The sequence below is a fragment of the Prauserella aidingensis genome, from assembly GCF_024171865.1.
Classification (GTDB): domain Bacteria; phylum Actinomycetota; class Actinomycetes; order Mycobacteriales; family Pseudonocardiaceae; genus Prauserella; species Prauserella aidingensis.
Genome location: NZ_JAMTCN010000029.1, coordinates 1 through 56,703, shown reverse-complemented (window position 1 = coordinate 56,703; position 56,703 = coordinate 1). Strand labels below are relative to the sequence as shown.

Genomic DNA, 56,703 nt, shown 5'->3' with positions numbered 1-56,703 from the left:
GTCGGAAGGCCTGCTGGCCGGCGCGTTCGTGTCGGAGGGTTTCGCCTCCGCCGAGCGGGCCGGCTTCAACAACATCGACCGTGAGTTCTTCGACTACGTTCTCGCCGCCTACGACGACGTGATCGGCGGGCCGCGGTACACCTTCGAGCGGATGATCGAATCCGGTTCGACGTTGTACGAACTGGACGTACACGACATGTCCGCGTTCCGGGAGAGCCGCCTCGCCGAGATGATCGGCATGCGCAGTGCGGACAAGCGGGTTCCGGAGTTCGTGTGGTCGAGCGGGTCGACGGTCAAGCGTGCCTTCCTCGTCGGCCTGTTCACCGGCGACGGTTCGGTGTCGGCGCTGCCGCGCCGGTCCGTGCAGCTGTCGTACTCGACCTACAGCAAGCGCCTCGCTCACGACGTCCAGCAGCTGCTGCTCGAGTTCGGCGTCGTCGGCAAGCTCGTGGCCTACGACAAGGGCGAGTACAAGGTCGTCCTGACGAACCGTCGCGATGTCCGGTTGTTCGCCGAGCGGGTCGGCTTCGACCTGACGAAGACCCGCAAGCTCGAGACGATCCTCGACGGGCTGCCCGAGGACTCGCGTTCCATGTCGTCCGACCATGCGCCGTTCGTCGCCGAGTACATCCGCGCCAACGGGGCGGAGCGCTGGACGGAGCGGGACTGGCTGCGCAGGCACAACGTCGATCGCATCGCCCGGTGGGAGTCCCGTCGTGACGAGATCTCGGCCCGGATCACGAACACCGAGGTCCTCGACGTCGTCGAGCCGCTGGTCGACGGTCGGTACTACTACGCCGAGGTCGAATCCGTCACCGACGCCGGCGTGCAGCCGGTGTACAGCCTCCGGGTCGACTCCGACGACCACGCGTTCGTCACCGACGGTTTCGTCAGTCACAACACAGAATCCCGGCTCGACCCGCTCGCGATGGAGATGCTGCGGGAGATCGACGAGGAGACCGTCGATTTCTCCGACAACTACGACGGGCGGACGCAGGAGCCGGACGTCCTGCCGAGCCGGATCCCGAACCTGCTCGTCAACGGTGGTTCGGGCATCGCGGTGGGCATGGCGACGAACATCCCGCCGCACAACCTCCGCGAGGTCGCCGACGGCGTCATCTGGGCGCTCGACAACCCCGAGGCGGGCGAGGAGGAGACGCTCGCCGCGATGATGCAGCGCATCAAGGGGCCGGACTTCCCGACGCGCGGTCTGATCCTCGGCACGCAGGGCATCTCGGAGGCCTATCGCACGGGCCGCGGCTCGGTGCGGATGCGCGCGGTTGTCGAGGTCGAGGAGGACAACAAGGGCCGCACGACGCTGGTCTGCACGGAGCTGCCGTACCAGGTCAACCCGGACAACCTCGTCGAGAACATCGCGACGCTGGTGCGCGACGGCAAGCTCACGGGCATCGCCGACATCGCCGACGAGACGAACTCCCGCAGCGGTATGCGCATCGTCGTCACGCTCAAGCGCGACGCGGTCGCCAAGGTGGTGCTGAACAACCTCTACAAGCACACCCAGCTGCAGTACAACTTCGGCGTCAACATGCTGGCGCTGGTCGACGGTGTGCCGCGCACGCTGCGGCTCGACCAGATGATCCGGCACTACACGAACCACCAGCTCGACGTCATCGTCCGGCGCACCCGGTACCGGCTGCGCAAGGCCGAGGAACGCGCCCACATCCTGCGTGGTCTGGTCAAGGCGCTGGATCAGCTGGACGCGGTGATCGCGCTGATCCGGCGTTCGCCCACGGTCGACGAGGCACGCACGGGCCTGATCGAGCTGCTCGACATCGACGAGATCCAGGCCACGGCGATCCTCGACATGCAGCTGCGCCGGCTGGCCGCACTGGAACGTCAGAAGATCATCGACGAGCTGACCGAGATCGAGGCGAAGATCGCCGACCTCGAGGACATCCTCGCCAAGCCCGAGCGGCAGCGGCAGATCGTCAGGGACGAGCTCCGCGAGATCGTCGACAAGTGGGGCGACGAACGCCGCACGAAGATCATTCCCTACGACGGCGACGTGTCCGTCGAGGACCTGATCGCCGAAGAGGACGTCGTCGTCACCATCACCCGCACCGGGTACGCCAAGCGCACCAAGACGGATTCGTACCGTTCGCAGAAGCGCGGCGGCAAGGGTGTGCAGGGCGCGACGCTCAAGCAGGACGACATCGTCCAGCACTTCTTCGTCTGCTCGACGCACCACTGGCTGCTGTTCTTCACCAACAAGGGCCGCGTGTACCGCACGAAGGCCTACGACCTGCCGGAAGCCGGCCGGAACGCGCGTGGTCAGCACGTGGCGAACCTGCTCGCGTTCCAGCCGGACGAGGAGATCGCGGGCGTCATCCACATCCCGGACTACGAGGCCGCCGACTACCTGGTCCTGGCCACGCGGAACGGTCTGGTCAAGAAGTCCAAGCTGACCGACTTCGACTCGGCGCGTTCGGGCGGGCTGATCGCCGTCAACCTGCGTGAGGGCGACGAGCTCGTCGGCGCGGTGCTGGCCTCGGCCGACGACGACCTGCTGCTCGTGTCGGCGGAGGGCCAGTCCATCCGCTTCCACGCCACGGACGAGACGTTGCGCCCCATGGGCCGCGCCACGTCCGGTGTGCTGGGCATGCGGTTCAACGAGGGCGACGAGCTGTTGAAGATCAGCGTGGTCAAGCCCGACACGTTCCTGCTGGTCGCGACCGACGGCGGGTACGCCAAGCGGACCGACATCGAGGACTACCCGGTGCAGGGCCGCGGCGGCAAGGGTGTGCTGACCATCCAGCAGGACCGCAAGCGTGGCAGGCTGGTCGGTGCGCTCGTGGTCGAGTCCGACGACGAGCTGTACGCCATCACCTCCACCGGCGGGGTCATTCGGACGCGCGCCGACGACGTGCGCAAGGCCGGACGGCAGACCAAGGGTGTTCGGCTGATGAACCTCGACGAGGGAACGACGTTGCTGGCCGTCGCCCGCAATGCCGACAAGCCGTCGGACGTCCCCGAGGGTGAGGCCGCGGAGGACACCGCGGACACATCGGACGACGCGGGCGGCGCGGCTGATGGTGCTGTTACATCGGATGCGGCAGTCTCGGCGGAGGGGGAGACCGACCCCGCCGTGGCCGCCGACGACGAGACGTCCTCGGAGGGCGACGCTCCCCGGAACGAGCAAGAGTAAGCGGTAGGCACGAGACGCGAGTGCGGACGAGGGACTGACCGGTAGTGACACCACCCGACAACACCGACAAGCGCGGCGCCGACGCAGCTGCCGAGGACGAGGTCGCACCGCCGTGGCAGCGTGTGGCGAAGGATGTCGACGCCGTGTCGGACTCGGAGTCCGAGGGCTTCGGGGACCGCTGGTCGTCGGGCGAGCTGCCCGCCGACGAGGCGTCGTACCAGCCGACGCAGCAGTACGCCGCTGCCGGCTCGGCCGGCGGTGACTACGGGGGCAGCAACGCCGACACCCAGGTGGTCAGCGGAACCGCGGCGAACCGGCTGTTCGGCGGCCGCGGTCCCGAGGGGGACGACGAGCTCGCCCCGCCCGAGGGTGTCGGCACGGCGAGCGGTGCGGGATCGGGCGCGGCGTCCGGTGACGGTGGCAAGCGGTCGACCCCGGTCAGCGCGCTGCGCAGGCCGGGACGTGGTCCGCGGCGCGCGAGCCTGCAGGTCAAGCGGTTCGACCCGTGGTCGGTGCTCAAACTGTCGCTCGTGCTGGGCGTGGCGCTGTTCTTCATCTGGCTGGTCGCGGTCGGCGTGCTGTACACCGTCCTCGAAGGCATGGGCGTGTGGGACCAGATCAACGGCACGTACACCTCGCTGGTGCAGGGTGAGGCGACCGAAGGCGTCGGGGACCCGTTCATCACCGCGCCCCGCGTGTTCGGCATCGCCGCCATCGTCGGTGCGATCAACATCGTGCTGATCTCGGCCCTGACCACGGTCAGCGCGTTCATCTACAACGTGTCCGCCGACCTGGCGGGCGGCTTGGAGATGACCCTCTCCGAGCGGGAGTGACCCCGTGTCAACCCCGGCAGCGGCGGTGGGGTAGAGTTTTCATCGCCGCACGGGCCCATAGCTCAGACGGTTAGAGCGCATCGCTGATAACGATGAGGTCGGAGGTTCAAGTCCTCCTGGGCCCACCGCACGTAGAAAAGGCGCCTCCTGCATACGCGGGAGGCGCCTTTTTCGTCCCCGCCCCCGTGTTGCGGCTTTAGGGGACCGTGTTGCAGTTTCGGGGGACCGTGTTGCAGGTTGCGGGGCTCGTGTTGCGGGTTCGCGGGACGGGTCACGGTCGGTTGCGCAACGCGGCGTCGAGCGCGCGGAGCAGCTCGCCGGGACGGGCACCGCCTGCCGGAGCCTCGGGGTAACGCCGGAGCACGTCGACCACGACCGGCGTCGCCAGCAGGCACGCGTGGTCGAGTCGCTCGGCCGCAACGTTCGCGCCCTCACCGGCGCCCTCATCCGAGCCGTCGCCACGGGAGTCGTCACCGGCGCCGTGGTCACCCGCGTCGAGTTCGAACGCCCGCGCCGCGTGGGCCGCAGCGCCGAGGATGTGCCTGACCTGTGTCGACTTCGCCAGCGGGTGCAGGTACGCGGAGCTCGCGGCCGTGTGTGCCGCGCGGGCGGCCTCGCTCGCGGCGCCACGTCCGGCGTCGCGAGTCTCCTGATACGCCCGCCACGCCGCCCACGCGCCGTCGCGGATCGCCTTCGACCGCCGTCCGCCCTCCGCGAACGCACGGGTGGCGTCGAGCGCTTCCCTCGCACGCGAATCGCCGGGGCAGGTGTCCTCGAAGATCACCAGTGCGGGCTGTGCACACGCGACCGCGAAGGCGGCGACTTCCCGGATCTCGTCCAGCTCCAGCTCGATCATCGCCGTGGTGCCGTGGGGGCCGGTGTTCTCGTTCCCGGAATCGCGCGTCACGACGTCGATTGTGCGCGTGACCCGAGCCGTGCGGGGACGTCGCCGCCCACCCGAATGGCCGGGCGCAGGCCGGCTTGTCACATCGTTATCAGCGATGCAGTCGTGCATCACCGCTGTGCAAACTGTCCACAGGCGACTTCCACATGGGGACACGGAGGAGCGCCGGAATCGTCAGCCGCCCGCGAGGTACTGCACCAGGTGTGGATGCCGCGTGGCGAGTCGTTCGAGCCGGTCCGTGCCGTTTTCCGCGTCGCGGCGCAGGAATTCGGCGGTCTCGGCGTCGGCGGGGAAGAACGATTCCATGGACAGCCCGGCGACTGTGGTGTCGAGCGGGGTACCGAACGTCGTGACGGTCGTGATCAGCCGCAGCTCCGTGCCGCCCGTCATGCGCAGTCGGACGGGAAGGAACACCCTGTCGTCGGCGACCTGCGCGGCGTCGGCGGATGCGTCGCTGTACGACGAGAGCTCGTCGTACAGTTCGGACAGTCGCGGGTCGCCGCTGAGCGTGGCCTGTTGCTCGACCTTCCGCAGCAGTGAGGTCCGCAGTTCCGGCAGGTTGTTCACGCGCGGTGCGAGGCCGTCCGGGTGCAGTGTCAGGCGCAGGACGTTCGGTGGCGCGGTGAGCAGTTCCGGCGCCACGTCCTCGAGGAGCAGCGCGGTGCCGTGGTTGGCGGCGACGACGTTCCAGCACTCGTCGACCGCGAGTGCGGGGTGCGGTTCGTGGGCCGTCAGAACGGTGTCGATCGCGCGGCGCACGGGTTCCATGGCGCCGTCGGCGAGGCGGTGTTCGCCGAACGCGGGTGCGTAACCGGCGGCCAGCAGCAGTTCGTTGCGGGCGCGCAGCGGGACGTCGAGGTGTTCGGCGAGCTGCAGCAGCAGTGCGCGGCTCGCGCCGGACCGGCCGGTCTCGACGAAACTGATGTGCCGTGCAGACACGCCGAGCTGCGCCGACAGCTCCAGTTGGCTGAGTCTCCTGCGTGAGCGCCATTCGCGGATCAGCGGGCCGACGGTCATACGCCGACCGTAGACGGGCCCCGTTCACGCGGCCATTACCGAACGGGTAATCGACGCGCGGACCCGGGCGGTGCCAGGTTCGGTGCACCGAACGGAAAGGAGCCGTCGATGACCGACGAATTCGCCGCCCATCGCCGTGAGGCCGGCGGCATCAGTTATGTCGACGTGGGGCAGGGGCCCGTGACGCTGTTCGTGCACGGCGTGTTCACGAACGGCCGCCTGTGGCGGAACGTGGTGCAGCGCCTGCGTGGCCACGGCCGGTGCATCGTGGTGGACCTGCCCGGACACGGGCACACGCCGCCGATCGGCGAGGCGTCGCTGTGGGGGATGGCCGACGCCGTGGGCACCGTGCTCACCGAACTCGACCTGTGGGACGTGCACCTCGTCGGCAACGACACGGGCGGCGCCGTGTGCCAGATCGTGATGGCACGCCACGAGGACCGGTTCGCCTCGTGGGTGTTGACCAACTGCGACACCGAGGGCAACACGCCTCCGCGTGCGTTCGCACCCGTGGCGTGGGCGTCGCGACTGGGGCTGTTCCGCGTGGCCGGGCCGGTGGTGCGATGGCCCGCGCTGGTCAAGCAGATCTTCCGGGTCGGCTACCGGAATCCCGCGCAACTGCCGGACGACGTCGTCGTGGACTACCTGGCGCCGATCCTCGGCAGCCGAGATGCGGTGCGATTCATGGAGCGGCTGCTGCGGTCCGTCAACCCGCAGCTGCTCGGCCGTGTCCGGCCGCAACTCGAAGCGTGCGAGGTGCCGACCGTGCTCGTGTGGGGCACCGCCGACGTCTTCTTCGACATCGAGTGGGCTCATTGGTTGCAGCGCCTGATCCCCGGCGCGACCGACGTCGTCGAAATACCCGGGGGACGACTGTTCTTCCCGGACGAGTTCGCCGACCCGTTCGTCGACACACTGGAGGCCCACTGGAAGCCGGTGTGAGTGTCTGCGGGCACGTTGACGGAATCGCGTCTCCTGGTGAATACTTGTACTGCGGACCCGTCCCACTCACGTGGGGGATCGGGTCCAGCTTCTTTTCCAGGCGCTTTCGAGGTCACAGTTCGTAGGGCAGACTTCCTGTGACGTTGCTGGGGCCGAGGAGTGCCGGATACCAATCCCACATGACCTTCTTCGCGGGCTCACGGAGAACCGCCATGTACCCGGCGTAAGCGATGGGGTCGGCGATCTGTACCCACTGGCTGAGGTGCGAACCTTGGAACAGGGGATCTTCGATGATGGAGCGCGTGGCGAGTTTGAGGTCCCGGTGGGTTGCGCGATACATCGGATCGGAGCCGTCACCGTCCATGATGACCATGCCGAGGTCGTCGTCGGTGTTGAGCCGTTGATCGATCATCGTGACCAGTTTCCCGTACGTTTCCGCCTTCGCTCGGTGAAACTTCGTGCCGGGAGCCACCCGGTGAACTACAGCACCCGTACGGATCCCGGGTAATGCGGCGATCGTGCCGAGCGCGTCGACCATCACCATGCTCCGGTATGCCTTGCGGTTGTCCCAAGAGGTCTCGGTCGGACGGCCTCGACCGTTCGCGAACTTCGTACCGTGGAGCTCGTAGCTTGCGGCAACCCCTGTCGTCGAATGGAGCTGCTTCCGCCAATCGAGCCACTCGCGTAACGCTGGCCGCCAGTTCGTGACGTCGACTTCCGCCCATCCGAAGACCACGAGACGTGATGACTCGGCGCCCGAGTCGTCGATGTAGAACAGGCGGAGGCTCACAGACGGTGACTGTATGAGGAGCTGCTCTATCGAGGACCACAGGGCTTCGGGGGCCGAAGGAAACCGGAGGCCGTTGGATGACGGAGCACCACCGGAAGACGGTGTGAACCGCGGGTGGGCTGGCGCGAGGGAGCGGTGAATTCCCCGCGAACGGAGGCGTGGTGGCGGCCGGCTGGACGTTACGCTGCCGGGGGCGTTGTCGGGCGAGTGGTGGGAATCGTGGAGGCGGCAGTGGCGGTCGAGTCGGGCGGTAGGGCCGATCCGGTCGACGGAATCCCCGCGGACGGTTCTCCCGACGAGGTCGCCCGCTGGTGGCGGGACATGTCCGCCGACGAACGCGACGCCGCGATCACCGGTCACCCGGCGGAGGTCGGCGGGCTCGACGGGATTCCCGTCGCCGATCGTGATCGTGCCAACCGGTTGTGGTTCGACGCCGAGTACGCCGCCGTCACCGCCGAACAGCCGGATTCCGACGACGATGCCGATGATCGCGACGCCGTCGTCCGGGCCATGGATGCGATCAAGCGGTACATCGACGGCGAGGCGACCCGCACGCGTCCCCGGGCGTATCTCCTCGGTTTCTCCCGCGAGGGGAGGGGCCGGGCGATCATCGCGACCGGGAACCCGGACACGGCGGACCACGTCGTGACGAACGTGCAGGGCACCGGCACCAACCTGACGACCGTGCGGGGCGAGCTCGACCAGACCGACGCGATCGTCGACCGGGTCAACCAGCTGTCCCGTCGCAGCACCACCTCGACGATCACGTGGCTCGGTTACGACGCGCCGCAGGACCTGCTCGAATCGGCGAGCGACGACCGAGCCGTCGTCGGCGGCGAGCTACTTCTGTCCTTTCAGGACGGTCTGCGGGTGACCCATGAAGGGGAGCGTTCCTACAATTCCGTCATCGGCTACAGCTACGGCTCCACCGTGGTGGGCCATGCCGCGTCCGAGGCGCTGCTCGACGTCGACGCGGTCGTGTTCGTCGGCAGCCCGGGCGTCGGGGTGGACCACGTCTCCGAGCTGCAGCTCCCGGACGGCTGCCGCGTCTTCGCCACCACGGCCGAGAACGACGTCATCCGCCTGACGCCCGATTTCGTCCACGGGCCGCAGCCGATCGACGACGAGTTCGGCGCGACCGTGTTCGAATCCGACCCCGGCGCCGACGGCGAGTGGTTCACCGCGGGCCTGTCCGCCGAGGCGCATTCGCAGTACTGGAACAAGGATTCCGATTCGCTGCGTAACTTCGCGGCGATCATCCTGGGCAGGGGACCGTTGTGACGCGCGGCGCCGGCCCACGGCCGGAGAAGGGGCACAGGCCTTGCGGACGTTGACCCACGACGAGGCTCGCACGCGGGCGCAGGAACACATCGACCGTGCCGTCGCCGCGCTGCCCGTGCAGCCCGCGCTGACGTTGCAGCGCGACGACGCGCTCGAATGCGGCGACCCGAAGGATCGCGGGCCGCGCGGTCGTTACGAGGTCGGCAAGACGTACTGGCTCGACGAGCTTCCCGGCGGCCGGAACGCCGAGATCGTCGACGCGCTCGTCGAGCACTGGACGTCCCACGACTTCCGCGTGCTCGCCGACCATCGCGACGCCGCCGACCGGTTCGTGTCCGTGCAGCACAGCGGCGACGCGTTCCGCATGTCCGTCACCCAGAGCATCGAGGGCGATCTGTCGCTCGGCGCGTCGTCCCCGTGCATCTGGCTGGACGGCGGATCCGACGACTGAGGTTCGCCGGGAAGCCGCCGTCACGCGAAGCCCCCGGGGGCACCACGGTCGAGGACCTAGCGGGCGAAGGTGCCCGCGACGGTTCGGTTGGTGACGTTGATGCGGTTCCAGGCGTTGATCGCGGCGACGGCCATGATCAGCGCGCCGAGCTGGGCGTCGTCGTAGTGCTTGCGGGCGGCGTTCCACACGTCGTCGGGAACGCCGTGCGGGTTGTCGGCGATCCGGGTGGCCGCTTCGGCGAGTTCCAGTGCGCCGCGTTCGGCATCGGTGAAGTAAGGCATCTCTCGGAACGCGGCGACGCCGTTGATGCGTTCGGCGCTCTCGCCGTCGGCGGCGGCGTCGCGGGCGTGCATGTCGACGCAGAAGCCGCAGCCGTTGATCTGGCTGACGCGCAGCTTCAGCAGGTGCAGCAGGCCCTGGGGCACGTCGCTGTCGGCGAGGAACTGCTCCATCGCGTACATGGCCTTGAACCCGCCTTCGGCGGCGGACTGCAGACCTTCGAGTCGTCCCTGCATCGGTAGCTCCTTTTCTGGATGTTCAATATCCGGAATATGTGACCGAGTCGGCGGGTGTCCGCGTTGTCGTGGACTCGGGCCGTCGATTCGTGGTGTCAGCGGGTGTCGTCGAACCAGCGGCGCACCTTGTCGGGCACGCCGGGGTTCGAGCGTTCGACGGTCGCCATGACGTCGGCGACCGACTGTCCGGCGAGTTCGCGTCGCCAGGCGAGTTCGGCCTTGCGCATCGCGGAGTCGATGGCGCACGGCTTGCTGTAGGTGGCGGGGTCGCTCGCGCTGCCCCGTTGGCGAATCTCGGTGCAGCGGAACGCCGGTTCGTCGCCGTCGATCGCGGCGACGACGTCCATCAACGTGATCTTCTCGGGTGGCCGTGCGAGGCGGAAGCCGCCGCGTGGCCCGGATACGGACGCGAGGATGCCGGCACGGGCCAGTGCCTGCAGCTGTTTGTTGAGGTACGCCGCGGGCAGTTCGTAGAACGCCGCGAGTCTGGCCGCGGGCACGGTGCGCTCACCCAGCCACGCCAGGTTGAGGCAGCTGTGTACCGCCCATTCGACTCCCTCGTTCATGCGCACAACCTGGACACTAGATGTCCGAGATTCGCGACGCAAGTGGGTCTCTCCGGTCCCCGGACGCGTCGGAGTCCGAGCTTCGAGTGCTGTCCCGTTGCGCTGGCCTGGTGTTATGCGCACAAGATCGCGGATGGTTCCACGTGGAACCATCCGCGATCTCGGGTAGACGTCACTCCTGCTGGGAGCGTTCCCGAACCTGCGACTCGCTGGCCTTGCGCTCGGCCTCCTTGGCCTGCGCCTCCTTCTCGGCGACCTCCTGCTGGGCCTCGGCCTTCTCCTGCTGGGCGTTGCCTTCCTGCTGCATCGAGTCGTGACCGAGCAGGGAGCCGGCGGCCTGCTTCACGCGGCCCTTCATGTCCTCGACGGCACCCTTGAGGCCTTCCTGCTGCTCGTCCCTCTGGTTCATGTGAACCTCCTGTGCCTCTCTCGTGCCTGTGTCCACGGCCGGGGCGGCGCCCGTGGCCGCTCCACCCCTCGGCTGCCCGTATCGCCGGACCGCGTAAACCGGCCGTAGCGGGGTGCAGTAACATCGGGTCGGCAGGGTCAGTTCGTGCCAGAGGGAGGCTTCGGCCGTGAAGAAGCTGTTGGCGTTCGCCGTGGTCGCGGGTGGCGTGTTCTTCGTCATCAAGCGCAACAAGGACGCGAAGGCCGAGGCGGACCTGTGGCGCGAGGCCACCGCTCCGGTCGACACGCACGTCAACGGTGCTTCCCTCAACGGCAGCACCCCGGCGAGCACCGGAGCAGGCCAGAACTGACACCGGCGCCCGCGAACGGTACTGTTCGCGAGCCCAGGGGCTGTAGCTCAATTGGTAGAGCGCTGCTTTTGCAAGGCAGAGGTCAGGGGTTCGATTCCCCTCAGCTCCACAGTCTGCTCGATTCGCTGTGTTCCGGATCGACAGCTGGACGGCTCGTACTCGAAGAGTGCGAGCCTTTTCCGTTTCGCCGGTTGACTTCGGGGCGAACCCCACGTTCGTCGGCTTCCCCTTGCTGTCGCTACGGACACCGGCCCGTCAGCGGTTCGCGAGGGACCAGCCTGCCTCGTGGAGTCGTTCGAAGCCGTCGAGCAACAGGTCGAGGGCGAATTCGAACTCGAACTGCTCGTCGCAGCCCTCGCCCAGGCGTGACAGGTCGCCGTCGATCGTCGCGAGGGTGATCGCGGTGATGCTCGGGTAGGTGGCCGACATGTGCTCCACCATCGCCTCGAGCTCGGCCGGGTCGGCGGGCGGCGTGGCGTCGTCGGCCACCTCGGGCTCGTCGAACGCCTCCGGGCTGAACCCCCAGATGCGGTGCCCGAGCGCATGCATCACGTGGTGCGTCAATTGCGCCGAGAATCCGCCCGCGAGGAACGCGCCCGCCAGCGCGTCCATGTAGCCGAGTACGTCGGGCGTGCGCCGTGTCCGCGTCTCGATGACGTGCCGCGCCCACGGATGCCGCACGATGGTCCGCCTGGCGCTCAGGATCGTGTCCCGCACGGCGGTTTTCCACCCCTGAGCGGGGTCGGGCCGGTCGATGTCGGCGACCAGCGTGTCGACCATCCCGTCGAGCAGGTCGTCCTTGTTGGACACGTGCTTGTACAGCGCCATGGGGACGACACCGAGGCGGCTCGCGAGGCCCCGCATGCTGACCGCGTCGATGCCCTCGGCGTCGGCCAGCTCGACCGCGGCGCGCAGTGCCCGCTTCCTGTTGAGCGGTGTGCTGTTCCCGTTTCGCGGCACGGAAACAGCCTACGTGCGGACCTCGACCCGGCGATGCACCCACAGCGAGCACCCGAGCCCGACCAGTGCGACGGCCACCGGCAGGGCCGCGAACCTCCCCACGCCGTGCGGCAGGAACGAGGTCAACAGCGGCACCACGGCCCCGAGCGCCAGCAGCGCGGCCGCCCAGCGGGCCAGGACACGCGCCCGGAACAGAGCCACACCGAGCAGCAGACCTCCGCCCATGAACAGCACGCCGGACAGCGGCCCGATCGCTTCGAGGGTGCCGAGCGTTCCGCCGGTGCCTTCGCCGTTGACGATGCCGAGGAAATCGGCCGTGAACGCGGGTGCCGAGTCGGCCACCAGTGGCAGGAACAGCGTTTCCGCGAACGTGAACGCGCAGGTCAGCACGTAGAACAACGCGAGAAGTGCGAACCCGCTGAGCCCGAGGACCCCCGTCTGCGGCACCTGCCGCAAGTACAGGCCCGTCACGCCGATCAGCCCGAGACAGGCCATGGCGAACGTGAGCCAACCGGTGACCGCCCACATCGGCGTGGTCACGCTCGCGACCTCGTCGACCGGGTGGACGAACTGGATGCCGGCGAACAGCAGTCCCGCGAGCAGCGCCGCGACGGCCGCGACCCCTCGCAGCGACGTCGATGTGATGTGCATGAGCGACCTCCCCAACCAGGTGTACGCCGTACACTACCTCAGAAGGTGTACGTCGTACACCTCAGCCGGAGAACGAGGGTGGAGGAGGTGCCGGTGGGAAGGAAGCGGCAGCGCTCGCCTGCTGGTCAGGTTCGCGGCAGGACGGTTCGCCCGTGGCATTCGGCGTCGTGGAGTTCGGCGTAGCGGCGCCAGCTGAGCATGGTCACGGTCATGGACCACGCGAGTCCGGCGGTCGTCGGCAGCGGACGCTTCGTCCACGCGCCCACCGCGGCGACGGCCAGGCCTGCGGAGCCGACGACGTTGAGAACGCTCGACCGCGTGTCCTGCGCCGGATCGGCCAGCCATTGTTCCTCGCCGAGGATCGCGCGCGTCGCGAACGACCGTTCGGAGCGCACCGGCGGCGTCACCACGGGGTTGACCGCCATCCAGGCCGAGACCGCAGCGGCGTGCTGCCATCGGCGGGTCCACAGCGGCAGTACCAGCAACGGTGTCGTGGCCCACCGCGACCACGCGCTGATCGGATGCGCGTGCCGCGCGAACACCCACCGGCGGAAGCGGTCGCCCGCGGACCCACCGGCTTCGGACGTGCGCGGGCCGAACGTCGACATCTCATCCTCCTGCCCCCACGGTGGGTCGGCCCGAAGTGTAGGCCTTGCCGGCGACGGGGCGGCCCGAACGACGTTGACCGCGGGACTGTCGGCAGGCACGCTCGCTGTGGCTCGGCCGCGATACGAAGGGGGCGCACCGCCGATGCAGGACGAGCACCGGCGCGATGTGCGCCAGCCGTACGCTGGCCTCGACGAACCGGAAGTCGATGCCGACGATCGCGATTCGTCGAGTAGCGGCCGAAGCGTGAGCATCGACGCTGTGTGCAGGGCGGAGCACGCGCTTTACCGTAGAACCGCTGTTGCCTTCACAGCCGCCATGTCGGGGCGTCTGCACGGCACGTTCCGGACCTGGACGACGTCGGCAGGTCTCATGGTTGCCCTGGCTACCCATCCGGCGCTTCATTTCTTGTCGACGATCTCGGGGGTCACCGCGGATACGGCGCCCCATGTCGCGCACCTGCTCGAGACGTTCGGCCAGTACGCGGCCGTTCCGACTGTGGTTGCAGCGCCATCGTTCGGTGACTCCGGATCGTCGTCGTTGCGGGCCGTGGGCCTGGTGCCGGCTGACGATCGGGTGCTGGCCGTCAGGGATCTCGCGGCCGGTACGAACATCGCGGTGGCTGAACCGAGCGGCAGCGTGACGTGCGAAGCGGCCGAGGCGGGAGAGTTCCTCGGCGTGTTGCTGCCCGGCTATGAGGTCGAGGGAGTCGTGGGCGCCTTCATCGCCGCGGAACACCGGGACCCGGCCGTTCGTCGTTCGTCGCCTACGAAGGCTCCGTGCCGGTCGGCGCGGCAGCGATGACCGCCCACGATGACGTAGCGGTGCTGGGAGGAGCAGCCACGTTGCCGGCCTATCGGGGAAGAGGCGCTCAGCATCGGCTGCTGCGGCATCGACTGCGGGTGGCCGCCGAGTCCGGTTGCAACCTGGCAGTCGCAACGGCACAGCCGTCGTCGACAAGTATGCGGAACCTCCGTATATCCGGGTTCCGCATCCACCACAGACCAGCGTGGAAGCTGCGCCGTAGACCTGAGGGTCGGTGCCGACGAACCGGCGTCGAGTAGGCGCGCCGCTCATCTCGTCGTGGCCGGGTGTTCACGCAAAGCGGTCACACGGCGCTGTCCGGTTCGGTACGTTTCGCCTCGATCCACCCACCGGCGAAAGGTCCGAGGTGAGCGGTTACGACGTCGACCCCGACACACTCGTCACCACCGGCGACACGTTCGTGTCGCTCGCGGACGGTGCCGGCGAGGCGGTCGCGGAGTTCAGCGGTGCGGCTGCGGTCCACGCCGAGGACAACGACGGGTTCGCCGCCGCAGGCAAGGTGCGCAGCCTCGCCGCGTTGTGGGAGTACCACGTCGACGACCTGAACAAGCGCACCGCGGTCGCGGGCGGACTGCTGCGCGACGCCGCCGACGGCTACGGCCGGATGGAGGACGCGGTGCTCGACACCCTCCCCGAACTGCATTCGGAGGCGTGACGTGGTCTCGTACGAACAACTGCGGGCGGCGGAACCGGACGCCTTCGACAACCTCGCGAACAAGTGGTCGCGCCTGGCGGGCGAACTGTCGTCCGCCGATTCCGACCTCGGGTCGGCGGCGCGTTCGCTCGAGGGGTGGAGCGGCGAGGCCGCCGAGGCCGCACGGTCACACGTCACCGACGTGCGGAGCGGCTACTCCACGGCCGCCGAGTACATCGAGAAGATCCCGCCCGCACTGCGCACGTTGTCCGACGCGGTGTCCGAGGCGCAGAAGACGGTCGACGGCGTCGTCGAGACCGTCGACACGTCCGGGCATTTGCGTGTGCACAGCGACGGCACCGTCCGCGCGATTCCCGGCGGACCCGGCGACATGCGCAGCGACGACGAGAAACAGGCGGCGTCGGATCTCGCGGACGAGCTGACCGGGAAGATCTCCCGCGCACTCAGCGCCGTCAACGAGGCGGACCGGACCGCGGTGTCGGCGTTGAACAAGGCGACACCGGAGGCGGCGGGACTCGAACTCGAAGCCACCGGTGCGGACCACATCATCACCCCGAGCGACATTCCGAGCGACGGCTCGCCCGCCGAGGTCAAGGAGTGGTGGGACGGGCTCAGCCCCACCGAGCAGGAATCGGCCGTCTACACGCACGGCGACGTGATCGGCGGTATGGACGGGATTCCGGTGGAGGATCGTGACCGCGCCAACCGCATCCGGTTCGCCGAGGAGTACACGCAACTGACCGGACGTCGCGACGAACTGGCGGAACTCGGCCCAGCGAAGTATTCGGAAGAGGCGACCGAGCTCGAGGAGATCGACCGCACGTTGAACGGTCTCGAACCCATCCAGGAGCGGCTCGAACGGGAACCGACCGCTACCCGGCCGCAGGCGTACCTGCTCGACTTCGCCACCGACGGCAACGGTCGCGGCGTCGTCGCCACCGGGAATCCCGACACCGCCGACAACGTCGTCACGTCGGTTCCCGGAACGGGATCCAACCTGTCGAACATCGGCGGCGAGTTGGACAGGGCCGACGCGATCCTCGACCAGGCGGCGCAGACCGACCGTGGCAGCAGCAACGCGGCGATCACCTGGGTCGGCTACGACGCACCTCAGGACCTGAACGAGGCGATACGGGCCGGCTACGCGGAGGACGCCGCGGGCGATCTCCGGTCCTTTCAGGACGGTCTGCGGGCGACCCACGAGGGGCAGCCGTCGAACAACACACTCATCGGTCACAGCTACGGCTCCACCGTGGTGGGCCACTCGGCGCAGGGTGGGCACCTCGACGTCGACAACGCCGTGTTCATCGGCAGCCCCGGGGTGGGCGCCGACCACGTGTCCGAACTCGACCTGCCCGACGACGCGAACGTCTACGCGGGGACGGCCGAGAACGACATCATCCGCAACACGCCGCCGTTCATCCACGACAACCAGCCCATCAACGACGACTTCGGCGCCGAGGTGTTCGACGCGGGCGAGGGCACGGATTCGTGGTACGGAACCTCGCCGGACGCCCATTCGGAGTACTGGGACGAGAACTCCACACCGTTGCGCAACCTGGGGCGCATCGTGGTCGGCGAGTCACCGTCATCATGAGTCCATGACGACCGAACCCGGGCGTCGGCGGTCACGGCGGACGCTGCTCGCCGTGACGGCGGCGGCGCTGTTACTGGCGGGCTGCGGCGCGGGCGGGTCGGACGGTGACACGGACGGCAGCGGCGCGAACGACAGCGGCACGGACGGTGGCGGAACGGAAGGCAGGCAGCCGGTGGGCACCTTGACGATCGAACAGGCGCGGCAGCGGGCGCAGCAGCACATCGACAGTGCCGTCGAGGCTCTCCCCGTCACACCCGAGCTGACGCTGCAGCGCGACGACGAGCTCGAGTGCACCGACCCCGACGACAACGGTCCGCGCGGGCGCTACCAGGTCGGCAGGACGTACTGGCTCGACAAGATCCCGGCCGAACGCAATGCCGAGATCGTCGACACGCTCCACGGCCACTGGACGTCCGGCGACTTCCGGGTGTTGGCGGACGAGCGGTCGGCCGACGACAGGTTCGTCTCCGTCGAGCACGAGGGGGACGCGTTCCGCATGTCGGTGCAGCAGAGCAAGGACGGCAGCCTGTCGCTCGGCGCGTCGTCACCGTGCGTGTGGCCCGACGGCCGCCCGCCGGGCGGCGACGGCTGACCGTCGTTCCCGGCCGCTCCCGTCGCCGCGTGGAGTCCGCCCGGTGTTCAGCGGTCGGTGGTCCGCACGGCGTTGTCGAGCCTGCGGTCGTCGACGCCGAGCAACGCCGTCAGCAACACCAGTGCCACGGCGGTCATGACCGCGAACACGGAGCGCAGGCCGAAGAGTTCGCCGACGACCCCGCCGAGCGCGGCGCCCAGTGGTTTCGTTCCCCACGCCACGAGCCGGTGCGCGCTGGTGACGCGGCCGAGCAGCCGGTCGGGCGTGATGCGCTGGCGCAACGACACCGTCACGACGTTCGCGACGAGCATTCCCGCACCGCCGAGGAAGAACGCCGCGCCGATCGCGTAGGCGTTCGTGGTGAGTGCGGGAGCGGCCACGATGAGTACCGTCGCGCTGTACGACACCCAGAGCGTGCGGGTCCGCCCGAGTAGTCGTTCCACCCGTTCGGCCAGTACCGACCCCAGGAGGCTGCCTGCGGCGATGGCAGCCAGCAGCGCGCCGTAGGCCGTCCCGGACAGGCTCATCGGGCCCAGCGCCTGCAACACGAAGATCGCGAAGGTGGCGCTCGTGGCGAGGTTGAACAGGCCGTTCATCGCCGTGAACCGCAGCAGCAGCGGTTGTCGCCACAGGAAGCGCACACCTTCCGCGATGTCCCGTCGGAGGGGGCTCGACCGCCGTGCCGTCGCCTGCGGCGACGCGGGTGAGCCGACCCGGAATCGGCCTCGCACCAGCGGCAACGCCGCCACACCCACCGCCCACAGGGCGCCGGGGGCGCCGACGGCGGCCGTCGCTCCCGCGGCGACGAGGGCTCCGGCGAGCGGCGGCCCGACGAACTCGTCGGTGGTGAGCTGGATGCCGAACAACCTGCCGTTGGCGCGCGCCAGGACGTCGCCGTGGACCAGGCGGGGGACGATCGACTGTGCGGCGATCTCGTAGTACACCCCGGCTGCACCGACGCCGAACGCGATCGCGTACAGCAGCCAGATCGCCGTGGTGTCGGTCGACAGCAGCCCGGCGAGTACCGCCGCGCATCCCGCTCGGGTGAGGTTGGCGGCGAGCATGATGCGGCGACGGTCCAGCCGGTCGACGAACGCGCCCACCGGCAGTGCCAGGAGCAGCCACGGCAGGGTGACCGCGAACGTCAGTCCGGCGATCAGGGTGGGCGAGCGGGTCATGGTCGCGGCCACGAGCGGCAGGCCGACGCGGAACAGCCCGTCCGCGAGGCCGGAGAAGGCCGTCGAGGTCCACAGCCATCGATAGGGCGCACCCAGCCGTTGCGTGCCGTTCCCAGTCACACCCATGCTATGGAGATTTCCACACCGATGTGGAAAAGTCCATCGATGTGAACTCGGCACATCGGTCGACTAGTGTTCGCACCATGACCGATCAGGGTCGCGTGCCGTCCGAGCTGCCCAGCAGGGAAACGACGGTTCGGGAGGCGAAGGCGCTCGGCCATCCGCTGCGGTTGCGCATCCTGCGGCTGTGCTGGCAACGGGAGCTGACGAACAAGCAGCTCGCCGAGCGTGTCGGACGTGATCCGGGCACGGTGCTCCACCACGTCCGGCACCTGGTGCAGGCCGGGCTGCTGGAACAGGCCGCGGTGCGTACCGGAGACAAGGGTGCACTGGAGAAGCCGTACCGGGCCGTGCCGAGGGGCGTGTGGCTCGACGATCCCGGCCGGGCCGATCCCGCGGGCGCCGCCGCCCCGTTGGCCGCGCTGCAGGACGAACTCCGCGCGGCGGGACCCGGCTCGGTCAGCACGTTCTTCCGCTTCGCGCTGCACCTGTCGGACGCCGATGCCGCCGAGTTGCACCACCGGATTCAGGCCGTCATCGACGAGTACACCGCCACCGACGATCAGCGTCGTGACCGGCCCGCCTACGGGGGTGCGATCGTGGTTCACCGGCTGGCGGAGTGACGCGCGGGCGAGGTCCCCTGTCGTGTGATCCTGTCTACACCGCTGCGATACCTGCTGTTCATGCTGGGTATGCTGACGGGTCGTTCTCGGCCGTCTCACCCGGAGCTGGCCCGGATAGCGCCTGTGAGGGCTTGTGACGATCGCGATCGACAGACCTGCCGGACCGACGCCCGCCCCCGACCCCGCCGCCCGAGCCGTGTTCCGCACCGGGCCCGCGCCGACGATCCGGACCCTGCTCGACGTCCTCGACGACACCATCGCGCGGCACAAGGACGCACCCGCCGTCGACGACGGCTCCACGGTTCTGACCTACCGGGCGCTCGCCGCGGAGATCGGCACCGTGCGGGCGAAGCTGGCCGCCGAGGGCGTCGGCGTCGGCGACCGCGTGGGCATCCGCATCTCGTCGGGCACCGCCGAGCTGTACGTCGCCATCCTGGGCACGCTCGCGGCAGGCGCCGCCTACGTCCCGGTCGACATCGACGACCCGGAGGAACGCGCCGAGCTCGTGTTCGGCGAGGCCGAGGTGAGCGTGGTGCTGCGCGACGGCGGCGCGGTCGAGCGGGTCGGCGAGCCGCGGGGCATGCACGGCACGCCGTCGCCGGACGACGACGCGTGGATCATCTTCACGTCCGGGTCCACCGGTAAACCCAAGGGTGTCGCCGTCAGTCACGGCAGTGCGGCGGCGTTCGTCGACGCCGAGGCGCAGCTGTTCCTCACCGACGAACCGCTCGGCCCTGGCGACCGCGTACTGGCGGGTCTGTCGGTGGCGTTCGACGCCTCGTGCGAGGAAATGTGGCTCGCCTGGCGGCACGGCGCGTGCCTCGTGCCCGCCCCGCGTGACCTCGTGCGGACCGGTGTGGACCTCGGGCCGTGGCTGCTCGACCGCCGCATCACCGCCGTGTCCACCGTGCCGACGCTCGCCGCGCTGTGGCCGGCCGAGGCACTGGAGGACATCCGGCTGCTCATCTTCGGCGGCGAGGCGTGCCCGCCCGAACTCGCCGCGCGCGTCGCCGTCGAAGGACGCGAGGCGTGGAACACCTACGGCCCGACCGAGGCCACCGTCGTCGCCTGCGGGTCGCAGCTGTCCGGCGAGGGCCAGGTGCGCATCGGGCTGCCGCTGCACGGCTGGCAACTCGCCGTGGTCGACGACGACGGCGACCCCGTGCCGATGGGTTCCACGGGCGAACTCGTCATCGGCGGCGTCGGCCTCGCCCGCTACCTCGACGAGGACAAGGACGCCGAGAAGTTCGCACCGCTGCCGTCGCTCGGCTGGGAGCGCGCCTACCGCAGCGGCGACCTGGTGCGCGCCGACCCGGAGGGACTCGTGTTCCTCGGCAGGGCCGACGAGCAGGTCAAACTCGGCGGCAGGCGCATCGAACTCGGCGAGGTGGACGGCGCGTTGCAGTCGCTGCCCGGTGTCGCGGGCGCCGCGGCCGCCGTGCGCAGGACCGACGCGGGCAACCAGGTCCTCGTCGGCTACGTGCTGCCCGCCGACGGCGAGGCGGGTGGATTCGACACCGACGCCGCCGTCGCACGCCTGCGGGAGCAGCTGCCCGCCGCGCTGGTGCCGCTGCTCGCCGTGGTCGACGACCTGCCGGTGCGCACCTCCGGCAAGGTCGACCGCGCCGCGCTGCCGTGGCCGCTTCCCGCCGGTTCGGTGACCGGCGCCGACGACGGCCTGTCCGACACCGAACAGTGGCTGGCCGAGGAGTGGGCCTCGATCCTCGGCGTGACCGTGGGCGACGCGAAGGCCGACTTCTTCACCTGCGGGGGCGGCAGCCTCACCGCGGCGCAACTCGTGTCGCGCGTCCGCACCCGGTATCCCGAGGTGTCGGTCAGCGACGTGTACACCCTTCCCCGGCTCGGCGACCTGGCGGAGAAGCTCGACGGCCTCGACGGCACGCCCACCCGTCGCCGCCGCGTCTCGCCGGTGCCCACGTCGGCCGGCCTGGTGCAGAGCCTGTCGCTGCTGCCGCTGCTGACGGTCGCCGGCCTCCGGTGGACGACCATCGCGGCCGCGCTGTCGACGGCACTCGGCACGTTCGCCGGTGTCGCGTGGGCGCCGACGCTGCCGTGGTGGGCGCTCGCCGCGGCGTGGCTCGTGCTGTTCAGCCCGCCGGGCCGCATCGCCCTCTCGGCGGCCGGTGCCCGGCTGTTGCTGCGCGGCCTGCGCCCCGGCCGGTACCCGCGTGGCGGGCGGGTGCACCTGAGGCTGTGGGCGGCCGAACGGCTCGCCGACGTCACGGGCGCCACCGAAGTCGCGGGCGCATCGTGGATGACCCACTACGCACGCCTGCTCGGCGCGAAGGTCGGCGCGGACGTCGACCTGCACGCCCCGCCGCCCGTCACCGGGATGCTGAAACTCGGCCGCGGCGCCGCCGTCGAACCCGAGACCGACCTGTCCGGCCACTGGGTCGAGGGCGACCTGGTCCACATCGGCAAGATCCGCATCGGTGCGGGTGCGCGGGTGGCCGCGCGGAGCACGCTGTTCCCCGGGGCGCGCATCGGCAAGGGCGCCGAAGTGGCCGCCGGTGCGACGGTGCGCGGCGCCGTGCCTGCGGGCAGGCGCTGGGCCGGTTCGCCCGCGACCGGCGACCCGAAGGGCGCGCTGCGCTGGCCCTCGAAGCCGGCACCCCGGCAGCGGCGCTGGTCGTTGGCCTACGACGTCGCCTCGTTCGTGCTCGGCATGCTGCCCGCCGCCGCGGCGCTGCCGGCCGTCGCGATCCTGGGTTCCGCGGCCACGTCGGCGTCCGGACTCGCCGCGGCGCTCGGTCCGATGCTCGCGCTGACACCCGTCGCGGCCCTCGCGTACCTGGGCACGTACGCCGCGCTCGTGCTGGTGGGCGTGCGCGCCCTCGGTATCGGCCTGCGCGAGGGCTTCCACCCCGTGCACAGCAGACTCGCCTGGCAGGTCTGGGCCACGGAGCGGCTCATGGACGCCGCCCGCTCCGCACTGTTCCCGCTGTACGCCAGCCTGCTGACACCCGGGTGGCTGCGATTGCTCGGTGCGAAGGTCGGCAGGGGCGTCGAGGCGTCGACCGTCCTGGCCGTGCCGAAGATGACCAAGATCGCCGGCGGTGCGTTCCTCGCCGACGACACGATGGTCGCCGCGTACGAACTCGGGAACGGCTGGCTGCACGTCGCCCCCGCGCGCATCGGCAAGCAGGCGTTCCTCGGCAACTCGGGCATCACCGCGCCCGGCCGGTCCGTGCCCAAACGCGGGCTCGTCGGCGTGCTCTCGTCGACCCCGAAGAAGGCGAAGAAGGGCTCGTCCTGGCTCGGCATGCCGCCGATGCCGCTACGCCGCGCCGTCGAGAGCGCGGACACCAGCCGCACGTTCGATCCACCGCGCAGGCTCAAGGCGGCGCGCGCGGCCGTCGAGCTGTGCCGCGTCGTTCCGGTGATGTGCTCGGTGGCGCTGTCGGTGCTCGTCGTCGCCGCGTTGCTGGCCGTGTGGTCGGCGTACGGCCTGTGGGTTGCCGCGCTGTCGTCGGGTGTCGTGCTGCTCGTCGCGGGTGTCGCCGCCGCGGCCGCTGCGACAGTGGCGAAGTGGACGTTGGTCGGCAGGTTCCGGGCGACGGAACGTCCACTGTGGAGCTCGTTCGTGTGGCGCGCCGAGCTGGCGGACGCGTTCGTCGAGACGCTCGCCGTGCCGTGGTTCGTCGGCGGCGTCGGAGGAACACCGCTGCTGCCCGCGTGGCTGCGCACGATGGGCGCGCGCATCGGCAGAGGAACGTGGGTCGAGACGTACTGGCTGCCCGAGTCGGACCTCATCCGCATCGGTGACGGCGCCACGGTGAACCGCGGGTGCGTCGTCCAGACCCATCTGTTCCATGATCGGATCATGAGCATGGACACCGTCGAATTCGGCGAGGGCGCGACGCTCGGCCCGCACGGCATCGTGCTGCCCGGCGGCGGCATCGGCGACCGCACGACCGTCGGGCCGGGGTCGCTCGTCACGCGCGGCGACGCCGTGCCCGCCGATTCCCGCTGGCAGGGCAACCCGATCGCCGCATGGGGCGACGAGAGCGGGTCGGGCCACCGGTGACGCCGCAGCCCGAACCCGGCGCCGACCGCTCCGGCGACTCCTACCTGCCCGCACACGGCAACGGCGGCTATCGGGTGCGTCACTACGACCTCGACCTCGAGTACCGCCCCGTCGCCAACCGGCTGTCCGGCACCGCCCGCATCACCGCGGTCGCCACGCAGCCGCTGTCGGCGTTCACGCTCGACTTCACCGACTACAAGCTCAGCCGGGTGCAGGTGTCGGGCACGAACGCCCGGTACACGCACCGCGGTCACAAGCTGCGCGTCAAGCCTGCGCGGTCGATCGCCGAGGGTGCGGAGTTCACGGTCGAGGTGCGCTACGCCGGGAATCCGGAGCCGCTGTCGTCACCGGAATGGGGCGACGTCGGCTGGGACGAGCTCACCGAGGGCGCGCTCGTGGCGAGCCAGCCGATCGGCGCGCCGACGTGGTTCCCGTGCAACGACCACCCCGCGGACAAGGCGACCTACCGCCTCGCGTTGAAGGTCCCCGCGCCGTACACCGTCGTCGCGACGGGCGGTCTCGTCGACCGGCGCCGATCGGCGAGCACGGTCAGGTGGGTGTTCGAATGCACCGCACCGACCGCGCCGTACCTCGTCAGCGTCCAAATCGGATACTACGAGGAGGAGGACCTCGGCGGCGCCCGGCTGTTCGTGCCCACGCGGCTGCGGGAGGACGCGCGCGTCGACTTCGGCAGGCAGCCGGACATGCGCACCGCCCTCGAAGGGTGGTTCGGCCCGTACCCGTTCGACGACTACGCGGTCGTCGTCACCGACGACGAACTCGACGACCCCATCGAGGCCCAGGCAATGGCCGTGTTCGGCGCCGGGCACGTCGACGGCGAGCGCACCCACGAACGACTCGTGGTGCACGAGTTCGCGCACCAGTGGTTCGGCAACAGCCTCACGGTCGCCGACTGGCGGCACATCTGGCTCAACGAGGGTTTCGCGACGTACGCCGAGTGGTTGTGGTCCGAGAGCTCCGGCGGCGAATCCGCCGACACGCTGGCCCGCCGGTGGCGCGGCGCCCCGGCGCAACAGGGGAGCGGACCACGCATCGCCGACCCCGGCGTCGCGGACATGTTCTCCGAGCGGGTCTACAAGGGCGGCGCGCTCACGCTGCACGCGCTGCGCGGTGAACTCGGCGACGAGACGTTCTTCGCCCTGCTGCGCGACTGGACGAGCACCCACCGGCACTCGACCGTGACGACCGCCGAATTCACCGCACTCGCAGCCCGGCACGCGGGCCGCTCACTGGACCGGTTCTTCACCACCTGGCTCGACTCGGACGTCCTACCGCGATAGTGCCGTGGGAGGTCGTTCAGGCCATGGCCGTTCGTCGGATGTGGGCGAATTCGTCACGGTTCGGGGGATGGTTCGCTATGCTGACTTGCTGCGGGAGAGTTGAAGACGCCTGACGATCCGGGGGAGGAATCGAAGGTGCAGGTCAGCGACGGCAGCGGACCGGCGCCGCTCGCGCCGCAGGACGCTGCGGCGACCGGTGCGGCGCTTGCCGGCGGCAACATGTTCGCCGCGGTGAACTTCGTCGTCGACGGCAAGGAGACCAACCCCGGCTCCGGCGGCGGCTACGAGTTCGACGGCGAGACCGCCAAGGGCATCTACGAGGAAGCCCTGACGCTCGCCGAGCGGTACCGGGACCACATGCAAGCCGCGAACGATCTGGTCATGTATGCACAACCTCCTGCCGAGGACACGGCGAGCGTGCGGTTCACCGAGGTGGCCCAACGGTCGTGGCAGGTGGGCGCGGAGCATGTCGCCGACCTGTGGAAGTTCCACCGTGACCTGGCTGAGAAGCTTGGCAGGGCCCTCGGCGTGTACGAGGAGGCCGAGGACCGCGCGGGCAAGGACGTCAAGAACGCCGGCGGTCGGGACGGCAACGATGAGGGAGGCTTCGTCGCATGAGGCGGACGGTTGCGCTGCTGGCGTCCGGGGCGGCTGTGGTGCTGGCGACGAGCTGTTCGGGAGAGTCCGAGGGACAGCCGGAGCCCGCCCCGTCGTCGGCCGGTGCCTCGGCGACGACGTCGAGTGCTGACGCGTCGGAGGGTGCTTCGGACCTGCCGCACAGCGGTGCGCCGAAGGTGACGAACCCGCTTCCCGAGTCGGTTCTGTCCGGTGACCCGTGCGATGCGCTTACCCGGGATCAGCTAGACGAGATCTTCGGAGAGGGAACACCGACAGGCGAGCGGAACGACCTTGAGGAGACCGGACCGCGTTGTGACTGGAATTACGGCGGTGGTGGTGTCACCGTCGGCTTCCTCACTGTGACGGGTGAGGGGCTCAGCCGGACTTACGCGAACATGGAAGGACTCGGAGAAACGCTGGATGAGCCTGGACCTGTGCAAGGCTTCCCTTCCGTTACCCACCAGACCGAATCGGCGTCTTGCGGCGCGTCTGTAGGAATTGCTGATGAGTACGCCATTTCGACAGGTATCTCCTTGAGCGCGAACAAGGAAGACGCAGGCACCGATCCGTGTGAGGCCGCGCTGCGGGTCGCCGACATGGTCGTGGGGAATCTGAAGGAGAAGGCGTGACCGCCGCGGCGACGAGGGTGCACGCGTAGGAAAGAGAAGGGCGACCGAGGGGGCGACGATGGGCCGGTTCGACGATCCGCTGGCCGAGGAAAAGGGCAAGATTCTCTTCGACCAGGCCGGTCGGGTGTTCGGTTCGATGCCGATCGAGGACATCGTGCGCGCGATGCGGCAGGGCGACTCGGGCAAGTGGCAGGGCGCCGCCGACGGGGCGGACACGATCACCAAGGCCGTCACTGAGGGTGAGGACGCCAGCGTCAACCGCAGCACGAAAATGATCCAGGCTCTGGAGAGCTCCTGGACCGGCCAGGGAGCCGAGGCCGCCGCAGGCACCATCCGCAAGGGCATGAAGGCCGCCCAGGCGACCGCCGAGGTCTACCAGAAGAACGCCCGGTTCCACACCGAGAACGCCCACTCGTTCGACGGCACCAAGAACCAGTTCCCCGACATCCCGAAGGACGCGCCGGAGAAGAGCTTTCTCGACCACGCCACGCCCTGGGACACCGACACCGAAGACAAGATCAACGAGCGTAACGCCAAGATCGAGCAGGCCAAGCAGATCTACCAGGGCTACGAGACCAACGTGAACCGCGCGGCCTACGACGTCGACGCCGGTTTCAGCGAGGTCGGCAAGATCGGCGAGGACTTCTCCGGCATCGAACGGGACGAGTCCTCGGCGGTGAAGGACGCGGGCAGCGGGGTCATCTCCATCGACGAGCCCGGAGCCGGCGGCACCGACCGTCCGGGCGGCCCGTCCGTGTCGTCCGACAACGGCCCGATGCGCCCCGGCGGGACGCCGGTCACGCCGAACGGCTCACCGGTTCAGCCCGGGCCGACCGGCCCCACGCCCGGGTACGCCCCGCCGAACACACCCACGACCGACGACACGACGTCGAGTTCCGGATACGCCCCGCCGGAGTTCCAGCGCCCCGCTGCCTCCGCGCCCGGTTACAACACGCCGGGATTCAACACGCCCGGCTACAACGCCGGTTCCGGCTTCGGCCCCGGCGGTTCCGCCGGCACGCCCGGCTTCGGGCCGGTCGGCTCGGCGGGCGGATTCGGCCCGACCGGCGGGGGCTCCTCGTCCGCAGGGGGCGGCCGCGTCCCCGGGGTGGGCGGATATTCCGGCGGCGCGGCCGGTGGGGCAGGTGCAGCGGGCGGAGCAGGGGCCGCCGGAGGCGCCGCAGGCGCGGGAAGGGCGACGGGTGCAGCTCCGTTCGGCCCGGCCGGTTCCGGTGGCGCAGCGGCCGGTGGCACCACCGCCGCGAGCGGTTCCGCCGCCGGTGGGCGCGGCGGCATGCCGATGGGCGGGATGGGCGGTGCGGGCCGCGGCGGCCAGGGCGGTGACGACGACGAACACCAGCGCCAGTACGTCCTGGACAACGACGACGCCTTCTCGCTGACCGAAGACGGCGAAGTCCTGCGCGACCCGGCGACCGGCAACGTCGTGACGCCCCCGACCATCGGCGAGTGACCACCGTGGCCGTCGTCAACCGTCCGGTGGCGCTGCCGCGCACCGTGCTCGCGCGGCTGTGGGAACTCGAAGGTCTGGGCAACCCGCACCCCGTCGTCGGTGTGTCCGACCTGTACGTGCCGCAGGACGACCGCCCACAGGCCGATGCGCGGACGTTCCGAGCCCTCGAAGAACTCGGCATCGCCGAAGGCGGGCTGCTCACCCGGAACTTCCGCGTAGCGCTGCGCCTCCTCGCCTCGCCCGACCGCGAACTCCACTGCTGGAGCAGTCACGCCGACGACACCTCGGCCAACCGCGCGCTGGGTGTGTTCGCGGCCGGGGGCGAGGCCGTGGCCGTGCAGGTTCGCGACGACCTCGTCACGTTCGCGCCCGCCGAGGAACCGCGCCTCGTCGACGAGTTCCTCGGCGAGCTGCCTCGCGTTCCCGCAGCACAGGTGCGTGAACTGCACACGAGCCGTGCTGCCTACGCACAGCGGGACGAGCGCCGAGACGTGTTCGCGGCACGGCCGGAACCGGAGCAGGAGATCGACAACCTCATGAAGGCGCCGCGGGACGCCGCGCACCAGGTGTACGCCGGGGCCACAGTGGACGGCCGGTATCGGCGGAGCAAACCGTTCTCGGTGATCGACATCCGCGACCGGGGCCGAGTCGTCGCGTTCGCAGACCGGCAGCAGAACATCCATCTGCTGCCGGGGAGTCCCGCCCGGCTGGCCGAGACGTTCGCAGCGACGTGGCAGGCCATGTAGCCCGTCACGGGTGAGTCCGTGCCGACGACCTGCGGACGTCTCGAGTCCGCGCGACCTGGAGACCTCCACGGCGGACGCCGGGTGGGCAGGACGGCCGCGGCCCCTGCCTACTCGAGAAGTTCGACGTAACCGTGGGTGCCGTCGACGCGGATGCACGCGCCGTCGACGAGCAGCCGTGTCGCGTGCTCGACCCCCACGACCGCGGGCAGACCGTACTCGCGGGCGATCACGGCACCGTGCGTCATCTGGCCGCCGACCTCCGTCACCAGGCCTGCCGCCGAGACGAACAGCGGTGACCAGCTCGGATCGGTGTAGGCGGTGACGAGGATGTCGCCCTCCTGCAGGCCTGCGTCGGCCAGGTCCAGTACGACCCGGGCGCGTCCCTCGACCGTGCCCCGCGATACCGGCAACCCCGCCACCGCACGTTCGGGCAGGTCCTCGCGCCCGTACGAGCCCTCCACGGCCTCGCCGTCCGAGGTGAGCACCCGCGGCGGCGTCAGCGTCCGATACTCCTCGAACTCCGTCTTACGCCGTGCGATGACGTCGTGGTCGGTCCGCCGCGTGCGGGCGAGCTCGCGGAACTCGTCGAACGTCAGGAAGTAGACGTCCTCCCGGTCGGCCAGCGCACCTTCCGTCACGAGCCGGCCGGCTTCGGCCAGCAACGCCTGCTTGTACACGAAGTAGCGGCAGATCATGCCGTACTTCGGGTACTCGCGATAGCCGATGAACGTGCGGAGGACGTCGATCATCCGCTCGGTCTCGGCGGCCTTCCGGTCGCCGTCCGGCAGGGCGCGGAGCCGGTCGAGCACGTCGCGTTTCGTCCGCTGCGCCTCCTGCTTGCCGCGTTCGAACCGCCGCCGTGCCTCTCCCGGTTCGAATCCCGCGATGTTGCCGAGAATCACCGCCGCGAGCGCCGACGGCCGTTCGCTCCACCGCGGCGTGGTGATGTCGATCTCGCCGACGCACCGCATGCCGTAGTTGTCCAGATAGGACTTAATGGCCCGGCGCGCTTCCTCGCCGCCGGGTACGGTCGCGAGCCGTTCGAGGAACTCGTCGCCGCCGGTGTCGTTCAGTACGGCGATCGCCTCCGGGTGCGGGCGGATCGCGTCGGCGACCTCCAACAACGCCAGGCCCATCTCCGAGGTCACGTTGTTCGGTGCCGACTGCGTCAGCGTGTCCGTGAGGCCGGATTCGCCCAGCCATTCGGGCAGGCGTTCGTCCAGCCAGGACACCGCCTCCGTCGCAGCCATGATCGCCCGGTGGCTGTCGGGGTCGAACATGATCTGCTTGAGCTGTTGCAGGTCCTCGAGGATCGCGTCGAACAGTTCCGGCCCGGACGCCACCGGTATCCGGCGCTTCGTGGCGGCGAGCGACTCCTCGTGGCGTGCGATCAGCTTCTCCGGGATCGACGGGTCCGGTTCGATCGCCTCCGCGGCGCTCGCTGTCGACGGTGGTGGGGCGGTCTGTCGGCTCGCCTCGGAGGGAGGGGTGAGGAATCCGTCGCGGTCGGCGACCGTGCGGAGCGCGTCGCCGATCAACGGGTCGGAACCGCCCAGTGCGTCGAGCAGGCCGTCGCGAGTGGTGGGGGAGGCCAGACGTTCGGTGACGTCGACGAACAGCCTGCCGCCCGCGTGGACCATCGGTGCGGGCGTGGTCAGCAGCCACACCGACAGCCCGAGCGGTTTCATCGCGTCGGTCATCATCTGTTGGTGGCCGACGGAGACGTACACGCGATTCCGGCCGTCTGCCGCCTCGGGAACCGGGAACACGGTTGTGATCGGTCTGCTTTGGACGATCAGGAACTCGTCGCCGGTGCGGCACCACTCGATGTCCTGCGGCCTGCCGAAGTGCGCCTCGATCCGTCTGCCCAGCTCGTCGAGTCGCACGACCTGGTCGTCGGTCAGTGCCGGCACGCGCCGCTGCTGCGGCGGGACGTCGACCTCCGCGGTGCCGCCACCCGGTACTGCGTGGACGGCCGTCGGCTTCGGCACGATCTCCTTCTCGACGACGCCGCCGTGGCGGATCACGTACCGGTCGGCCGCGGCCTTACCGCTCGCGATCGCCTCGCCGACGCCGAAACCCGCCGTCAACGCCGAGACGGTGCGGTCCCCGGTCACAGGTGCGGCCGTGAACAGAATGCCCGACGTGTCCGGGGCGACCATCCGCTGCACGACGACGCCCATGCCGATGCCGTGGTGGTCGACACCGTTCCGCAGCCGGTAGGTCACGGCGCGCTCGGTGAACAGCGAGGCCCAGCACCTGCGGACGTGGGTCAGGACGTCGGCGGCGCCGACGTTCAGATACGTGTCCTGCTGGCCCGCGAACGATGCGGTCGGCAGGTCTTCGGCCGTGGCACTGGAACGGACGGCGTAGGCGGTGTCGTCGTCGACCCGAGCGGTGATCGCCTCGGCGACGTCGCCGGGAACGGTAACGGCTTCGATGACGTTCCTGATCTCCTCGGAGAGGCTGCGAATCGCTTCCCGGTCGGCGGGATTCAGCCGTGAAATCCGGTCGAGTTTTTCGTCCAAGGACGGCGCTGTGGCCAGAACCCGACGAAAAACACTCGTGGTCACGCAGAATCCGGCAGGAACGTCGACCCCCTCGATCCGTGACAGTTCCCCCAGCTGGGCTCCCTTTCCCCCGACGAGCCCGGCGTCGCCGAGGCCGACCTCGGCCAAGCCCACTGCGACATCATGCATTTCGGTAATTCCCCCTGCGGATTCGAGTTGTTTCGACCGGAGAAGTGTGCGCCCGACACCGGGTATTGCCGCAAGGGGGAGGGTGTGTTATAAATTAGGCACGGCAGGGAGACGAGGTTTCCTTGCCGTTTTGTTGAGCAGGTGTCGTAGTCGCTCTCACCAAAGGTCCTTCTCACCAAACGCCGCTCTCATCAAAGGCCGCTGTCACCAACGGGCGCTTTCACCAACGGCTGTGCCGTTGCAGGATCGCGGCGTTGCCGACCGTCGTGTAGCCGCGCCATTCGAGCGCCGCGGCGGGCGAGTAGCTGTCGAAGTCGACGGTCCAGCCGCCGTCGGCCCGTTGTCCGTGTGCGACGCGGTCGAGGTCGGCGGCCACGGCCGCGTCGCCGACGAGTTTCCGCACGGGGCGTCCCGGTCGGGGCGCGAAGTCGAGCAGGTGCAGCGTCTCGCCCTCGGCGCCGCCTTCCACCGGAACGGCACCGTCGGCGGGGACGAACGTCGCCAGGTGGTCCAGCAGCGCGGGAGCCTCGGGGCGGGTGTCGGCGGCCGCGTCGACGAGCTGCAGCGCGAACGACAGCACGTACGCGAACGGGCGCTCGTTGAGGGCGCGGATCCGGGCGAAGCAGTACTCGGTGGCGCGCGCGAGCCACGGGTGCTCGGCCGCGTCGGCGTCGAACGCCGCGAGCCGGTGCGCCTGCGCCGCGACCGCCGCGGTGATCTGCAACGACGACGCCCGCGGGTCGGCCTGCGTCCAGAACGGTGCACAGCCGGTCGCGTCGGCGACCGGGAGCGCGAACGGCAGACCACCGTCGGGCAGTGTCGCCGAGGTGAGCCAGTCCAGCAGTTCGACGGCCCCGGCAGTGGTCACGGGTTCGGCGTCGGCCATCGCCTCCAGCGCGTGCAGTGCACCGGCGGGCTGGCTCTCGGGCGCGCGCAGGTCCGGTTCGATACCCCAGCCGTAACCGCCGTCGGCGTTGCGATACGCCTCCAGTGCGGCGAGGACCGCGTGGCCGTCACCGGCCCCCGTGAGCGCGTCGAATCGTCGCCGGTCGAGTTGCCGCCCGTGTGCGGTGAGGAACGTGCGCGCCTGGTCGATACCCATGCACCGACGATGGCACCCGCGCCTGGCTTCCGCTTGTACGAACCGGCCACGCTCACGTCGTCAGCGCCGCGGGCGTGACCCCGGCGAGCCTGCGCACCTCGTGGGTCAGATGTGCCTGGTCCGCGTAGCCCGCCCGTGCCGCCGTCTCGCCGAGCGGCGTGCCGGCACGTGCCAGGTGCAGTGCGCGCTGGAACCGGTGCACCGAGGCGAGGGTCTTGACGCCGTAGCCGAAGAGCCGGTTCGCGTGGCGGCGCAACGACCGCTCCGACAGCCCGTGGGCGGCGGCCACGTCGCGTACCGCCGCGCCCGCATGCGCAGCCCGGTCGAGCGAAGCGGCCAGTCGCAGGTCCGCCGGATCCGGTGCCGCCCGCCGCCACAACGCCGCGGCGACGTCGGGCAGGCGCCACGGCCGGTCGGAGCACCGCGCGGGCACGCCCGTGATGTCGGCGAGGTCGACGCGCAGGTCCGTCAGCTCGCGCGCCGGGACGCCCAGCAACGCGTGTGCGACGCCGGGAGGCAGGCGGAGTCCGTGCGTCGCGGCTCCCTCCCGGGCGGTGACGGCGACCGCCGCCCGGTCCGCGCCCGCGACGACGAGCCTGCCGTCGTGCCACATCAGGTCCAACACCCCGTCGGGAACGATGCGCTGCGGGCCGTCGCTCTCGGCGAGGCTGCACCACGACACCCAGCCCCGCCCGAACGCGCCGGTACCCGGGATGTCGACCCGTCGCTCGGCATAGCCCACGCCGGTCACCTCCCGCCGGTCAGTGCAGCTTCCACGACTCGCGCACATGGCAATTGTCGTTCTCCCACCACTGCAGGTCGATCCGGTCGACCCGGAGCCGCACCGGCAGCACGCCGGCCAGGTCCGCGGCGACGGTCTCCGGGGTGATGCCGTCGGACACACGGTCGAGCGTCACGTGCGGCACCACGTCACCGAACTCGCCGCCGTACGGCGGGCACCGCGGGAACGCGGCGGTGAGCGCGCGGGTCAGGTGACGCAGCGGCCGGTCCGGGTCGGCGCGCAGGTGGATGACCCCGTCCGGGAACGTCTCGATCCGCCCGAGCACGGTGTCGAACGCGGGCGTCTCCGCGGCGATGCGGGCGACGACGTCGAGGTCGGCCCGTGTGGGGTCGGCCAGCCACGGCGCGAGCAGCGTGATGTGCGCGTGCGCGAACGCGGGGTCGGCCGACACGAACGACGCGTCGTAATGCGCCGTGCGGGCGCGGACCCAACCGTCGAGTTCGGCGACACCGACGGCCAGTACCGAATGACCGGGCGAGCGGGTCACGCCGCCGGGGAGGTCTCCTGCTTACGCGTCATGCGCGCCTCGACGACCATCACGGCCACGACCACGCCGAAGCCGACGAGCCCGAGCGTGATGGCCGTGCCGAGGTGGTCGCCGGGCGCGAGCAGTCCGCGGTCGTCGGTCTGCCACGGCCACAGCGCGCGGAGGCTGCCCGCCATGAGGCCGGTCAGGACGACGAGCGTGATGCGCTTGCGGTGCTCCAACAGCCACTGCAGCACCTTCACGATCGACCCGAGGCCGATCACCGCGCCGAGCGCGAACAGGCCGAGGTAGGCGAGGTCGCGGTCGTTCACCGCACTGAGCGTCGGCTGGTAGAGGCCGATCGTGAGCAGCAGGAACGAGCCGGACAGGCCCGGTAGCACCAGTGCGCAGATCGCCACAGCCGCCGACAGGATGATCACCGGCGCCGTGGCTTCGAAGTCACCGGGCGGCAGGCTGACGAGGACGTACACGACGACAGCCGTGACGAGTGCCGCCAATCCGTCCTTCCACGTCCACGGCGCGTGCCCGCCCGAGGAGTCCTTCGCCGGTGCGGTCTTCGACATCGAGTACGGCACCCACAGCGAGGCCAGCACCATGCCGAAGAACAGCGCGCGCGTCTGCACCGGGTGCTCCTCGACCCACACCTCCATGAGGCTGGCCATGATCAGCAGCGCGGCGAACATGCCCGCCAGCAGCGGGATGATCGTCCGCCAGGAGACGGACCGGAACTCGCCGGCCGCCCGGCCCATGCCCTTGCCGCGAGGCAGGTCCGACACCGTGCGGACGACGCCGGAGATGAGGTGTCCCGCCGAGGTGATCGCCGTGTCGTAGACCTTCGTGACGAGTGCGACCGTGCCGCCGCTGACACCGGGAACGGTTTCGGCGGTGCCGATCAGCGCGCCGCGCACCACGTCGATGCCGTAGCTGGTCCAGGCAGGGGCCTTGCCCGCGCGCTGCGGCGATGTCGTCACACTCTCTCCTTCGTCCGGCCGGCTGCCTCGTGCGAACCGGCGGCTCCTTCGTGCGGGCCGGGAACGGCCGCCTGCGGCCGGTTCCATGTTGGCAGGTGCCGAGTTCCGCGCCGCCGGAGGTCCTCACCCGGGTGCCGGCGCGGGGCGAGGGCATGGGCGGGCCGTGACGCGATGATGCTGCGACGGACGTAGCCGCCGTGTGAACGTTCGCGCGCGTTCTGTTCGATCGGTGGGTCAGCGGCCGGCGCGGATGTCAGCGAGGGAGCGGTCGCGGCGGCGGAAGAAGTCGGCGATCTCGGCGTCGCGCAGCGGCACGAAAGCCATGGCGAGCAGCATGTGCCCGGGCAACGCCAGCCACGCGGTCTGCGTCAGCGCGACCACCCACACGACGGCGCTCACCGGCGTGGCGACGAGCAGGATGGTGCGTGCCCACCGTTTCGGCTCGGCCAGCACCAGCGACGCGGGCACGACGAACGCGAACTGCAGCGACGTGACGATCAGCAACGTCCACAGCACGCGGTCGGTCGTCGGCACGGCGGCCGCCATGGTCAGCAGCACCGCCAGCGTGCTGCTCAGCAACGTGAGCCACCGGACGCGGCCGACGCGGCGACGGATGCGCTCGTCGGGCGACTCGGGTTCGACGTCGGATTCGGCGCCGGCATCGAGCGCACCGGTCGCCGGGCCGGTGCCGGGGGACGGCTCTTCGCCGGTCTTCGCGTGTTCGACGTCGACGGGACCGGTGTCGCCCGGCTGGTCGTTCTGTTCGGCCGCCACCTCGTTCACTCCCTCACCTCGCCGCTGTCACCTCCATCATCGACCATCCGGCCGACGGGTGACGTGCCAGGGAGCCGCCGGTGTGCGCACCGGCACGTGCGACGCCCCCAGGGGCACTGTGGTTGCGTTCAGTGCAACCACAGTGCCCCTGGGGGCGTTTCCGGGTCAGCTCAGGTGGTGCACCTCGGCGAGTTCGTGCACGGGCGTGGGGATGCCGACGTGCCGGGCCTTGAGCTGCAACGCCAGGTACAGCGAGTAGTGCCGGGACTGGTGCAGGTTGCCGCCGTGGAACCAGAGCGCCTCCTGCCGCGTGGGCTTCCACATGTTGCGCTCCTCGCCCTCCCACGGGCCGGGGTCCTTGGCGGTGTCCGAGCCGAGGCCCCACACCTTGCCGACCTTGTCGGCGACCTCCTGGCCCATCAGGTCGGCGGCCCAGCCGTTCATCGAGCCGTAGCCGGTGGCGTACACGACGAGGTCGGCGGGCAGCTCCGTGCCGTCGGACAGCACGACGGAGTCCTCGGTGAGCCGCTGAACCTGACCGTGGGCGAGCTCGACGTCGCCGTTCGCGACGAGGTCCGCCGCACCGACGTCGATGTAGTAGCCGGAGCCGCGGCGCAGGTACTTCAGGAACAGGCCGGACTCGTCCTCACCGAAGTCGAGCCAGAACCCGGCGCGTTCGAGCCGCTCGTAGAACTCGGCGTCACGCTCCTTCATCTTCTCGTACAGCGGGATCTGGAACTCGTGCATGATCCGGTACGGCAGCGACGCGAAGATCATGTCGGCCTTCTCGGTGGTCACGCCCGCAGCGAGCGCGCGTTCCGAGTACAGGTCGCCCATGCCGATCTCCATGAGGCTCTCGCTCTTCACGATGTGCGTGGACGAGCGCTGCACCATCGTCACGTCGGCGCCGTGTTCCCACAGCGCCCCGCAGATGTCGAACGCGGAGTTGTTGCTGCCAATCACGACGACGCGTTTGCCCGCGTAGGCGTCCGGGCCGGGGTGCTGCGAGGAGTGGTGCTGCTCCCCGCGGAACACGTCCTGCCCCGGCAGCTCCGGCACGTTCGGCTTGCCGGACATGCCGGTGGCCAACACGACGTGCTTCGGGTGCAACGTCATGCGCTCGCCGTCGCGGTCGACCTCGACGGTCCACTCCTTCGTCGCGGCGTCGTAGTTCGCCGAGGTGGCCTTCGTGGAGCCCCAGTAGGGCACCTCCATGATCTTGACGTACGACTCGAGCCAGTCGGCGATTTTGTCCTTCGGTGCGAACACCGGCCAGTTGTCCGGGAACTTCAGGTACGGCAGGTGGTCGTACCAGACCGGGTCGTGCAGGCACAGCGACTTGTACCGGCCGCGCCACTGGTCACCGGGCCGCGGATGGTTGTCGATCACCAGTGCGGGCACGTCCAGTTGCCGGAGCCGCGCGCCGAGCGCGATGCCGCCCTGGCCGCCGCCGATGACCAGCACGTACGGCTGCACGGTGGTGCCGAGCTCGGCCTCCTCCTGGGCTCGCTTCTCCGCCCACGTCATGCGGTCGGGGTTGATGCCGTGCTCGGCGCCCATCGGGCGGTGCGTGCCCCGCGGCTCCTCGTGGCCCTTGAGCTCGTACATCGTGGTCAGGAAGGTCCACGCCTTCGTCTCGTGGTCCTCCTCGACGAGCCGGGCCAGGCCGCGGCCCCGGCCGACGGCGGTCTCGAACGTGAACCATGCCGTGATGACGCCGTCGGCCTCTTCCGGCGGTTCCTCGAGCGCGAAGTTCGCAGGGTCGACGTCGCCGAGGGTGGCCTCGAGTCGCCGCGCCACTCCGTCCGGATTCTCCGTGGTGGTGATGTTCCAGGTGAACGCGATGAGGTCGCGCCAGTAGCTGGTCGCCGCGAACATGCTCGCCGCGCGAGGGATGTCGCGCGCGGCCAGTGCGTCGGCGAATCCGGTCAGCCAGTTCTCGGCCTTGCGCTGCGGGCTCGGCAGCGAGTCGGTCTGCGGCGAACCGAGGGTCTGCGTCATCGGAGGTGCCCTCCCTTGCGGCAACGTGGTTCATCGTGTGATGTGGGATACACGATCCGTGCAGAGTTGCCGGTCGGGCCAGCGTTGCGCCGCGTTGCACGCGCCGGGCCGGCGAGGAGTGCAGTCGGGAGGTGCAGCCGTGGTCGGTGAGATGGCGTTGTCGGAGCTGCCTGCCGACCTGTCCGAGCACGCGCGGGTGATGCAGCGGGTGCACGAGGCGGTGCTCACCGGGTCGCGCCCGCCCGTCCGCCCGCGTGGCGTGGTGGAGCGGTCGTGGTCACGCATGCTGGACCTGGGCCTGGACGTGTCGGGCTCGCCGCGCACGATGGTGCCGTTGCCGGACCTGGAGCTGCGCAGGCGACGGTCGGGACTGGAGCCGGTGATCGGTGAGCTGCGGCAGTTGCTGAGCCGGGCCGCGGAGACGTCGCCGTTCCTGGTGGTGGTGACCGATGCCGACGGGGTGATCCTGTGGCGCGACGGTTCGTCACGGGTGCGGGCGTACGCGGACGCGCTGGGATTCGCCGAGGGCGCCCGCTGGACCGAGGCGACCGTGGGTACGAATGCGGTCGGCACGGCTCTCGTGGAGGCGGCGCCGGTGCAGCTGCTGGCTGCCGAGCACTTCGAGTCCGCCCAACACCCCTGGTACTGCTGCGCCGCGCCGGTGCATTCGCCGGTGACGGGCGAGCTGGCGGGCGTCGTGGACATCAGCGGCCCGGCCCTGACGTTGCATCCGGCGATCGGTGCGCTCGTGGAGACGTCGGTGCGGCTGGCCGAGTCGGGCCTGTGGCGGGTGCACGAGCAGCGGCTGGAACGGCTGCGCCGCACCGCAGAACCCGTCCTCGGCGGTGTGGGCGAACCGCTGCTGGTCGTCGACGACGACGGGTGGGTCGCGGTGCGCTCCGGCATCGCGGCCGGTCCCCGGGTGGCGGTGCCGCGCGAAGGACTGCCGATGGCGGTCGCGGGCCTCGGGCTGTGCACGCCGGAACGACTGGGCGAGGGCTGGCTGTTGCGCCCTCGCAGGGAACGTGGCCCGATGCAGGCGGAACTCGACCTGTCGGGCGACCCCGTGGTGCGGGTGCACGCGGGCGACGGGTCGTGGTCGGCGGGGCTGACGAGGCGGCAGGCACAGGTGCTGTCGCTGATCTCCCGCGCGGGCCCGGACGGTGTCGACGCGGCCGTGCTCGGGCGCGGGCTGTTCGGCGACGACGGGCACGCGGTGACGGCGCGGGCCGAGGTGTCCCGGCTGCGGCGGGTAGTGGGCGACCTCGTGGCGCCCGCGCCGTACCGCCTGGCCGACGGCGTGACCCTGACGGTGACCGGTGAGCGGCGACCTGAGATGCCCCCAAGGGCACCTTAGTGGCGTTCAACGCCACGAATCTTCCCTCGATCATGGTCGGCCGGTCGCGGACCCGCCGGGTTCAGCTGCGTGGCCGGCGCCCCAGGAGCGCGACGAGGCGGTCGATCGGCGCCGCGTCGTCGCGGTGCGGCTGCGGCGGGGCGAACGGGCCGTCGTCACCGCTGTCCACGCCCGCGAGCTGTTCGTGGGTGAAGGCGAGGGCGCGTTCGACGATGTCGTCGGGATAGTCGACGCGCTGTCCGGTGGCGACGGCGAGATCCCAGCCGTGCACCAGGTCCTCGACGGTCCGCAGCTGCACCGCGGCGATGCCGGGGATCGCGCCGACGGGCGCCTCGACGACCTGCTCCAGCGCGCCCGGCCTGCGGAACGCGATGACGACGTCGGCGGCATACGCCCGGTAGGCGCCCGCGGGGTCGTCACCGAGCGCGTCGGCGTACCCGGGGTCGAGCGGATAGCCGGGCCTGCCCGTCAGCAACCCGGCGAAGAGCCTGCTGCCCAGCGCGAGATGGTTCGTCACGTCGCGCACCGACCACGCGCTGCACGGCGTCGCGCCCTGCCACTGGTCGGAGCGGATACGGGCGACGACGTCGCCGACGGCCTGCAGGCTGACGTCCAGGTCGTCCACGGGTGTGTTCGTCATCGAAACCCCCGGTCGATGTGCGATGTGCGGTGTGCGGCTCTCCGGCGGCTACCCGTGCCGGGCGTCCACGTGGTGTCGGCTACCCCGGGACGCCGGAACTCACCACAACACACCGACTCGCCGAACGCGCCGACCCGCCGCATGCCGACCCCCGATGGCACCGATGTCACCGAACCTGCCGACTCGCCGTGTGCCGACCCCCGATGTCACGAATGGACTCTTCGTGCCGCCGGGGGACCCCCAATTTTCACACTAGCGCCCGGCACCGACAGTTTTCGCAGCTCACGTTCTGGTCCGCGTCCGTTCCGCTGTCACCGCGCCACCGCGACTGCGGGGCTCACAGCAGGCGGGTGCCGTTGGGGACGGGGTGGTCGAAGCCGGCGAGCACGACGCGGCCCTGCTCGTCGTGCGCCCCGGTCACCAGCACCTCGGACTTCACACCCGCGACGCGTTTCGGTTCGAAGTTGCAGACACACAACACCCGCCTGCCCGTCAGCTCCTCCGCCGTGTAGTGGTCGGTGACCTGCGCGCTCGACGTCTTCACCCCGAGCTCGCCCAGGTCCACCTTCAGCACGTACGCGGGCTTGCGCGCCTTCTCGTTCCGCGCCGCCTCCACGACCGTGCCGACACGCAGCTCGACCTTCTCGAAATCCGACCACTCGATGACGTCCATGGCCCGATTCTCGTCACCGCACGGCCCTTGCCGGGACCGACCCTGCCCACACCGCGCGCGGGCACAGACCCGCGAGCCGCCCCGGCACCGCGCGCCGCCCCTGACACCACGGGCGCCGACACCGCCCCACGGCCGGGGCTCACGATCGCCGTGCCGCCTGCGCCATCCGGTCGACACACCCGTGGACCCGGGCCAGTACATGGGCGGGCCACACCTCGTCCGCGTACTCGCTGCCGAGATACAGCGCCCGCGCGTGCTCGGTCACCGCCCGGTACTCCTCCGGCAACCGCTGCGCAGCCCACGCCGCCGCAGCACCCTTCGGCAGGATCTCGCCCGTCTCGACCGTCGCCCACACGCGCGCCACCGTCAGAATCACGTTCCGCGTATCGGTGTCGACCTCGGCCAGGAGGTCGTCGAGGCCGGCCAGGCTCGCGCGGACCACGTCCTCACGCGCGACCGGCGCCAGCACGTCACCGGGCGGCGGACCCGCCAACGTCCGATTCCCGGCCAGCGCCGACGCCACCGCCAACACCAGATCCGCCATCGGCTCCGGCGCCGGCACGTACCCGGCCTCGTACCGCTCACGCAGCCATTCGCCGTACAGGTAGTCGACCATCGGCGGGAACCGCCGCGCCGCACCGTCCCGATCCGCACCGTCACGCGTCGCACCGCTGTCGTCGGCGTCGCCCCGCGATGCGCCGCCCGATGCCTTCGCCGCCGACGTCGCCCCGGCCACATCGCCGGCCGAGCCCTCACCGGACGCCACGTCGCTGCGGACCGCCACCATCAGCTCCACCGGCCGCAATCCGTCCCCGATGCCGGACATCCCCAGCAGCCCGCGCGTCAGTTCCCGTCGCCGGTCGTCGTCGAGCCCGCGCCGCGTCACCGCCAGCACGTCGAGATCGCTGGCGGGCCGCAGTCCGCCCAGCACCGACGAACCGTGCAGGTAACAGCCGATGACGTCGTCGCCCACCACGCCGTCGACGAGCTCGGCCACCCGCAGTGCGAGCCCGTCGTCCGTCGTCGCCCGGCCTCCCCGGGCGTCGCCGTCGCCAGTCATGTCGCCGCCTCGCATGTCGTCGACCTCGCCGTTGTCACTTCCGATGCCGTGTTCCGGCCTCGGCGCCAGAGTGCCCGTCCGCGCGCGAACCGGCCATCCACCCCGGCCGACACGTTCGGGTGCACCGGCCCCCGGGACACGGACGTCTGGTTGACTCGGTCGCCATGCGACGACCTCTCGCGTTCGGCACCTGCGCAGGCATCGCGGTCGTGGCGGTCACGCTCGCCGGCTGCGACATCCCGGAATCCGGCGGCGACGGCGACACCACGACCGCGGGACCACAGACCCGCACCGTCACCCGCACCGAGCCCGAGCCGACCCTTCCTCCCGAACCGAAGCCGGCGCAGGTCGTCGACGCCTGCCCCTACCTGCCCACCGCCGAGGCGGAACGCGCCAACGGCCAGGGCGTCAGCGAAGTCCGCACCTCCACCGAGAAGCCCCACCCGACGTGCTTCTTCTACCGCCCCGACGGCGAGGTGCAGCTGACCACGCAGGTGTTCACCGGGAAGCCCGACGTCGCCACGGGCATCGTCGACCGCGCCGCCCCCGTCGACACGTCCAATCCCACCGAACAGCCCGCGGGCTGGAGCGGTGGCTACCTGTCCGACCGCGACGGCGCCGTCTACGCCGTGGCGAAACAGGGCACGGCCGTCGTGGTCACGACCAACCAGTCGCAGAGCGTCAAGGCCCGGACCGTCGCGAGCGACGTCATCGCCACGCTGGGGCTCTGACCACCGCCTGTGACCCGTCGTACCGCGGTTCACTCGCACAGAGTGACCGGTCGGCAACGCACAAGGGGCCACGACGTGAGTACAGAAACACTCGTGTACTAGGGTTGCGCCACACGTGCAGACCACTCAGCGTTGATCAAGAATCGCCGCTTCCCCTGTTCAGGTGACGATCGACCGTTCGGCTCTGCGCGGGTCCCCCTCCGTATTTCGAAGTGACAAAGGAAGATCTCGTGGCTGACACCCTCAAGGAAGCTCTGCTCGACTCGACCCGTCGTCCGGACGTCGTCACCGACCTGACCACGCTCATCGACCAGGAGGTCGACGACAAGAGCGGTGTGTCCGGCACGGTCATCAAGACCGGCTACGGCGCCGTCAAGAAGATCAAGCCGGGCATCATCGGTTCCGCCGTGGACAGCCTGCTCGACGACTTCGTCGCGGCGCTCGAGCCCATCTTCGCCGACTTCAAGGCCAACGGCGGCGGCGACTTCGGCGCCTACCTGCCGACCCGCGGTGACGAGGCCGCCGACGCGCTCCTGTCGGTCACCGACGCCCGCGCCGAGAAGTCCTCGCGCGACTCCATCAAGAAGGTCTACGAGAAGCTCCGCCCGAAGGGCAAGGAGAACGTCGTGGAGGCGCTGCCGCGACTCGGCGCGCTCATCCAGAAGTACGCGGGCTGACCCGGCCGACAGCACACGAAAGGGCGACCTCCCGGCGCGGGGAGGTCGCCCTTTCGCTGTGTCCGGTTCGCGACGTCGGCCGTCGCCGGGTAACCCCGGCCCGCGGGCCGGCGTCGCGCTGCGCGGCGGGTGCCGTCAGGCCTGCTTCGACTGCGGCTTCGCGCTCGTCTGGCCGTTGTTGCTCGCCGCGCCGCCCGTCTCCGGGTTGTCGGTGCTCTGCGGCGGAGCAGGCGCCACCGGGGCCTCCGGCTTCGGCCGCAGCGCGTACGCCACACCGGCGATGACGGCGATGGCCAGCACGATCGGAAGCTTCTTGCGCTTCTTCTTCTCGCCGGTCTCGGTATCGGCGGCAGCGCCCTTGGCCTCCTTCATCGCCACCTTGAAGTCCTTCTTGGCGGCCTTGAAGTCCTTCTTGGCGCGACGCTTCGACTCGCCCGCAGCCTTCGCAGCCTTCACGGCGGCCTTCTTGGCCTTCCGCGTCGGCTCCGTCAGCTCGCCGCGGCGATCGTCGGCGACCTGCTTGGCCTTCTTGGCGTTCTTGGAGACCTCTTTGCTGGCCTTCTTGGCCTGCGCGGCCAGCTTCTTCTGGGCGCGTCGCGAGGACTTCACGACCTCGTCGGTGCCGTCGGTCAGCCGGTCCTTCACGGACTCACCCGCCTCCGCGGTTCGAGTCATCGCCTCCACCTCGTTATTCGTTGGTTGTCTGCGTGTCACACTACCCGCCATCCTGCCCCTTACCGCCGGATTATGCCCGGGATGGCACGATGATTCGTGTGACTGAGAGCAACGAGAGCGTGGTCGGTACCAAGTTCAAGGCCACTCTGCACACCAACCGTGGCGACATCGCCATCAACCTTTTCCCTGATCACGCCCCGAAGACGGTCGCGAACTTCGTCGGTCTCGCCGAGGGCACGAAGGAGTACACGCAGCCGAACGCGAAGGGCGAGAAGAGCGGCCCGTTCTACGACGGCGCCATCTTCCACCGCGTGATCGAGGGCTTCATGCTGCAGGGCGGTGACCCGACGGGCACCGGTCGTGGCGGCCCGGGGTACAAGTTCGACGACGAGTTCCACCCGGAGCTCCAGTTCAACCGGCCGTACCTGCTGGCCATGGCGAACGCCGGACCGGGCACCAACGGCAGCCAGTTCTTCATCACCGTCGCGCCGACGCCGCACCTGAACTTCAAGCACACGATCTTCGGTGAGGTCGCCGACGACGCGTCGCGTGCCGTCGTCGACGAGATCGGCCGCGTCGCCACCGGCCCGGCCGACAAGCCGCTCGAGGACATCGTCATCGAGTCGGTCGAGATCGAACGCTCCTGATCTCTCCTCGGCGCGTGCAGTGACTCAGCCTCCCTATCCGCCCGACCACGAACCGGCCAGGGCCGAGGGCGGGGCCCAGCCCGGATGCTGGTGGCATCCGAGCAAGCCGACGGGTTTGAGCTGCGTGCGATGCGGTCGTCCGGCCTGCCCGGACTGCCTGCGCGAAGCATCCGTCGGGTACCAGTGCATCGACTGTGTCGAAGCCGCACGTGCCCAGCAGCGCCGACCACAGCCGCTCCGCCCCGGCGACCGCACGGTCGCCGGGGCGCGCGTGTCGTCGAAGGCCGTCGTCACGCCGCTGCTGATCGCGGTCAACGTGCTGTTCTACGTCGTCACCGCCGCGCAGGCGGGCGACCCGATGAACAACCAGAACTCCGCGCTGCTCGAGGGCGGTTCGCTGTGGCCGCTGGGCATCCACGTCCACGGCGAGTGGCTCCGACTGCTCACCTCGGGCTTCCTGCACTACGGCCTGCTCCACCTCGCGATGAACATGCTCGCGCTGTGGATCCTCGGCAAGGACCTGGAGCTGCTGCTCGGCAAGGTCCGGTTCCTGGCGCTCTACCTCGTGTCGCTCCTCGGCGGGTCGACGGCCGTTTTCCTGCTCGGCGACCTCAACACGGGAACCGCGGGCGCCTCCGGTGCCGTCTACGGCCTGATGGGTGCGCTGCTCGTCGCCGTCCTGCGGCTGAAACTCAACCCCGGCGGCGCGATCGGCATCATCGCGATCAACCTCGTGTTGACCGTGACCATCCCGAACATCTCGCTGCTCGGTCACCTCGGCGGACTGGCCGCGGGCGCGCTGGTGATGGTGGCGATGCTGTACGGCCCGAAGAAGGACCGCACGGCCTACCAGGCCACGATGGTGGGGCTGCTCGTCGCCGCGTGCATTGGGCTGATCATCTACCGCGACTCGACGATCGCCGCCGACATCTGCCGCAGCTACCCGGGGTTGTGCCTGGGCACCAACGTCTGACGTCGGGAACCCGCGACGCCGACGTCGCTGCCCCGCCCGGCTGCGTGTGGCCGGTCAGTCACCGGCCCTGCGGTCCTCGCCCGCGCCTGATTCCCCTGTGCCGGGGTCGCGGGCCTGCAGAGCCGTCAGGTCGTCATGGACGTCGCGAGGGTCGACACCCAGTTCGAGCCAGCCCAGGACCACGAGTCCGGTGCCGTCCGGATCGGTGTCGTCGTCAGGGTCCGTGCCGTCCGCGGGTGTCCCGGGAGAACGGCTTGCCGGCGACAGCGCTTCGATCTCCAGGGCGGTCGCGTCGCGGCCCATCCTGCGTACCGTCGCGAGGCGGATCCGGACCTCGTGCCAGGCCAGCTGTCTGGTGCCGCCGAGGCTGCGGATCCGCAGGCCCGTGTCGTCGGCCGTCAGCCGCGGCCGGACGAATGTGCCGTACGCGGCCGCCAGAGCCATCGCAACCGCTCCGAGGCCGAACAGCACCGTTCCGGGCCGGTCGGCGGCTGCCGAGGCGCTCAGCGCGCCGGCAGCCGCCCCCACGGCGAGCACCCAGCCGATCGCCACCAGCCCGGGATGCGTCGACCAACTGTGAGTGGAGTTATCCACAGGGGCGTCCACAGTGGGGATCAATCACACCGGTGTAATCCGGTGTCCTGCGGCGGAACCGGGCCGTTCCGCCGATCGGCTCAGCGCCATTTCATCGTCATGAGCAGGCCACTGATCATCAGGGCGAACCCGATCGCGAAGTTCCAGTTGCCCAGCTCCAACATGAAGGGGATCTTGTCGCCCGCGAGGTAGTTGACGACCAGCCAGAGCAGGCCCAGCAGCATCAACCCGAACATGACGATCTTGTAAGGAAGCGGCGACGGACCGGCCGCCGCGACCTTGACCGGAGTTTTCCGGTCGGCCGGCGGGGTGTACGCCGTCTTCTTGCGGACCTTGGACTTGGGCATTGATGTCCCTCGTACTCTGCGAATCGAAACGCGTGTCGGCGCCTTAGTCGCCGCCACAACGACACGTTAACGTAAGCGCCCAGGCGTCCGAAGCAGTACTGAGGAGCCCGAGGGAAGCCCGCCACACCGTGACGGGGCGACGCAGCGCGTGAAGACCCGGCGCGCGCGACCACGGGCAGGAGTCATGGGCGAGAGGAGCCCCCTTGTCGACGTCCGACGAGGACCCGCAGACCACGCAGATCCCGGCGGTAGGCGCGGAATCGCCACCGGCGAGGACCGCGGACCGACCGCCCGCACCGCCGCGTCCCCGTGGCGGCAAGGTGCGCGCCGCGGTCCGCGGCTTCGGCGAACTGCTCATCACGCTCGGTCTCGTGCTGTTGCTGTTCGTGGTCTACGAGCTGTACGTCACGAACTGGAAGTCCGGCAGACTCCAGAACGAGGCCAGCGCCCAGCTGGAACAGGAGTGGCGCGACGCGCCCCAGGACCAGCGGCAGCTCCACATCGACCCGGCCGACGGCCAGGCGTTCGCCCGCATGTACATCCCCACGTTCGGCGTCGACTGGAGCTTCACCGTCCAGGAGGGCGTCGGCCCGGAGGCGCTGGAGATCGGACCGGGGCACTACAAGGACACCGCCATGTCGGGCCAACCCGGCAACATGGGCATCGCCGGTCACCGCGTCGGCAAGGGCGCCCCGTTCAACGACCTCGACCTGCTGAACTCGTGCGACCCGGTGGTCATCGAGACCGGCGACAGCTTCTACGTCTACCGCGTGCTGCCGATGACCGGCGAGGTCGACGGCTGGGCCGACGGCAAGGGCGCCCGGCAGCGGTGCGCCAACGTCGCGCCGCTGCAGCACAAGCAGCACGCCTACGACGAGACGTTCGGCAGGCGCATCGTGCTGCCGAGCCGCGGCGACGCCGTCTCGCCGGTGCCGTACAAGGCGCGCAACCCGCTGCCGAAGGCGTCGCAGGCGTCGCTGCTCACGCTCACCACGTGCCACCCGCAGTTCTCCGACGCCGAGCGCATGATCATCCACGGGGTGCTGACGAACCAGTACAAGAAGGCCCAGGGCACCGGTTACGACGACCTGCTGGCCGAGATCGGGGAGGCGTGACATGTACGGCTGGATCTGGCGCCACCTGCCCGGACCGGTGGCCCTGCGCGTGGTCGAGGCGCTCGTGCTCGTGGCGGCCGTCGTCGCGCTGCTGATGTTCGTCGTCTTCCCGTGGCTCGAACCGATGCTGCCGTTCAACGACGTCTCGGTGCAGTAGTCCGAACGCCCCCAGGGGCACTTTGGTGGCGCTCAATGCAACCAAAGTGCCCTTGGGAGCATGTCCGCACCTGTCGGATCGGTATCCTGCGGTTATGCGTGTACTGGTCGTCGACAACTACGACAGCTTCGTCTACAACCTCGTGCAGTACCTGGCGCAGCTCGGCGCCGAGCCCGAGGTGTGGCGCAACGACGTCGTCGACCCCGACACGGTGCCGCAGTTCGACGGCGTGCTCGTCTCGCCCGGCCCCGGAAATCCGGAGCGCGCAGGCCGCAGCGTCGACGTGATCAACCGGTGCGCCGCCGACGGCGTGCCCATGCTCGGCGTGTGCCTCGGCCACCAGGCCCTGGGCGTCGCCTGGGGCGCCACGGTGGACCGCGCGCCCGAACTGTTGCACGGCAAGACCAGCCGGGTGCAGCACGCCGGCATGGGCGTGCTCGCGGGCCTGCCCGTACCGTTCACCGCCACGCGTTACCACTCGCTGACCGTGCTGCCCGAGACGATCCCCGATGCCTTCGAGGTCACCGGCCGTACCGAGTCCGGCGTCGTCATGGGCATGCGGCACCGGGAGTTGCCGCTCGAAGGCGTCCAGTTCCACCCCGAGTCGGTGCTCACCCAGGGCGGGCACCGCATGCTCGCGAACTGGATGGCCGCGGCGGGCCACCCCACGGCGCCCGCGACCGTCGACAGCCTCGAACAGGCCACCCGGTCCCTCCAACAGGCAGCCGCCTGACACCGGACGCCGAGCAGAGCCCCTGGAGCGAGGCGCCGTAGCGGTGGACCACGTCGTCCGCCGCTGAGCCTGTCCGTCCGCAGCGTTCGTGCGGGCGAGCGGAACCCTGTGCTCCGCAGCCGCCACACCCCGCACACGAGGACGGCCGCGCCACCCGGCAGGGCGGCGCGGCCGTCACAGCTCGTCGCGGGTGGTTCAGGGCCCGTTGCCGGGCGGGTCGAAGATCCCGCCGCCGTCGTCACCGCCACCGTTCTCGCCACTGGACGGCGGTGAGGACTCGCCTTCCTCGGCGCCGATGTACAGCGTCACCGGCTGCCCCTTCGTGATCGCCTCACCGGGCGCCGGGCTGCTGTTGGTGACCTTGCCGACCTCCTCGTCGTCGGCACCGGGATCGGCGACCCGGCTCGGCTGGCCGCCCTTCCAACCCGCGTCCTTGAGTGCCTGCACGGCCTGCTGGTACGTCATGCCGGTCAGGTCCGGCATGTCCATCTGCTGGTTGGCGCCGTTGGACACCGTCAGCTGGATCGTGTGGCCGCGTTCGAACTCGCCCGCGTTCGGCGTCTGATTGATCACCGTGCCCTGGGGCTGCTCGCTGTCGGTGTCCGTGCGGGAGACCGCGAAGCCGAGCTGCTCGAGCCGCGCCTTCGCCTCGGCGAACTTCTTGCCCTGCATGTTCTCGACCGAGATCTTCTCCGGAGCCTTGCCCAGCGTGATCTTGACGCTCGTGCCCGATTCGACCTCGTGGTGGGCCGCCGGGTTCTGGCCGATGACCGTGTCCACGGCCGACGAGTCGTCGACCTCCTCGTAGCTGACGTCCTGGTCGAGCGACAACCCGGCGTCCTTCAACGCCTGCTCGGCCTCGCCCTGGTCCAGGCCCTGCAGGTCGGGCACCCGCACCTGCGACGGCTTGACACCCACCTGCAGCGTCAGCTGCTTCGTCACGTCCATCCGCGTACCGGCGGACGGCGACACGGCCAGCACCGTGCCCCGCTGATCCGGCGTGCACGCGTTCGGATCGTTCGGGGCGGCCTGGGCGCGGCAGATGACCTCTTCCTGCTGCACGTTGGTGAAGCCGGCGTTGTTGAGCCGCTCGGTCGCCACCTGGGTCTGCTGCCCCACGACGTCGGGCACGGCCCGTTCGGTCGTCGAATTGCTGTCGAACACGCCCGCCAGCCACGCGGCGAACGCCACGAGACCCACGCCGAGCAGCACCAGCAGCGCGATGAGCCAGCCCTTCTTGCGGCGGCGTCTGCGCTCGTCCTCGTCGTCGTACGGCTGGGCGTAGTCGGCGTCGTCGTAGTTCTCGTCCGGTTCGCCCGCAGGCGCGCCCATCACCTGGGTGCGTTCCTCGTCGGACATCACCATCGGCGCCGACGGGCGCTGCCCGGTGAGCGTGCGCACCAGGTCGGAGCGCATCTCGGCGGCCGACTGGTAGCGGTTGTCGGCACCCTTCGCGAGCGCCTTCAGCACCACGGCGTCCAGCTCGGGCGAGACCTCCGGGTTCATCGCCGACGGCGGTTTCGGGTCCTCCCGCACGTGCTGGTACGCCACCGCCACCGGCGAGTCGCCCGTGAACGGCGGATCGCCCGTGACCAGCTCGTACAGCACGCAACCCGCCGCGTAGACGTCGCTGCGGGCGTCGACCCGCTCGCCGCGCGCCTGCTCCGGCGACAGGTACTGCGCCGTGCCGATGACGGCGGCCGTCTGCGTCATCGCGGCCTGGCCGTCGTGGACGGCGCGGGCGATACCGAAGTCCATCACCTTGACGGCGCCGCCCCGCGTGATCATCACGTTCGCGGGCTTGACGTCGCGGTGCACGATGCCGTGGCGGTGCGAGAAGTCGAGCGCCGCCGACACGTCCGCCATGACCTCCATGGCCCGCTGCTCCGGCATCGGGCCCTCGGTCTTGACGATGTCCCGCAGCGTCCTGCCCTCGACGTACTCCATGACGATGTAGGGCAGCGGGCCGTACTCGGTGTCGGCCTCACCCGTGTCGTACACGGCGACGATGGCCGGGTGGTTCAGCGCGGCGGCGTTCTGCGCCTCGCGACGGAACCGCTCCTGGAACTGCGGGTCACGGGCGAGGTCGGCGCGCAGGATCTTGACGGCCACCTCGCGGCCGAGCCGGACGTCGTGGGCGTGGTGGACCTCGGACATACCGCCGTAGCCGAGCGTGTCGCCAAGCTCGTAGCGGTTGGAGAGCATTCTCGGTGCGCTCATTGCTCGGTGCCGTCCCACTTCGTCCACGGTGTGCCCGTCATGCCTTCTGCGTTCTCGTCCAGGGCTCCGACGGTGCCGTCGGAACCGGTTCTCGTTTCACCGGCGATGGTCACGCCGGCCGCGCCGATGACCCCGTCGTCACCGTTGTCGCCCGACGCCTGCGACCAGTTACCCCCGGTCGGTGGCGGCTGGTTGCCGACCTGCCCCGGTGGCGGATCGGAATCCTGCCCGAGCAGCACGATTAGCAGCGTCGCGACGACTGCCACGACCAACACGGCGGCCAACGTGAGAAGTATCCACATCCCGGCGGGCCGCTGTCGCTGGTGAGCCCCCGGCGCGCCCACGCCCGGCGGCGTCATGCCGTGGGACGCGGCCCCGTGGGACCCCATGACGCCACTCTGCGCCGGGGAGACCGGTGACACCGGCTGCATCGACGGGTGCGAACCCTGGCCCACCGTATTCGGCTGCGGCTGATTTCCCGGCTGTCCGGCATGCGGGGGCTGCCCCGTCGCCGCGCCGTAGCCGGCCATCCCGGACGGCATCGGCAGCGGCCGACCCGCCTTCACCGCGGCGACCGCGGCCGCGAACTCGCCACCGGTGGCGTAGCGCTGCCGGGGATCCTTCACGAGTGTGGCTTCGATCACAGCGCGTGCGGCGGGTGGTACGTCCGGCGGCAACGGAGGCGGCGCGTCGCGGATGTGCATCATCGCCACCGTCACCGCGTTCTCCGACAGGAACGGCCTGCGACCCGCGAGGCACTCGTACCCGCACACCGCGAGCGAGTAGACGTCGCTGCCCGGCTCGGCGTCCTGGCCGAGCGCCTGTTCCGGGGCGATGTAGTGGGCGGTGCCCATCACCATGCCGTTGCGCGTCACGGGCGCCGAATCGGCGGCCTTCGCGATGCCGAAGTCCGTGAGCTTCACCGCGCCCGCCGTCGTGACCATGATGTTGCCCGGCTTCACGTCGCGGTGCACCAGCCCACGCTCGTGCGCCGCCTGCAACGCGTGTCCCGCCTGCTCGAGGACGTCGAGTGTGCGCTCGGCCGAGATCCGGCCCTCGCGCTGCAGGATCTCCGCGAGCGGCTCGCCCTCGACCATCTCCATGACCAGGAACGCGATGGCCGACTCGCCGGCCTCGGTCTCGCCGTAGTCGTGCACCGCGGCGATGTTCTGGTGGTTCAGCGACGCGGTCGTCTTCGCCTCGGCGCGGAACCGGTGCAGGAACTCGGCGTTGCCGGACAACTCGGCCTTGAGGATCTTCACCGCCACAGGCCGGTCCAGGCGTGTGTCACTGGCCTCCCACACCTCGCCCATCCCGCCGACGGCGATCTGGCTGGTGAGGCGGTAGCGCTCCGCGATCAGTTGCCCGGTCGACAGCATCTAGCCACCCCCGAGCCCTGCGGAAATGGTGGCCCTGGCGATCTCCGCGGCGACCGTGCCGCCGGTGGCGGCCAGTCCGCGGTTACCGCCCGATTCGACGATCACCGCGACGGCGATCTTCGGGTCGTCGTGCGGCGCGAACGCCGTGTACCAGGCGTGCGGCGGCGTGTTCTTCGGGTCGGCGCCGTGCTCGGCGGTACCCGTCTTCGAGGCGATCTTCAGCTCCGGGTCCTTGCCACCGCCGCCGGTGTTCTCCTCGGACTGGATCATCATCTGCGTCAGTGCCTCGGCCGACTCGCTCGACATCGCCGGTTCGCCGGTCAGCTCCTCGGGAGCGATGTCCTCGATGGTCGACAGGTCCGGGGCCAGCCGCGCCTTGACGAGGTTCGGCTTCATCGCCATGCCGTCGTTGGCGACCGTCGCCGCGAGCAGCGCGTCCTGCAACGGCGTCAGCCGCACGTCCCGCTGGCCGATGCCGCTCTGATACAGCGCGGCCGGACTCTCCAGCTCGCCGAGGCCCGAGGGCACGACACCGAGCGGGATCCGCAGGTCGTCCTCACCGATGCCGAAGTTCGCCGCCGTCGCGCGGAGCTTCTCGGCCCCGAGGTCGCCCGCGATCTCCGCGAACGCCGTGTTGCACGAGTACTTCAGCGCGTCCTTGAGCGTGCTGCCGGGACACGTGGCGCCGCCGTAGTTCTCCAGCTGCGTGGTCGTGTGCGGCAGCGTGACCTCGGAGTCGGAGGTGACGCTCGCGTCCGGAGCCATCCCGTCCTCGAGCGCCGCGGCAGTCGTGACGATCTTGAACGTCGACCCGGGCGGATACGTCTCCCGCACGGCCCGGTTGAGCATCGGATTGCTGTCGGCCTCGCTGTACTGCCGCCACGCCTGCTGCTGCTCGTCGCCGTCGTGGGAGGCCAGCCGGTTCGGGTCGTACGACGGCGTCGACACCATGCCGAGGATGTGACCGGTCTTCGGGTCCATCGCCACGACCGATCCGGTGTAGCCGTTCTGCGTCATCGCCTGGTACGCGGCCTTCTGCACCGCGGGCTTGATCGTCAGCCGCACGTTGCCGCCGCGAGGGTCGCGGCCCGTGACCATGTCCGACAACCTGCGCACGAACAGTCGCGGATCGGAGCCGTTGAGGAAGTCGTCCTCGGCGTTCTCCATGCCGCCCGCGCCGTACATGATCGAGTAGTAGCCGGTCACGGGCGCGTACATCGGCCCGTTGCGGTAGGTGCGCCGGAAGTTGAAGTTGTCGTTCGACGGTTCGACGCCCGCCAGCACCTGGCCGGCCTCGTCGGAGACGATCTTGCCCCGTTCGCGGGAGTACTCCTCGTACAGCACCCGCGAGTTGCGTGAGTCGGATGCGTAGTCGTCGCCCCGGATCACCTGGACGTACGTGGTGTTGGCCAGCAACAGGGTCAGCATCGCCAGCATGACCATGCCGACCTTGCGCAGGGGAGTGTTCACGTCGCGTCATCCCCCTTCGGCCGGTTCGGTTCGTCGGTGCTGTCCTCGGTCGGCCAGGCGGGCTCCTCGGCCCCGGCCGACGGCTCCGCCTGTTGTGGGCCGCCCTGTGACCCGCCCGACTGCGGCGGCCGGTCCGAGACGGGTTGCGCGGCCTGCGGCGGAGCCTGCCGTCCCTGGGGCTGCTCCGGCGCCGCCCCCGACCCCTCGGACGCCTGCTGCGGACCCTGCGGGACCGGCGACTGCCCCTGCGGCGGCGTGACCGGCTGCTGTGCCTGTCCCGGCGGACGTCCCGTTCCCTGCGGCGCGGAATGCCCCGGAGACTGCTGTCCGCCCGGTGTCTGCGGCCCCGGCTGTGCGCCCGCTGCGTACTGGCCCACGTTGTGCTGCCCGGGGTTGTGCTGCCCGGGCGCCTGGTGACCCGCAGGAGCCGACAGCGCGGGGCCACCCTCGGCAGGCGTCTGCGGCGGGCGCTGGACCATCACCGTGTGCGCCTCGGCGATCGGCGCCAGCTGCTTCGGCGGCGCCTCACCGCTCGGCTTCTGCTGTTGCGGTCTGCGTGCCGTGTCCGAGACCCGCAGCAACAGCGCGACCAGGATGTAGTTCGCGAGCAGCGACGACCCGCCCGCGGACAGGAACGGCGTGGTCACACCCGTCATCGGGATGAGCTTCGTGACCCCGCCGATGATGACGAACACCTGCATGACGATCGCGAACGACAGGCCGCCGCCCAACAGTTTGCCGAACGTGTCGCGCACCGCGAGCGCGCTGCGCATCCCGCGCATCGCCAGCAACAGGTACACCAGCAGCACCGCCGCCAGTCCGACGAACCCGATCTCCTCGCCGAGCGCGGCACTGATGAAGTCGGTGTGGGCCTCGGGCACCATCTCCGGCCTGCCCGCACCGAGTCCGGTGCCGAACACGCCGCCGGTGCCGAGCCCGAACAGGCCCTGCGCGATCTGATAGCCGCCGCCCGGGTCGTCATAGGTCGCCAGCGGGTCGATCCAGTTGGTGACACGCTGCTGCACGTGGGTGAACAGCTGGTAGGCGATGAACGCGCCGACCATGAACATGCTCAGCCCGACGACGACCCAGATCGCACGCTCGGTGGCGACGTACAACATCATCAGCGTGATGCCGAAGAACAGCAGCGCCGTGCCGAGGTCACGTTCGAACACGAGGATGCCCAGGCACACCACGGCGGCGATGATGATCGGCCCCAGGTCCCGTGCACGCGGCAGTTCGACGCCGAGGATCCGTTTGCCCGCCGTCATGAACAGATCCCGCTTCGCGACGAGGAACGACGCGAAGAAGATCATCAACAGGATCTTGGCGAACTCCCCCGGCTGGATCGAGAAGCCCGGCAGCTTCAGCCACACCTTCGCGCCGTTGACCTCCGACAACGACGCCGGGAGCATCGCGGGCAGCGCCAGGAGGACGAGGCCGGCCAGACCTGCCGTGTAGGCGTAGCTGGTGAGCGTGCGGTGGTCCTTGATGATGCGCAGCACCGCCAGGAACAGCGCCAGCGCCACCACCGTGTACAGCACCTGCCGCGGCGCGCTGCCCGAGAACTCCTCGCCCAGGGAACGCGCACGTTCGGCCTCCGCGAGGTCGAGCCGGTAGATCGTCACCAGCCCGAGCCCGTTGAGCAGCGCCACGCACGGCAGGATCAGCGGATCCGCGTACGGCGCCCAGTGCCGCACCGCCACGTGCGCCGCACTGAAGATCGCCAGGTAGGCGGCGCCGTACCAGAGGATCGACCACGACAGCGACTGTTCCTGGTTGATCTGCACCAACACGAACGCCGTCGTCACGATGACCGCCGCGAACGCCAGCAGCATCAGCTCCGTGCCGCGGCGTTTCGGCAGCTCACGAGGTGGGTTCGTGGTGTACTGCTGCCCGACCGCGCTCTGGTTGTCTGCGGCCGCGGCCATCAGTTACCGCCCGAGCCGGGCGCCGGACGGCAGTCCACCCCCGGCTGCTGGTCCTGTTCCGCCTGCGTGGTGGCTTCGCCCGAAGCCGAGTCGTCCTGGTTCTGCCGGTCCTGACCGGAACCGCCCGAGTCGCCGGTGCCACCGTTGTCGCCGCCGTCGTTCTGCTGCTGCTCGCCGTCACCGATGCCGCCGATGATGCCGCCGCCCTGCGGCTGCTCCTGCTGGTCGTCGCAGATCTCCAGCATGTTGTTGCGGCGCAGCGTGTCGATGTACTCGCGAGCGGACGCGAGATCGTCGCGCTTGACCGAATTCGACACCGCCGACTGCGCTTCCTGCTGCAGATCCTGCAGCCGCAGCGGCTCGCACAGTGTCGACGACGGGGGACACGACCCCTCGGCCTCCTCGTGCAGGTCCAGACCGAGCACGCTGCCGGGAACGCCCTGGTAGATGACGACCTCGTCGTTGGAGCCGACACCCACGTAGTACTGGCTCATGACGAAGTACCGCGTCGTGATCGCAGCGGCCGCGAGCAGCACGATCGCGAGCCCGATGCCGACGAGCAGCCGGATGCGTTTGCGCCGCTTCGCCTTCGGATCCTCCGGCGGCGGGCCCGTTTCGGCCTGCTGCGCCTGGGAGGTCTGCTGCGGAGCCGTGAGCGCACGCGCCCGCGCGGCGGGGGAGTCGCCCTGCGGCCCCTCGTCGGTGCCGTCACCCGCGGCGCCGCCCACGATCGGGGCGTTCTCGCCGTAGTCGACGTCCACGACGTCGGCGATGATGACCGTGACGTTGTCCGTACCGCCGCCCTTGAGCGCCAGCTCGATCATCCGGTCCGCGCACTCCTGAGGGTCCGGGATCTGCATGGCCTCGGCGAGCGTCTCGCTGCTGACCATGCCGGACAGTCCGTCCGAACAGAACAGGTACCGGTCGCCCGCACGAGCCTCACGCACCGTCAGGCTCGGTTCGACCTCGCTGCCCGTCAGCGCCTTGAGCAGGAGCGAACGCTGCGGATGCGTCGCCGCCTCCTCCTCGGTGATCCGCCCCTGCTCGATCAGCTCGTTGACGAAGCTGTCGTCGCGCGTGATCTGCGAGAACTGCCCGCCGCGCAGCAGGTACGCCCGCGAATCGCCGACGTGGACCATGCCGAGCTTCGATCCCGAGAACAACGCCGCCGTGAGCGTCGTACCCATGCCGTCGAGCTCGGGGTCGTTCGACACCAGCTCGGCGATGGCCTGATTGCCCTGGATGGTGGCGTCACGGAGCTGGCTGACCAGGTCGTCACCGGGTTCGTCGTCGTCGAGCGGAGCCAACGACGCGATGACGACCTTGCTGGCCACCTCACCGGCGGCGTGGCCGCCCATACCGTCGGCCAGCGCCAACAGGCGGGGGCCGGCATATACCGAGTCCTGGTTGTTGGATCGCACCAGGCCGCGGTCACTGCGTGCCGCGTAGCGAAGGACGAGAGTCATGGGCGAAGCTCGATCACCGTCTTGCCGATCCGGATGGGGACGCCGAGCGGGACTCGGAGGGGTGCAGTGACCTTAGCCCGGTCGAGGTAGGTGCCGTTCGTCGAGCCCAGGTCTTCCACATACCACTCGTCTCCGCGCAGGGAGATACGAGCGTGGCGCGTCGACGCGTAGTCGTCGTCGAGCACCAGCGTGGAGTCGTCGGCACGGCCGATCAGGATCGGCTTGCCGTCGAGTGCGATGCGCGTGCCGGACAGGGCACCCTGCGTGACGACGAGCTGCCGCGGCATCTTCCCGCCGCCGCGCCCGCCTGCGCGCGGACGCTTCTTGTCCTTGCCGCGGCGCAGACTGGGGAGATTCACCCGCAGACCGGACGCCGCGTAGAGATCCGAACGCACCACGCGCAGCGCGGCGAACACGAACAGCCACAGCAAGAGCAGAAATCCTGCTCTGGTGAGTTGTACGACCAGCTCCGGCACCTGTTGTGTCAGCTCCCGCCTTTTCGCGCTCGCCCCACGGCGAACACGCCGCAGGCCCCCACATGGCCGCCATTATGCGTGACCAGCACGCGGCGCCCATGCGGGATTGCCGAAAAATCCGGGTTCCGCAGCCCCCGGCCCGGCCGAAACCCGGATTCGCTCAGCCCTGGGTCCGGAACACCAGCGACGAGTGACCCACGCGGATCACGTCACCGTCGGCCAGCTGCCAGGTCTGTACCGGCGTTCCGTTGACCGTCGAGCCGTTCGTCGAGCCGATGTCGGCGAGCGTGGCGCTCTGGCCGTCCCACGTGATCTCCAGGTGGCGACGCGACACACCCGTGTCCGGGAGACGGAAGTCGGCGTCCTGGCCGCGGCCCACGACGTTGCTGCCCTGCTTCAGGGAGTAGTTCCGGTTGGAGCCGTCGTCGAGCTGCAGCGACGCCGTCAGCGGCCGCGGCGGGGCGCCCGCCGGTGCACCGGGAGCGCCGGGCGCGCCGAAGCCGGGCTGGCCGTACGGGTCCTGCGCCGGCTGGCCGTACGGGTCCGACTGCGGGGGCGGAGCCTGCGCCGGGTAGCCGCCGGGAGGGCTCGGCGGAGCCGCGTAGCCGGGGTCGTAGCCACCGGGAGGCTGGCCGTACGGGTCCTGCGGCGGCTGGCCGTAACCGGGCTGGCCGTAGCCGGGGTCGTAGCCACCGGGAGGCTG

General features: G+C 70.1%; 56 protein-coding genes and 2 tRNA genes (1 of these 58 only partly in view). 28 read left to right on the top strand and 30 right to left on the bottom strand.

Annotation, left to right across the window (positions count from 1 at the left end):
• The 3 genes from gyrA to LY13_RS22055 form a co-directional block, all read left to right on the top strand.
• A protein-coding gene (gene gyrA, locus LY13_RS22065) for an intein-containing DNA gyrase subunit A (RefSeq protein ID WP_253829736.1) crosses the window boundary here: on the top strand, positions 1-3,166 show its 3' portion. It extends 746 nt beyond the left edge of the window; only the last 3,166 of its 3,912 coding nucleotides appear in the window; the start codon falls outside the window, past its left edge; the stop codon is at positions 3,164-3,166.
• Positions 3,167-3,210: 44 nt separating this feature from the next.
• Complete coding sequence (locus LY13_RS22060; RefSeq protein WP_253829737.1) at positions 3,211-3,999, top strand: DUF3566 domain-containing protein; 789 nt, start codon at positions 3,211-3,213, stop codon at positions 3,997-3,999.
• Between the two features lie 51 nt (positions 4,000-4,050).
• A tRNA-Ile gene (locus LY13_RS22055) sits at positions 4,051-4,124 on the top strand.
• Between the two features lie 146 nt (positions 4,125-4,270).
• On the opposite strand, the gene LY13_RS22050 is transcribed toward LY13_RS22055, so the two are convergent.
• Together LY13_RS22050 and LY13_RS22045 are read right to left on the bottom strand one after the other, a co-directional pair.
• Entirely contained in the window at positions 4,271-4,855 is a 585-nt protein-coding gene (locus LY13_RS22050) for a putative immunity protein (RefSeq protein WP_253829822.1), read from the bottom strand.
• A gap of 222 nt (positions 4,856-5,077) precedes the next feature.
• Positions 5,078-5,920, bottom strand: a complete 843-nt coding sequence (locus LY13_RS22045) for a helix-turn-helix domain-containing protein (RefSeq protein ID WP_253829738.1) — start codon at positions 5,918-5,920, stop codon at positions 5,078-5,080.
• Positions 5,921-6,028: 108 nt separating this feature from the next.
• Between LY13_RS22045 and LY13_RS22040 the strand changes: the two genes are divergently transcribed.
• Positions 6,029-6,862: an alpha/beta fold hydrolase gene (locus LY13_RS22040; protein ID WP_253829740.1), complete on the top strand. Its 834-nt coding sequence runs from the start codon at positions 6,029-6,031 to the stop codon at positions 6,860-6,862.
• Between the two features lie 112 nt (positions 6,863-6,974).
• On the opposite strand, the gene LY13_RS22035 is transcribed toward LY13_RS22040, so the two are convergent.
• Positions 6,975-7,652 carry a DUF3800 domain-containing protein gene (locus tag LY13_RS22035; RefSeq protein ID WP_253829741.1) on the bottom strand — a complete coding sequence of 226 codons (678 nt, stop codon included), beginning with the start codon at positions 7,650-7,652 and terminating at the stop codon, positions 6,975-6,977.
• Between the two features lie 219 nt (positions 7,653-7,871).
• Between LY13_RS22035 and LY13_RS22030 the strand changes: the two genes are divergently transcribed.
• Both LY13_RS22030 and LY13_RS22025 read left to right on the top strand, forming a co-directional pair.
• A complete protein-coding gene (locus LY13_RS22030; protein ID WP_253829743.1) occupies positions 7,872-8,933 on the top strand; it encodes an alpha/beta hydrolase in 1,062 nt (353 codons plus the stop codon).
• Between the two features lie 40 nt (positions 8,934-8,973).
• Positions 8,974-9,384 carry a hypothetical protein gene (locus LY13_RS22025; RefSeq protein WP_253829744.1) on the top strand — a complete coding sequence of 137 codons (411 nt, stop codon included), beginning with the start codon at positions 8,974-8,976 and terminating at the stop codon, positions 9,382-9,384.
• Positions 9,385-9,440: 56 nt separating this feature from the next.
• Here the strand turns inward: LY13_RS22025 and LY13_RS22020 are convergent, their stop codons facing one another.
• From LY13_RS22020 to LY13_RS22010, 3 genes are all read right to left on the bottom strand, one after another.
• Positions 9,441-9,899 (bottom strand): carboxymuconolactone decarboxylase family protein, encoded by a 459-nt coding sequence (locus tag LY13_RS22020; RefSeq protein ID WP_372493852.1) that lies wholly within the window; start codon positions 9,897-9,899, stop codon positions 9,441-9,443.
• 95 nt (positions 9,900-9,994) lie between these two features.
• The gene (locus LY13_RS22015) at positions 9,995-10,471 is read right to left on the bottom strand and encodes an RrF2 family transcriptional regulator (protein ID WP_253829745.1); all 477 of its coding nucleotides are present in this window, start codon (positions 10,469-10,471) and stop codon (positions 9,995-9,997) included.
• Positions 10,472-10,637: 166 nt separating this feature from the next.
• Entirely contained in the window at positions 10,638-10,874 is a 237-nt protein-coding gene (locus tag LY13_RS22010; RefSeq protein ID WP_253829747.1) for a CsbD family protein, read from the bottom strand.
• A gap of 166 nt (positions 10,875-11,040) precedes the next feature.
• Between LY13_RS22010 and LY13_RS22005 the strand changes: the two genes are divergently transcribed.
• Positions 11,041-11,223: a DLW-39 family protein gene (locus LY13_RS22005; protein ID WP_183647413.1), complete on the top strand. Its 183-nt coding sequence runs from the start codon at positions 11,041-11,043 to the stop codon at positions 11,221-11,223.
• A 36-nt stretch (positions 11,224-11,259) separates the two neighbouring features.
• Positions 11,260-11,332, top strand: a tRNA-Ala gene (locus tag LY13_RS22000).
• 146 nt (positions 11,333-11,478) lie between these two features.
• Here LY13_RS22000 and LY13_RS21995 read toward each other — a convergent pair.
• The 3 genes from LY13_RS21995 to LY13_RS21985 all read right to left on the bottom strand — a co-directional run bounded on the left by LY13_RS21995 (position 11,479) and on the right by LY13_RS21985 (position 13,442).
• On the bottom strand, positions 11,479-12,183 hold the full coding sequence (locus LY13_RS21995) for a TetR/AcrR family transcriptional regulator (RefSeq protein ID WP_253829748.1): 705 nt from the start codon (positions 12,181-12,183) through the stop codon (positions 11,479-11,481).
• Between the two features lie 9 nt (positions 12,184-12,192).
• Positions 12,193-12,834: a hypothetical protein gene (locus LY13_RS21990; protein WP_253829750.1), complete on the bottom strand. Its 642-nt coding sequence runs from the start codon at positions 12,832-12,834 to the stop codon at positions 12,193-12,195.
• Positions 12,835-12,959: 125 nt separating this feature from the next.
• Positions 12,960-13,442 (bottom strand): DUF6653 family protein, encoded by a 483-nt coding sequence (locus LY13_RS21985; protein ID WP_253829751.1) that lies wholly within the window; start codon positions 13,440-13,442, stop codon positions 12,960-12,962.
• Positions 13,443-13,584: 142 nt separating this feature from the next.
• Between LY13_RS21985 and LY13_RS21980 the strand changes: the two genes are divergently transcribed.
• The 5 genes from LY13_RS21980 to LY13_RS21960 all read left to right on the top strand — a co-directional run bounded on the left by LY13_RS21980 (position 13,585) and on the right by LY13_RS21960 (position 17,109).
• Positions 13,585-14,244, top strand: a complete 660-nt coding sequence (locus LY13_RS21980; protein ID WP_253829752.1) for a hypothetical protein — start codon at positions 13,585-13,587, stop codon at positions 14,242-14,244.
• Positions 14,241-14,504, top strand: a complete 264-nt coding sequence (locus tag LY13_RS21975; RefSeq protein ID WP_253829825.1) for a GNAT family N-acetyltransferase — start codon at positions 14,241-14,243, stop codon at positions 14,502-14,504. Before LY13_RS21980 ends, LY13_RS21975 begins: the two co-directional genes overlap by 4 nt.
• Positions 14,505-14,611: 107 nt before the next feature.
• Positions 14,612-14,920: a hypothetical protein gene (locus LY13_RS21970; protein WP_253829753.1), complete on the top strand. Its 309-nt coding sequence runs from the start codon at positions 14,612-14,614 to the stop codon at positions 14,918-14,920.
• A 1-nt stretch (position 14,921) separates the two neighbouring features.
• Positions 14,922-16,517: an alpha/beta hydrolase gene (locus tag LY13_RS21965; protein WP_253829755.1), complete on the top strand. Its 1,596-nt coding sequence runs from the start codon at positions 14,922-14,924 to the stop codon at positions 16,515-16,517.
• Positions 16,518-16,521: 4 nt separating this feature from the next.
• On the top strand, positions 16,522-17,109 hold the full coding sequence (locus tag LY13_RS21960) for a hypothetical protein (protein ID WP_253829756.1): 588 nt from the start codon (positions 16,522-16,524) through the stop codon (positions 17,107-17,109).
• A 47-nt stretch (positions 17,110-17,156) separates the two neighbouring features.
• Here the strand turns inward: LY13_RS21960 and LY13_RS21955 are convergent, their stop codons facing one another.
• Positions 17,157-18,413, bottom strand: a complete 1,257-nt coding sequence (locus LY13_RS21955; protein ID WP_253829758.1) for an MFS transporter — start codon at positions 18,411-18,413, stop codon at positions 17,157-17,159.
• 77 nt (positions 18,414-18,490) lie between these two features.
• Here LY13_RS21955 and LY13_RS21950 point away from each other — a divergent pair, with 77 nt between their 5' ends.
• From LY13_RS21950 to LY13_RS21920, 7 genes are all read left to right on the top strand, one after another.
• Positions 18,491-19,030 (top strand): ArsR/SmtB family transcription factor, encoded by a 540-nt coding sequence (locus LY13_RS21950; RefSeq protein WP_253829759.1) that lies wholly within the window; start codon positions 18,491-18,493, stop codon positions 19,028-19,030.
• Between the two features lie 133 nt (positions 19,031-19,163).
• Positions 19,164-23,078, top strand: a complete 3,915-nt coding sequence (locus LY13_RS21945; protein ID WP_253829760.1) for a Pls/PosA family non-ribosomal peptide synthetase — start codon at positions 19,164-19,166, stop codon at positions 23,076-23,078.
• Positions 23,045-24,379 (top strand): M1 family metallopeptidase, encoded by a 1,335-nt coding sequence (locus tag LY13_RS21940; RefSeq protein ID WP_253829761.1) that lies wholly within the window; start codon positions 23,045-23,047, stop codon positions 24,377-24,379. Before LY13_RS21945 ends, LY13_RS21940 begins: the two co-directional genes overlap by 34 nt.
• Before the next feature lie 99 nt (positions 24,380-24,478).
• Positions 24,479-24,997: a hypothetical protein gene (locus LY13_RS21935; protein WP_253829762.1), complete on the top strand. Its 519-nt coding sequence runs from the start codon at positions 24,479-24,481 to the stop codon at positions 24,995-24,997.
• Positions 24,994-25,626, top strand: a complete 633-nt coding sequence (locus LY13_RS21930) for a DUF3558 domain-containing protein (RefSeq protein ID WP_253829763.1) — start codon at positions 24,994-24,996, stop codon at positions 25,624-25,626. The genes LY13_RS21935 and LY13_RS21930 overlap by 4 nt, the downstream gene beginning before the upstream one ends.
• 58 nt (positions 25,627-25,684) lie before the next feature.
• Positions 25,685-27,097 (top strand): hypothetical protein, encoded by a 1,413-nt coding sequence (locus LY13_RS21925; protein WP_253829764.1) that lies wholly within the window; start codon positions 25,685-25,687, stop codon positions 27,095-27,097.
• Positions 27,094-27,843 carry an ESX secretion-associated protein EspG gene (locus LY13_RS21920; protein ID WP_253829766.1) on the top strand — a complete coding sequence of 250 codons (750 nt, stop codon included), beginning with the start codon at positions 27,094-27,096 and terminating at the stop codon, positions 27,841-27,843. Before LY13_RS21925 ends, LY13_RS21920 begins: the two co-directional genes overlap by 4 nt.
• A gap of 107 nt (positions 27,844-27,950) precedes the next feature.
• On the opposite strand, the gene rph is transcribed toward LY13_RS21920, so the two are convergent.
• The 7 genes from rph to LY13_RS21885 all read right to left on the bottom strand — a co-directional run bounded on the left by rph (position 27,951) and on the right by LY13_RS21885 (position 36,679).
• A complete protein-coding gene (gene rph / locus LY13_RS21915; RefSeq protein ID WP_253829767.1) occupies positions 27,951-30,542 on the bottom strand; it encodes a rifamycin-inactivating phosphotransferase in 2,592 nt (863 codons plus the stop codon).
• A 220-nt stretch (positions 30,543-30,762) separates the two neighbouring features.
• Positions 30,763-31,644 (bottom strand): hypothetical protein, encoded by an 882-nt coding sequence (locus tag LY13_RS21910; protein WP_253829768.1) that lies wholly within the window; start codon positions 31,642-31,644, stop codon positions 30,763-30,765.
• 52 nt (positions 31,645-31,696) lie between these two features.
• A complete protein-coding gene (locus LY13_RS21905) occupies positions 31,697-32,386 on the bottom strand; it encodes a helix-turn-helix domain-containing protein (RefSeq protein ID WP_253829770.1) in 690 nt (229 codons plus the stop codon).
• Between the two features lie 19 nt (positions 32,387-32,405).
• Positions 32,406-32,933, bottom strand: a complete 528-nt coding sequence (locus LY13_RS21900) for a 2'-5' RNA ligase family protein (protein ID WP_253829772.1) — start codon at positions 32,931-32,933, stop codon at positions 32,406-32,408.
• Entirely contained in the window at positions 32,930-33,904 is a 975-nt protein-coding gene (locus LY13_RS21895; protein ID WP_253829773.1) for a DUF368 domain-containing protein, read from the bottom strand. The genes LY13_RS21900 and LY13_RS21895 overlap by 4 nt, the downstream gene beginning before the upstream one ends.
• 234 nt (positions 33,905-34,138) lie before the next feature.
• A complete protein-coding gene (locus LY13_RS21890) occupies positions 34,139-34,687 on the bottom strand; it encodes a hypothetical protein (RefSeq protein WP_253829775.1) in 549 nt (182 codons plus the stop codon).
• Between the two features lie 156 nt (positions 34,688-34,843).
• Positions 34,844-36,679 (bottom strand): flavin-containing monooxygenase, encoded by a 1,836-nt coding sequence (locus tag LY13_RS21885; RefSeq protein ID WP_253829776.1) that lies wholly within the window; start codon positions 36,677-36,679, stop codon positions 34,844-34,846.
• Positions 36,680-36,818: 139 nt separating this feature from the next.
• Between LY13_RS21885 and LY13_RS21880 the strand changes: the two genes are divergently transcribed.
• Positions 36,819-38,036: a sigma-54-dependent transcriptional regulator family protein gene (locus LY13_RS21880; RefSeq protein WP_253829778.1), complete on the top strand. Its 1,218-nt coding sequence runs from the start codon at positions 36,819-36,821 to the stop codon at positions 38,034-38,036.
• Positions 38,037-38,097: 61 nt separating this feature from the next.
• Here LY13_RS21880 and LY13_RS21875 read toward each other — a convergent pair whose 3' ends face one another.
• The 3 genes from LY13_RS21875 to LY13_RS21865 form a co-directional block, all read right to left on the bottom strand.
• Complete coding sequence (locus LY13_RS21875) at positions 38,098-38,676, bottom strand: TIGR03086 family metal-binding protein (RefSeq protein ID WP_253829779.1); 579 nt, start codon at positions 38,674-38,676, stop codon at positions 38,098-38,100.
• A 337-nt stretch (positions 38,677-39,013) separates the two neighbouring features.
• Positions 39,014-39,349, bottom strand: a complete 336-nt coding sequence (locus tag LY13_RS21870; RefSeq protein ID WP_253829781.1) for a tRNA-binding protein — start codon at positions 39,347-39,349, stop codon at positions 39,014-39,016.
• 139 nt (positions 39,350-39,488) lie between these two features.
• Positions 39,489-40,409, bottom strand: coding sequence for an aminoglycoside adenylyltransferase domain-containing protein (locus LY13_RS21865; protein WP_253829783.1), 921 nt, complete (start codon positions 40,407-40,409; stop codon positions 39,489-39,491).
• Positions 40,410-40,573: 164 nt separating this feature from the next.
• Between LY13_RS21865 and LY13_RS21860 the strand changes: the two genes are divergently transcribed.
• On the top strand, positions 40,574-41,140 hold the full coding sequence (locus tag LY13_RS21860; protein WP_253829784.1) for a DUF2020 domain-containing protein: 567 nt from the start codon (positions 40,574-40,576) through the stop codon (positions 41,138-41,140).
• Positions 41,141-41,370: 230 nt separating this feature from the next.
• Positions 41,371-41,817 carry a DUF6918 family protein gene (locus tag LY13_RS21855; protein WP_253829786.1) on the top strand — a complete coding sequence of 149 codons (447 nt, stop codon included), beginning with the start codon at positions 41,371-41,373 and terminating at the stop codon, positions 41,815-41,817.
• Positions 41,818-41,952: 135 nt separating this feature from the next.
• On the opposite strand, the gene LY13_RS21850 is transcribed toward LY13_RS21855, so the two are convergent.
• Positions 41,953-42,492, bottom strand: a complete 540-nt coding sequence (locus LY13_RS21850; RefSeq protein WP_253829787.1) for a hypothetical protein — start codon at positions 42,490-42,492, stop codon at positions 41,953-41,955.
• 89 nt (positions 42,493-42,581) lie between these two features.
• Between LY13_RS21850 and LY13_RS21845 the strand changes: the two genes are divergently transcribed.
• Together LY13_RS21845 and LY13_RS21840 are read left to right on the top strand one after the other, a co-directional pair.
• Positions 42,582-43,139 carry a peptidylprolyl isomerase gene (locus LY13_RS21845; protein ID WP_253829789.1) on the top strand — a complete coding sequence of 186 codons (558 nt, stop codon included), beginning with the start codon at positions 42,582-42,584 and terminating at the stop codon, positions 43,137-43,139.
• Between the two features lie 19 nt (positions 43,140-43,158).
• Positions 43,159-44,112, top strand: a complete 954-nt coding sequence (locus LY13_RS21840) for a rhomboid family intramembrane serine protease (protein WP_253829790.1) — start codon at positions 43,159-43,161, stop codon at positions 44,110-44,112.
• Positions 44,113-44,166: 54 nt separating this feature from the next.
• Here the strand turns inward: LY13_RS21840 and LY13_RS21835 are convergent, their stop codons facing one another.
• Together LY13_RS21835 and crgA are read right to left on the bottom strand one after the other, a co-directional pair.
• The gene (locus LY13_RS21835; protein WP_253829791.1) at positions 44,167-44,706 is read right to left on the bottom strand and encodes a PH domain-containing protein; all 540 of its coding nucleotides are present in this window, start codon (positions 44,704-44,706) and stop codon (positions 44,167-44,169) included.
• An 80-nt stretch (positions 44,707-44,786) separates the two neighbouring features.
• A complete protein-coding gene (gene crgA / locus LY13_RS21830; RefSeq protein ID WP_253829792.1) occupies positions 44,787-45,053 on the bottom strand; it encodes a cell division protein CrgA in 267 nt (88 codons plus the stop codon).
• A gap of 203 nt (positions 45,054-45,256) precedes the next feature.
• On the opposite strand from crgA, the gene LY13_RS21825 reads away from it, so the two are divergent.
• The 3 genes from LY13_RS21825 to LY13_RS21815 all read left to right on the top strand — a co-directional run bounded on the left by LY13_RS21825 (position 45,257) and on the right by LY13_RS21815 (position 47,058).
• On the top strand, positions 45,257-46,168 hold the full coding sequence (locus tag LY13_RS21825; protein ID WP_253829794.1) for a class E sortase: 912 nt from the start codon (positions 45,257-45,259) through the stop codon (positions 46,166-46,168).
• A 1-nt stretch (position 46,169) separates the two neighbouring features.
• Entirely contained in the window at positions 46,170-46,325 is a 156-nt protein-coding gene (locus LY13_RS21820) for a hypothetical protein (protein ID WP_253829795.1), read from the top strand.
• 94 nt (positions 46,326-46,419) lie between these two features.
• Entirely contained in the window at positions 46,420-47,058 is a 639-nt protein-coding gene (locus LY13_RS21815; RefSeq protein ID WP_253829796.1) for an aminodeoxychorismate/anthranilate synthase component II, read from the top strand.
• 195 nt (positions 47,059-47,253) lie between these two features.
• Here LY13_RS21815 and pknB read toward each other — a convergent pair whose 3' ends face one another.
• The 7 genes from pknB to LY13_RS21780 form a co-directional block, all read right to left on the bottom strand.
• Positions 47,254-49,278, bottom strand: a complete 2,025-nt coding sequence (gene pknB, locus LY13_RS21810) for a Stk1 family PASTA domain-containing Ser/Thr kinase (RefSeq protein WP_253829797.1) — start codon at positions 49,276-49,278, stop codon at positions 47,254-47,256.
• A complete protein-coding gene (locus LY13_RS21805) occupies positions 49,275-50,657 on the bottom strand; it encodes a serine/threonine-protein kinase (protein WP_253829799.1) in 1,383 nt (460 codons plus the stop codon). The genes pknB and LY13_RS21805 overlap by 4 nt, the downstream gene beginning before the upstream one ends.
• Positions 50,658-52,127, bottom strand: coding sequence for a peptidoglycan D,D-transpeptidase FtsI family protein (locus tag LY13_RS21800; protein WP_253829800.1), 1,470 nt, complete (start codon positions 52,125-52,127; stop codon positions 50,658-50,660).
• Positions 52,124-54,058, bottom strand: coding sequence for an FtsW/RodA/SpoVE family cell cycle protein (locus LY13_RS21795; protein WP_253829802.1), 1,935 nt, complete (start codon positions 54,056-54,058; stop codon positions 52,124-52,126). The genes LY13_RS21800 and LY13_RS21795 overlap by 4 nt, the downstream gene beginning before the upstream one ends.
• Entirely contained in the window at positions 54,058-55,524 is a 1,467-nt protein-coding gene (locus LY13_RS21790; protein WP_253829804.1) for a PP2C family protein-serine/threonine phosphatase, read from the bottom strand. Before LY13_RS21790 ends, LY13_RS21795 begins: the two co-directional genes overlap by 1 nt.
• Positions 55,521-56,000 carry an FHA domain-containing protein FhaB/FipA gene (locus LY13_RS21785; protein WP_253829806.1) on the bottom strand — a complete coding sequence of 160 codons (480 nt, stop codon included), beginning with the start codon at positions 55,998-56,000 and terminating at the stop codon, positions 55,521-55,523. Before LY13_RS21785 ends, LY13_RS21790 begins: the two co-directional genes overlap by 4 nt.
• A gap of 160 nt (positions 56,001-56,160) precedes the next feature.
• Positions 56,161-56,703 (bottom strand): FHA domain-containing protein (locus LY13_RS21780; RefSeq protein ID WP_253829807.1); only part of this gene is annotated, 543 nt, incomplete at its 5' end.

Bases quoted from the DNA above. Each gene is read 5' to 3' on its own strand.
- LY13_RS21820 (WP_253829795.1), top strand. From the start codon at position 46,170: ATGTACGGCTGGATCTGGCGCCACCTGCCCGGACCGGTGGCCCTGCGC.
- LY13_RS22020 (WP_372493852.1), bottom strand. From the start codon at position 9,899: ATGCAGGGACGACTCGAAGGTCTGCAGTCCGCCGCCGAAGGCGGGTTC.
- rph (WP_253829767.1), bottom strand. From the start codon at position 30,542: ATGCATGATGTCGCAGTGGGCTTGGCCGAGGTCGGCCTCGGCGACGCC.
- LY13_RS21860 (WP_253829784.1), top strand. From the start codon at position 40,574: ATGCGACGACCTCTCGCGTTCGGCACCTGCGCAGGCATCGCGGTCGTG.
- LY13_RS21795 (WP_253829802.1), bottom strand. From the start codon at position 54,058: ATGGCCGCGGCCGCAGACAACCAGAGCGCGGTCGGGCAGCAGTACACC.
- LY13_RS22040 (WP_253829740.1), top strand. From the start codon at position 6,029: ATGACCGACGAATTCGCCGCCCATCGCCGTGAGGCCGGCGGCATCAGT.
- LY13_RS21960 (WP_253829756.1), top strand. From the start codon at position 16,522: ATGACGACCGAACCCGGGCGTCGGCGGTCACGGCGGACGCTGCTCGCC.
- LY13_RS21845 (WP_253829789.1), top strand. From the start codon at position 42,582: ATGATTCGTGTGACTGAGAGCAACGAGAGCGTGGTCGGTACCAAGTTC.
- LY13_RS21930 (WP_253829763.1), top strand. From the start codon at position 24,994: ATGAGGCGGACGGTTGCGCTGCTGGCGTCCGGGGCGGCTGTGGTGCTG.
- LY13_RS21950 (WP_253829759.1), top strand. From the start codon at position 18,491: ATGACCGATCAGGGTCGCGTGCCGTCCGAGCTGCCCAGCAGGGAAACG.
- LY13_RS22010 (WP_253829747.1), bottom strand. From the start codon at position 10,874: ATGAACCAGAGGGACGAGCAGCAGGAAGGCCTCAAGGGTGCCGTCGAG.
- pknB (WP_253829797.1), bottom strand. From the start codon at position 49,278: ATGAGCGCACCGAGAATGCTCTCCAACCGCTACGAGCTTGGCGACACG.
- LY13_RS22045 (WP_253829738.1), bottom strand. From the start codon at position 5,920: ATGACCGTCGGCCCGCTGATCCGCGAATGGCGCTCACGCAGGAGACTC.
- LY13_RS21805 (WP_253829799.1), bottom strand. From the start codon at position 50,657: ATGCTGTCGACCGGGCAACTGATCGCGGAGCGCTACCGCCTCACCAGC.
- LY13_RS21875 (WP_253829779.1), bottom strand. From the start codon at position 38,676: ATGACGAACACACCCGTGGACGACCTGGACGTCAGCCTGCAGGCCGTC.
- LY13_RS21975 (WP_253829825.1), top strand. From the start codon at position 14,241: ATGACCGCCCACGATGACGTAGCGGTGCTGGGAGGAGCAGCCACGTTG.
- LY13_RS21985 (WP_253829751.1), bottom strand. From the start codon at position 13,442: ATGTCGACGTTCGGCCCGCGCACGTCCGAAGCCGGTGGGTCCGCGGGC.
- LY13_RS21990 (WP_253829750.1), bottom strand. From the start codon at position 12,834: ATGCACATCACATCGACGTCGCTGCGAGGGGTCGCGGCCGTCGCGGCG.
- LY13_RS21980 (WP_253829752.1), top strand. From the start codon at position 13,585: ATGCAGGACGAGCACCGGCGCGATGTGCGCCAGCCGTACGCTGGCCTC.
- LY13_RS21870 (WP_253829781.1), bottom strand. From the start codon at position 39,349: ATGGACGTCATCGAGTGGTCGGATTTCGAGAAGGTCGAGCTGCGTGTC.
- LY13_RS21885 (WP_253829776.1), bottom strand. From the start codon at position 36,679: ATGACGCAGACCCTCGGTTCGCCGCAGACCGACTCGCTGCCGAGCCCG.
- LY13_RS22050 (WP_253829822.1), bottom strand. From the start codon at position 4,855: ATGATCGAGCTGGAGCTGGACGAGATCCGGGAAGTCGCCGCCTTCGCG.
- LY13_RS21850 (WP_253829787.1), bottom strand. From the start codon at position 42,492: ATGACTCGAACCGCGGAGGCGGGTGAGTCCGTGAAGGACCGGCTGACC.
- LY13_RS21940 (WP_253829761.1), top strand. From the start codon at position 23,045: ATGGGGCGACGAGAGCGGGTCGGGCCACCGGTGACGCCGCAGCCCGAA.
- LY13_RS21790 (WP_253829804.1), bottom strand. From the start codon at position 55,524: ATGACTCTCGTCCTTCGCTACGCGGCACGCAGTGACCGCGGCCTGGTG.
- crgA (WP_253829792.1), bottom strand. From the start codon at position 45,053: ATGCCCAAGTCCAAGGTCCGCAAGAAGACGGCGTACACCCCGCCGGCC.
- LY13_RS21815 (WP_253829796.1), top strand. From the start codon at position 46,420: ATGCGTGTACTGGTCGTCGACAACTACGACAGCTTCGTCTACAACCTC.
- LY13_RS21910 (WP_253829768.1), bottom strand. From the start codon at position 31,644: ATGGGTATCGACCAGGCGCGCACGTTCCTCACCGCACACGGGCGGCAA.
- LY13_RS21925 (WP_253829764.1), top strand. From the start codon at position 25,685: ATGGGCCGGTTCGACGATCCGCTGGCCGAGGAAAAGGGCAAGATTCTC.
- LY13_RS21955 (WP_253829758.1), bottom strand. From the start codon at position 18,413: ATGGGTGTGACTGGGAACGGCACGCAACGGCTGGGTGCGCCCTATCGA.
- LY13_RS21865 (WP_253829783.1), bottom strand. From the start codon at position 40,409: ATGACTGGCGACGGCGACGCCCGGGGAGGCCGGGCGACGACGGACGAC.